This window comes from Cyanobium sp. CH-040 (assembly GCF_024346135.1).
Taxonomy (GTDB): Bacteria; Cyanobacteriota; Cyanobacteriia; order PCC-6307; family Cyanobiaceae; genus NIES-981.
Genome location: NZ_JAGQCJ010000006.1, coordinates 111,338 through 163,770, shown reverse-complemented (window position 1 = coordinate 163,770; position 52,433 = coordinate 111,338). Strand labels below are relative to the sequence as shown.

Annotated in this window: 64 protein-coding genes and 1 tRNA gene (1 of these 65 cut by a window edge); 33 read left to right on the top strand and 32 right to left on the bottom strand. The window is 67.2% G+C overall.

Going from position 1 to position 52,433, the window contains the following annotated elements; all coding sequences use genetic code 11:
* The first annotated feature begins 559 nt into the window (after window positions 1–559).
* The 3 genes from KBY90_RS07890 to KBY90_RS07880 all read left to right on the top strand — a co-directional run bounded on the left by KBY90_RS07890 (window position 560) and on the right by KBY90_RS07880 (window position 3,298).
* On the top strand, window positions 560–1,900 hold the full coding sequence (locus KBY90_RS07890; RefSeq protein WP_254967988.1) for a type I restriction enzyme endonuclease domain-containing protein: 1,341 nt from the start codon (window positions 560–562) through the stop codon (window positions 1,898–1,900).
* A 157-nt stretch (window positions 1,901–2,057) separates the two neighbouring features.
* Window positions 2,058–2,360 carry a DUF86 domain-containing protein gene (locus KBY90_RS07885; protein WP_261353173.1) on the top strand — a complete coding sequence of 101 codons (303 nt, stop codon included), beginning with the start codon at window positions 2,058–2,060 and terminating at the stop codon, window positions 2,358–2,360.
* Complete coding sequence (locus tag KBY90_RS07880) at window positions 2,360–3,298, top strand: ion channel (RefSeq protein WP_254967987.1); 939 nt, start codon at window positions 2,360–2,362, stop codon at window positions 3,296–3,298. The genes KBY90_RS07885 and KBY90_RS07880 overlap by 1 nt, the downstream gene beginning before the upstream one ends.
* Window positions 3,299–3,310: 12 nt before the next feature.
* Here the strand turns inward: KBY90_RS07880 and KBY90_RS07875 are convergent, their stop codons facing one another.
* On the bottom strand, window positions 3,311–4,294 hold the full coding sequence (locus KBY90_RS07875; protein WP_254967986.1) for a glutathione S-transferase family protein: 984 nt from the start codon (window positions 4,292–4,294) through the stop codon (window positions 3,311–3,313).
* 134 nt (window positions 4,295–4,428) lie between these two features.
* Here KBY90_RS07875 and KBY90_RS07870 point away from each other — a divergent pair, with 134 nt between their 5' ends.
* Window positions 4,429–4,869: a DUF2721 domain-containing protein gene (locus KBY90_RS07870; RefSeq protein WP_254967985.1), complete on the top strand. Its 441-nt coding sequence runs from the start codon at window positions 4,429–4,431 to the stop codon at window positions 4,867–4,869.
* A gap of 476 nt (window positions 4,870–5,345) precedes the next feature.
* Here the strand turns inward: KBY90_RS07870 and KBY90_RS07865 are convergent, their stop codons facing one another.
* Window positions 5,346–5,486 (bottom strand): hypothetical protein, encoded by a 141-nt coding sequence (locus tag KBY90_RS07865; RefSeq protein WP_254967984.1) that lies wholly within the window; start codon window positions 5,484–5,486, stop codon window positions 5,346–5,348.
* A gap of 111 nt (window positions 5,487–5,597) precedes the next feature.
* On the opposite strand from KBY90_RS07865, the gene KBY90_RS07860 reads away from it, so the two are divergent.
* Window positions 5,598–5,771, top strand: a complete 174-nt coding sequence (locus KBY90_RS07860; protein WP_254967983.1) for a hypothetical protein — start codon at window positions 5,598–5,600, stop codon at window positions 5,769–5,771.
* Between the two features lie 122 nt (window positions 5,772–5,893).
* Here the strand turns inward: KBY90_RS07860 and KBY90_RS07855 are convergent, their stop codons facing one another.
* From KBY90_RS07855 to KBY90_RS07845, 3 genes are all read right to left on the bottom strand, one after another.
* Window positions 5,894–6,058, bottom strand: coding sequence for a hypothetical protein (locus KBY90_RS07855; protein ID WP_254967982.1), 165 nt, complete (start codon window positions 6,056–6,058; stop codon window positions 5,894–5,896).
* A 210-nt stretch (window positions 6,059–6,268) separates the two neighbouring features.
* Window positions 6,269–6,988, bottom strand: coding sequence for a Crp/Fnr family transcriptional regulator (locus KBY90_RS07850; RefSeq protein ID WP_254967981.1), 720 nt, complete (start codon window positions 6,986–6,988; stop codon window positions 6,269–6,271).
* 361 nt (window positions 6,989–7,349) lie between these two features.
* A complete protein-coding gene (locus KBY90_RS07845; protein ID WP_254967980.1) occupies window positions 7,350–7,565 on the bottom strand; it encodes a hypothetical protein in 216 nt (71 codons plus the stop codon).
* Between the two features lie 156 nt (window positions 7,566–7,721).
* Between KBY90_RS07845 and KBY90_RS07840 the strand changes: the two genes are divergently transcribed.
* Entirely contained in the window at window positions 7,722–7,874 is a 153-nt protein-coding gene (locus KBY90_RS07840) for a hypothetical protein (protein WP_254967979.1), read from the top strand.
* On the opposite strand, the gene upp is transcribed toward KBY90_RS07840, so the two are convergent.
* Complete coding sequence (gene upp, locus KBY90_RS07835; RefSeq protein WP_254967978.1) at window positions 7,871–8,530, bottom strand: uracil phosphoribosyltransferase; 660 nt, start codon at window positions 8,528–8,530, stop codon at window positions 7,871–7,873. The genes KBY90_RS07840 and upp overlap by 4 nt on opposite strands.
* Window positions 8,531–8,899: 369 nt before the next feature.
* Between upp and KBY90_RS07830 the strand changes: the two genes are divergently transcribed.
* The 5 genes from KBY90_RS07830 to KBY90_RS07810 all read left to right on the top strand — a co-directional run bounded on the left by KBY90_RS07830 (window position 8,900) and on the right by KBY90_RS07810 (window position 15,189).
* Window positions 8,900–10,429 (top strand): DUF1254 domain-containing protein, encoded by a 1,530-nt coding sequence (locus KBY90_RS07830; RefSeq protein ID WP_254967977.1) that lies wholly within the window; start codon window positions 8,900–8,902, stop codon window positions 10,427–10,429.
* 24 nt (window positions 10,430–10,453) lie between these two features.
* Complete coding sequence (locus KBY90_RS07825) at window positions 10,454–10,780, top strand: hypothetical protein (RefSeq protein ID WP_254967976.1); 327 nt, start codon at window positions 10,454–10,456, stop codon at window positions 10,778–10,780.
* Between the two features lie 170 nt (window positions 10,781–10,950).
* Entirely contained in the window at window positions 10,951–13,515 is a 2,565-nt protein-coding gene (locus KBY90_RS07820) for a cyclic nucleotide-binding domain-containing protein (RefSeq protein ID WP_254967975.1), read from the top strand.
* A 123-nt stretch (window positions 13,516–13,638) separates the two neighbouring features.
* A complete protein-coding gene (locus tag KBY90_RS07815) occupies window positions 13,639–14,667 on the top strand; it encodes a chlorophyll a/b binding light-harvesting protein (RefSeq protein WP_254967974.1) in 1,029 nt (342 codons plus the stop codon).
* A gap of 39 nt (window positions 14,668–14,706) precedes the next feature.
* A complete protein-coding gene (locus tag KBY90_RS07810; protein WP_254967973.1) occupies window positions 14,707–15,189 on the top strand; it encodes a hypothetical protein in 483 nt (160 codons plus the stop codon).
* A gap of 108 nt (window positions 15,190–15,297) precedes the next feature.
* Here KBY90_RS07810 and KBY90_RS07805 read toward each other — a convergent pair whose 3' ends face one another.
* Window positions 15,298–15,825, bottom strand: a complete 528-nt coding sequence (locus KBY90_RS07805; RefSeq protein ID WP_254967972.1) for a 2OG-Fe(II) oxygenase — start codon at window positions 15,823–15,825, stop codon at window positions 15,298–15,300.
* Window positions 15,826–15,947: 122 nt separating this feature from the next.
* On the opposite strand from KBY90_RS07805, the gene KBY90_RS07800 reads away from it, so the two are divergent.
* Together KBY90_RS07800 and KBY90_RS07795 are read left to right on the top strand one after the other, a co-directional pair.
* The gene (locus KBY90_RS07800; RefSeq protein ID WP_254967971.1) at window positions 15,948–16,940 is read left to right on the top strand and encodes a hypothetical protein; all 993 of its coding nucleotides are present in this window, start codon (window positions 15,948–15,950) and stop codon (window positions 16,938–16,940) included.
* Window positions 16,906–17,733, top strand: a complete 828-nt coding sequence (locus tag KBY90_RS07795) for a lysophospholipid acyltransferase family protein (RefSeq protein WP_254967970.1) — start codon at window positions 16,906–16,908, stop codon at window positions 17,731–17,733. The genes KBY90_RS07800 and KBY90_RS07795 overlap by 35 nt, the downstream gene beginning before the upstream one ends.
* Before the next feature lie 5 nt (window positions 17,734–17,738).
* On the opposite strand, the gene KBY90_RS07790 is transcribed toward KBY90_RS07795, so the two are convergent.
* From KBY90_RS07790 to KBY90_RS07775, 4 genes are all read right to left on the bottom strand, one after another.
* Window positions 17,739–18,761 (bottom strand): Acg family FMN-binding oxidoreductase, encoded by a 1,023-nt coding sequence (locus KBY90_RS07790; protein WP_254967969.1) that lies wholly within the window; start codon window positions 18,759–18,761, stop codon window positions 17,739–17,741.
* 40 nt (window positions 18,762–18,801) lie between these two features.
* Window positions 18,802–19,488 carry a response regulator transcription factor gene (locus KBY90_RS07785; protein WP_254967968.1) on the bottom strand — a complete coding sequence of 229 codons (687 nt, stop codon included), beginning with the start codon at window positions 19,486–19,488 and terminating at the stop codon, window positions 18,802–18,804.
* Between the two features lie 333 nt (window positions 19,489–19,821).
* A complete protein-coding gene (locus KBY90_RS07780) occupies window positions 19,822–20,064 on the bottom strand; it encodes a DUF3136 domain-containing protein (RefSeq protein ID WP_254967967.1) in 243 nt (80 codons plus the stop codon).
* A 1-nt stretch (window position 20,065) separates the two neighbouring features.
* A complete protein-coding gene (locus tag KBY90_RS07775; protein ID WP_254967966.1) occupies window positions 20,066–20,284 on the bottom strand; it encodes a CP12 domain-containing protein in 219 nt (72 codons plus the stop codon).
* A gap of 226 nt (window positions 20,285–20,510) precedes the next feature.
* On the opposite strand from KBY90_RS07775, the gene KBY90_RS07770 reads away from it, so the two are divergent.
* The 3 genes from KBY90_RS07770 to KBY90_RS07760 are packed head-to-tail and all read left to right on the top strand — an operon-like array spanning window position 20,511 to window position 22,335.
* A complete protein-coding gene (locus tag KBY90_RS07770; RefSeq protein WP_254967965.1) occupies window positions 20,511–20,906 on the top strand; it encodes a hypothetical protein in 396 nt (131 codons plus the stop codon).
* On the top strand, window positions 20,903–21,568 hold the full coding sequence (locus KBY90_RS07765) for an SDR family oxidoreductase (protein WP_254967964.1): 666 nt from the start codon (window positions 20,903–20,905) through the stop codon (window positions 21,566–21,568). Before KBY90_RS07770 ends, KBY90_RS07765 begins: the two co-directional genes overlap by 4 nt.
* Entirely contained in the window at window positions 21,565–22,335 is a 771-nt protein-coding gene (locus KBY90_RS07760; protein WP_254967963.1) for a TIGR04283 family arsenosugar biosynthesis glycosyltransferase, read from the top strand. The genes KBY90_RS07765 and KBY90_RS07760 overlap by 4 nt, the downstream gene beginning before the upstream one ends.
* Here KBY90_RS07760 and KBY90_RS07755 read toward each other — a convergent pair.
* The 5 genes from KBY90_RS07755 to grrP all read right to left on the bottom strand — a co-directional run bounded on the left by KBY90_RS07755 (window position 22,317) and on the right by grrP (window position 25,916).
* Window positions 22,317–23,009, bottom strand: coding sequence for a DUF547 domain-containing protein (locus tag KBY90_RS07755; RefSeq protein ID WP_254967962.1), 693 nt, complete (start codon window positions 23,007–23,009; stop codon window positions 22,317–22,319). The two genes, KBY90_RS07760 and KBY90_RS07755, sit on opposite strands and share 19 nt — an antisense overlap.
* Window positions 23,010–23,032: 23 nt before the next feature.
* Window positions 23,033–23,341 (bottom strand): hypothetical protein, encoded by a 309-nt coding sequence (locus KBY90_RS07750; protein ID WP_254967961.1) that lies wholly within the window; start codon window positions 23,339–23,341, stop codon window positions 23,033–23,035.
* Window positions 23,342–23,419: 78 nt separating this feature from the next.
* Window positions 23,420–24,601 carry a cyclophane-forming radical SAM/SPASM peptide maturase GrrM/OscB gene (gene grrM / locus KBY90_RS07745; RefSeq protein ID WP_254967960.1) on the bottom strand — a complete coding sequence of 394 codons (1,182 nt, stop codon included), beginning with the start codon at window positions 24,599–24,601 and terminating at the stop codon, window positions 23,420–23,422.
* 6 nt (window positions 24,602–24,607) lie between these two features.
* A complete protein-coding gene (gene grrA, locus KBY90_RS07740) occupies window positions 24,608–25,045 on the bottom strand; it encodes a GrrA/OscA1 family cyclophane-containing rSAM-modified RiPP (protein WP_254967959.1) in 438 nt (145 codons plus the stop codon).
* A 16-nt stretch (window positions 25,046–25,061) separates the two neighbouring features.
* Window positions 25,062–25,916 carry an extracellular substrate binding-like orphan protein GrrP gene (grrP, locus tag KBY90_RS07735; protein ID WP_254967958.1) on the bottom strand — a complete coding sequence of 285 codons (855 nt, stop codon included), beginning with the start codon at window positions 25,914–25,916 and terminating at the stop codon, window positions 25,062–25,064.
* Window positions 25,917–26,186: 270 nt separating this feature from the next.
* Between grrP and KBY90_RS07730 the strand changes: the two genes are divergently transcribed.
* The 5 genes from KBY90_RS07730 (at window position 26,187) to KBY90_RS07710 (ending at window position 28,944) form a co-directional block, all read left to right on the top strand.
* Window positions 26,187–26,271 (top strand) — tRNA-Ser (locus KBY90_RS07730).
* 261 nt (window positions 26,272–26,532) lie between these two features.
* Window positions 26,533–26,877 (top strand): CatA-like O-acetyltransferase, encoded by a 345-nt coding sequence (locus tag KBY90_RS07725; protein WP_254967957.1) that lies wholly within the window; start codon window positions 26,533–26,535, stop codon window positions 26,875–26,877.
* A gap of 463 nt (window positions 26,878–27,340) precedes the next feature.
* Window positions 27,341–27,865 carry a hypothetical protein gene (locus tag KBY90_RS07720; RefSeq protein WP_254967956.1) on the top strand — a complete coding sequence of 175 codons (525 nt, stop codon included), beginning with the start codon at window positions 27,341–27,343 and terminating at the stop codon, window positions 27,863–27,865.
* Window positions 27,866–28,061: 196 nt separating this feature from the next.
* On the top strand, window positions 28,062–28,418 hold the full coding sequence (locus tag KBY90_RS07715) for a hypothetical protein (protein WP_254967955.1): 357 nt from the start codon (window positions 28,062–28,064) through the stop codon (window positions 28,416–28,418).
* 373 nt (window positions 28,419–28,791) lie between these two features.
* Window positions 28,792–28,944, top strand: a complete 153-nt coding sequence (locus KBY90_RS07710; protein ID WP_254967954.1) for a hypothetical protein — start codon at window positions 28,792–28,794, stop codon at window positions 28,942–28,944.
* A 73-nt stretch (window positions 28,945–29,017) separates the two neighbouring features.
* Here the strand turns inward: KBY90_RS07710 and KBY90_RS07705 are convergent, their stop codons facing one another.
* The 3 genes from KBY90_RS07705 to KBY90_RS07695 all read right to left on the bottom strand — a co-directional run bounded on the left by KBY90_RS07705 (window position 29,018) and on the right by KBY90_RS07695 (window position 31,024).
* The gene (locus KBY90_RS07705) at window positions 29,018–29,548 is read right to left on the bottom strand and encodes an ecotin family protein (protein ID WP_254967953.1); all 531 of its coding nucleotides are present in this window, start codon (window positions 29,546–29,548) and stop codon (window positions 29,018–29,020) included.
* A 149-nt stretch (window positions 29,549–29,697) separates the two neighbouring features.
* On the bottom strand, window positions 29,698–30,351 hold the full coding sequence (locus KBY90_RS07700; RefSeq protein WP_254967952.1) for an AAA family ATPase: 654 nt from the start codon (window positions 30,349–30,351) through the stop codon (window positions 29,698–29,700).
* Window positions 30,344–31,024, bottom strand: a complete 681-nt coding sequence (locus tag KBY90_RS07695) for a hypothetical protein (RefSeq protein ID WP_254967951.1) — start codon at window positions 31,022–31,024, stop codon at window positions 30,344–30,346. The genes KBY90_RS07700 and KBY90_RS07695 overlap by 8 nt, the downstream gene beginning before the upstream one ends.
* A 505-nt stretch (window positions 31,025–31,529) precedes the next feature.
* Between KBY90_RS07695 and KBY90_RS07690 the strand changes: the two genes are divergently transcribed.
* Window positions 31,530–31,805, top strand: a complete 276-nt coding sequence (locus tag KBY90_RS07690; protein ID WP_254967950.1) for a hypothetical protein — start codon at window positions 31,530–31,532, stop codon at window positions 31,803–31,805.
* 297 nt (window positions 31,806–32,102) lie between these two features.
* Here the strand turns inward: KBY90_RS07690 and KBY90_RS07685 are convergent, their stop codons facing one another.
* Window positions 32,103–32,339, bottom strand: a complete 237-nt coding sequence (locus tag KBY90_RS07685; protein ID WP_254967948.1) for a chlorophyll a/b-binding protein — start codon at window positions 32,337–32,339, stop codon at window positions 32,103–32,105.
* A gap of 121 nt (window positions 32,340–32,460) precedes the next feature.
* Window positions 32,461–32,604 carry a chlorophyll a/b-binding protein gene (locus KBY90_RS07680; protein ID WP_254967947.1) on the bottom strand — a complete coding sequence of 48 codons (144 nt, stop codon included), beginning with the start codon at window positions 32,602–32,604 and terminating at the stop codon, window positions 32,461–32,463.
* A 283-nt stretch (window positions 32,605–32,887) separates the two neighbouring features.
* Between KBY90_RS07680 and KBY90_RS07675 the strand changes: the two genes are divergently transcribed.
* On the top strand, window positions 32,888–33,454 hold the full coding sequence (locus KBY90_RS07675) for an OsmC family protein (RefSeq protein ID WP_254967946.1): 567 nt from the start codon (window positions 32,888–32,890) through the stop codon (window positions 33,452–33,454).
* Between the two features lie 44 nt (window positions 33,455–33,498).
* On the opposite strand, the gene KBY90_RS07670 is transcribed toward KBY90_RS07675, so the two are convergent.
* Complete coding sequence (locus tag KBY90_RS07670) at window positions 33,499–34,008, bottom strand: hypothetical protein (protein WP_254967945.1); 510 nt, start codon at window positions 34,006–34,008, stop codon at window positions 33,499–33,501.
* A 65-nt stretch (window positions 34,009–34,073) separates the two neighbouring features.
* Entirely contained in the window at window positions 34,074–34,433 is a 360-nt protein-coding gene (locus KBY90_RS07665) for a 4a-hydroxytetrahydrobiopterin dehydratase (protein WP_254967944.1), read from the bottom strand.
* A gap of 254 nt (window positions 34,434–34,687) precedes the next feature.
* On the opposite strand from KBY90_RS07665, the gene KBY90_RS07660 reads away from it, so the two are divergent.
* Window positions 34,688–34,933: a hypothetical protein gene (locus KBY90_RS07660; RefSeq protein WP_254967943.1), complete on the top strand. Its 246-nt coding sequence runs from the start codon at window positions 34,688–34,690 to the stop codon at window positions 34,931–34,933.
* Between the two features lie 5 nt (window positions 34,934–34,938).
* Here the strand turns inward: KBY90_RS07660 and KBY90_RS07655 are convergent, their stop codons facing one another.
* Together KBY90_RS07655 and KBY90_RS07650 are read right to left on the bottom strand one after the other, a co-directional pair.
* Window positions 34,939–35,259, bottom strand: a complete 321-nt coding sequence (locus tag KBY90_RS07655; protein WP_254967942.1) for a thioredoxin family protein — start codon at window positions 35,257–35,259, stop codon at window positions 34,939–34,941.
* Window positions 35,260–35,314: 55 nt separating this feature from the next.
* Window positions 35,315–35,905, bottom strand: coding sequence for a hypothetical protein (locus KBY90_RS07650; protein WP_254967941.1), 591 nt, complete (start codon window positions 35,903–35,905; stop codon window positions 35,315–35,317).
* Between the two features lie 682 nt (window positions 35,906–36,587).
* Here KBY90_RS07650 and KBY90_RS07645 point away from each other — a divergent pair.
* Window positions 36,588–37,367: a sterol desaturase family protein gene (locus KBY90_RS07645; RefSeq protein WP_254967940.1), complete on the top strand. Its 780-nt coding sequence runs from the start codon at window positions 36,588–36,590 to the stop codon at window positions 37,365–37,367.
* Window positions 37,368–37,387: 20 nt separating this feature from the next.
* Here KBY90_RS07645 and KBY90_RS07640 read toward each other — a convergent pair whose 3' ends face one another.
* The gene (locus tag KBY90_RS07640) at window positions 37,388–37,753 is read right to left on the bottom strand and encodes an AbrB family transcriptional regulator (RefSeq protein ID WP_254967939.1); all 366 of its coding nucleotides are present in this window, start codon (window positions 37,751–37,753) and stop codon (window positions 37,388–37,390) included.
* A gap of 423 nt (window positions 37,754–38,176) precedes the next feature.
* On the opposite strand from KBY90_RS07640, the gene KBY90_RS07635 reads away from it, so the two are divergent.
* Window positions 38,177–38,884: a DUF4079 domain-containing protein gene (locus KBY90_RS07635; protein WP_254967997.1), complete on the top strand. Its 708-nt coding sequence runs from the start codon at window positions 38,177–38,179 to the stop codon at window positions 38,882–38,884.
* A 68-nt stretch (window positions 38,885–38,952) separates the two neighbouring features.
* Window positions 38,953–41,103, top strand: coding sequence for a glycosyltransferase (locus KBY90_RS07630; protein WP_254967938.1), 2,151 nt, complete (start codon window positions 38,953–38,955; stop codon window positions 41,101–41,103).
* A gap of 53 nt (window positions 41,104–41,156) precedes the next feature.
* On the opposite strand, the gene KBY90_RS07625 is transcribed toward KBY90_RS07630, so the two are convergent.
* Both KBY90_RS07625 and KBY90_RS07620 read right to left on the bottom strand, forming a co-directional pair.
* Complete coding sequence (locus tag KBY90_RS07625) at window positions 41,157–42,338, bottom strand: methyltransferase domain-containing protein (RefSeq protein ID WP_254967937.1); 1,182 nt, start codon at window positions 42,336–42,338, stop codon at window positions 41,157–41,159.
* Between the two features lie 60 nt (window positions 42,339–42,398).
* Window positions 42,399–44,603 carry an FAD-dependent oxidoreductase gene (locus tag KBY90_RS07620; RefSeq protein ID WP_254967936.1) on the bottom strand — a complete coding sequence of 735 codons (2,205 nt, stop codon included), beginning with the start codon at window positions 44,601–44,603 and terminating at the stop codon, window positions 42,399–42,401.
* Between the two features lie 160 nt (window positions 44,604–44,763).
* Between KBY90_RS07620 and KBY90_RS07615 the strand changes: the two genes are divergently transcribed.
* The 3 genes from KBY90_RS07615 to KBY90_RS07605 are packed head-to-tail and all read left to right on the top strand — an operon-like array spanning window position 44,764 to window position 47,749.
* On the top strand, window positions 44,764–45,513 hold the full coding sequence (locus tag KBY90_RS07615; RefSeq protein ID WP_254967934.1) for a glycosyltransferase family 2 protein: 750 nt from the start codon (window positions 44,764–44,766) through the stop codon (window positions 45,511–45,513).
* Complete coding sequence (locus tag KBY90_RS07610; RefSeq protein ID WP_254967933.1) at window positions 45,513–46,853, top strand: hypothetical protein; 1,341 nt, start codon at window positions 45,513–45,515, stop codon at window positions 46,851–46,853. Before KBY90_RS07615 ends, KBY90_RS07610 begins: the two co-directional genes overlap by 1 nt.
* Before the next feature lie 29 nt (window positions 46,854–46,882).
* Window positions 46,883–47,749 (top strand): DUF547 domain-containing protein, encoded by an 867-nt coding sequence (locus tag KBY90_RS07605; RefSeq protein ID WP_254967932.1) that lies wholly within the window; start codon window positions 46,883–46,885, stop codon window positions 47,747–47,749.
* Here KBY90_RS07605 and arsS read toward each other — a convergent pair.
* The 3 genes from arsS to KBY90_RS07590 are packed head-to-tail and all read right to left on the bottom strand — an operon-like array spanning window position 47,730 to window position 50,032.
* A complete protein-coding gene (gene arsS / locus KBY90_RS07600) occupies window positions 47,730–48,737 on the bottom strand; it encodes an arsenosugar biosynthesis radical SAM (seleno)protein ArsS (protein WP_254967930.1) in 1,008 nt (335 codons plus the stop codon). The genes KBY90_RS07605 and arsS overlap by 20 nt on opposite strands.
* The gene (locus KBY90_RS07595) at window positions 48,694–49,437 is read right to left on the bottom strand and encodes an anti-sigma factor (RefSeq protein ID WP_254967929.1); all 744 of its coding nucleotides are present in this window, start codon (window positions 49,435–49,437) and stop codon (window positions 48,694–48,696) included. The genes arsS and KBY90_RS07595 overlap by 44 nt, the downstream gene beginning before the upstream one ends.
* Window positions 49,424–50,032 (bottom strand): sigma-70 family RNA polymerase sigma factor, encoded by a 609-nt coding sequence (locus KBY90_RS07590; protein WP_254967927.1) that lies wholly within the window; start codon window positions 50,030–50,032, stop codon window positions 49,424–49,426. The genes KBY90_RS07595 and KBY90_RS07590 overlap by 14 nt, the downstream gene beginning before the upstream one ends.
* 67 nt (window positions 50,033–50,099) lie before the next feature.
* Between KBY90_RS07590 and KBY90_RS07585 the strand changes: the two genes are divergently transcribed.
* Both KBY90_RS07585 and KBY90_RS07580 read left to right on the top strand, forming a co-directional pair.
* Complete coding sequence (locus tag KBY90_RS07585) at window positions 50,100–50,228, top strand: hypothetical protein (protein WP_254967926.1); 129 nt, start codon at window positions 50,100–50,102, stop codon at window positions 50,226–50,228.
* On the top strand, window positions 50,218–51,246 hold the full coding sequence (locus KBY90_RS07580; RefSeq protein ID WP_254967925.1) for a DUF389 domain-containing protein: 1,029 nt from the start codon (window positions 50,218–50,220) through the stop codon (window positions 51,244–51,246). The genes KBY90_RS07585 and KBY90_RS07580 overlap by 11 nt, the downstream gene beginning before the upstream one ends.
* Here KBY90_RS07580 and KBY90_RS07575 read toward each other — a convergent pair.
* Window positions 51,234–51,623, bottom strand: coding sequence for a hypothetical protein (locus KBY90_RS07575; RefSeq protein WP_254967924.1), 390 nt, complete (start codon window positions 51,621–51,623; stop codon window positions 51,234–51,236). The two genes, KBY90_RS07580 and KBY90_RS07575, sit on opposite strands and share 13 nt — an antisense overlap.
* A 165-nt stretch (window positions 51,624–51,788) precedes the next feature.
* On the opposite strand from KBY90_RS07575, the gene KBY90_RS07570 reads away from it, so the two are divergent.
* On the top strand, window positions 51,789–52,433 hold the 5' portion of the coding sequence (locus KBY90_RS07570; RefSeq protein ID WP_254967923.1) for a calcium/sodium antiporter. 465 nt of this gene lie beyond the right edge of the window; only the first 645 of its 1,110 coding nucleotides appear in the window; it begins with the start codon at window positions 51,789–51,791; its stop codon lies off the right edge, out of view.

Here is a 52,433-nt window from a genome sequence, read left to right as displayed (position 1 = left end):
ACCGCGAACGGCGCCATTCAACGATCGGTTACCTCAGCCCAATCGACTACGAGCAGCAGTTCGTCGCTGCCCGTACACTCACCCTTGTGAACCCCTGAGGCCTGTCCACGAAATCGGGGGAACCCCAAAGCCACTCCAGAAGGCCGCTGGCGCCCCTACAGCTACGAGGAGATCCTCGCTCGCGACAAGCTCAGCCTCGATCTCTTCTGGCTCCGCGACGAGAGCCTGGAGGACTCCGCCAACCTCCCCGAGCCGCATGTGCTGGCCCAGGAGATTGCCGACGACCTTCGCTCCGCCCTGGCCCAGATCGAGGACGTGCTGGGCGACCTGGAGCAGCGGGTGCAGGCCGGAGCGCTGGAGGAGGCGTAGCGGTGATGGCTGGTTCTCAGCTCGACCGGCTTACTGGCGATTGGCTGTCCAACATTCAGATGCAGAAGACGGGTGCAAGGGTTCTTCTCTCAGCAGAGAAGCCGTGCCGGCTTCTGATCAGGCACGGTTAAGGCACTCACCTCGATGCGCCTGTTCGACAAGGTGCGCCGCGCAGAACGAGCAGGCCGAGATGGCCGCCCTGGGGCTCGACATCACCCCCCACCGCAAGCGCCTGGTGGAGTCGAACCCCAGCCTCGAGGAGCGCTTCAAGAAGCCAGACGATCCGCTGGGGCTGGTGTTCGTGTGCGCCATGTGGCTCACCGGCTTCGATGCGCCGAGCTGCTCCACGCTCTACCTCGACAAGCCGATGCGCAACCACACCCTGATGCAGACCATCGCCCGGGCCAACCGCGTGTTCCCCGGCAAGCACAGCGGCCAGATCGTGGACTACGCCAATGTGTTCGCCTCGCTGGAGAAGGCCCTCTCCCTCTACGGCGTCGGCCGTTCCGGCCACTCCCCCGTGGAGGGCAACGACGTGCTGATCGGTGAGCTGCGCCAGGCCATCGCCGAGGCGCGCCGCTTCTGCCTCAGCCAGCAGGTGGATCTGGCGCGGATCGAGGGCCTGGCAGCCGGCGGCATGGAGCGGATCGCGGCGATCGCCGATGCCGTGAATGGCCTGATCTCACCCGATGGCGTGCGCAACGACTTCCTCGCTGCCCAGCGCCTGGTGCACACGCTCACCACCGCCCTCAAGCCCGATCGGGCGGCCGTGGAATTCACCGGCATTGAGGCCCTGCTGGCCCTGCTCGCGGCAGAGATTCACCAGCAGCTCCATCCCGAGGGGCCCGCCGATCTCAGTGAGGTGATGGCCGGGATCAGCCAGCTGCTCGATGCCTCGATCACCGGCGTGGCCATTCAGGAGCGCAACCTGCCGCCGATGGATCTCTCCCGGATCGATTTCCAGGCCCTGGCCGAGAAGTTCAAGAACTCCAAGCGCAAGAACATCGATCTCGAAACCCTCAAGGCCCAGCTCGCGGCCCGGCTGAACCGTCTGGTGCAGCTCAATCCCACCCGCACCGATTTCCTGGAGAAGTTCGAGCAGCTCATCGCCGCCTACAACGCCGGCAGTCTCAATGTGGAGCAGCTGTTCAAGGCCCTGCTGGAGCTCTCCGCCAGCCTCAGCAGCGAACAGCAGCGCCACATCCGCGAAAACCTGAGCGAAGAAGAGCTCACCCTCTTCGACATCCCGCTCAAGCCTGCCCCGGATCTCACCGATGCCGAGCGCAGCAAGGTGAAAGCCGTAGCCCGGGAGCTGCTGGAGAAGGTGAAAGCCCTGCTGGTGCTGAACTGGCGCGCCAAGGCGGCGTCCCGCGCCCAGCTGAAACTGGCGATCGAAGATGCGCTCGACCTGGGCCTCCCGCGGGCCTACACACCCGAGCTCTATCAACAGAAGTGCAACGCGATCTTCGAGCACTTCTATGTGAGCTATCCCGAGCGGGATGCGAGTGTCTACGCGGGCTTGGGCTCATGATGCGGCGATTGCGGCCAACCTGCAGGAGCCGTGCTACGGATGAACGCGATTGAAGGGAGAGGTCTATGAAGAGGTCTGTTTTGCTGATAGCGTGATAGCCAATGCAAACCGTCTTGATCAGATGCAGCACAAGGCACTGAAATGACTCGTCGATGCTCTGCAGGCGATCCGGGCCATTGACACCTTCACCTCCGGTCAGTCGCTCGCGACTTTTCGGGATAACGAGTTGGTTCAGGCTGGCGTTGAGAGAAAGTTCGAAGTCATGGCAGCGGCACTGATGGCGGCCCATGCAGCAGATCCAGCTGTCATGGAACTGGTGCCTGAACTACCAAGAATCACGAGCACCCGCAACCGCATCATTCATGACTACGACAGCGTGGATCACGTGGTTCTCTGGGATGCGATCCTCAACGAACTGCCGAGCCTGAAGGCAAGACTGGAATCACGACTGGAGCCCTGATGCGCCATCCATCAGAACGCCGCCGGCAGATCCGCTCGGTGCGGCTGCAACGGCAGGGCGGGGTGATCCAGGCAGAGCACTTCCAGCGCTGGCATCGGCACTGGCGGGAGCCCTACCGCTTCATGCTGGCGATCCCCTGGCCGGGTTTTCTGCTGGTGATCGCCGCCAGCTTCCTGCTCCTGAATCTGGGCTTCACCCTGCTCTATGGCCTGGATCTGGGCGGCATCGGCGGCACGCCGATGGGGCAGAGGGTGACGCTGCTGGATGCCTTCTTCTTCAGCGTGCAGACGCTCAGCACCATCGGCTACGGCCTGCTCCACCCCACCAGCCTCTGGGTCAACCTGGTGGTAACGGTGGAAGCCTTCGTGGGGCTGTTGTTCATCGCCGTCACCACCGGCCTGGCCTTCGCCCGCTTCTCCCGCAGCCGGGCACGGCTGCTGTTCAGCCGTCTGGCCACGATCGAACCCTGGCAGGGCTGCCCCACCCTTACCTTCCGCGTGGCCAGCGTGCGCCAGAACAGCCTGGTGGACGGCCGCATCCAGGCCTCGCTGGCCATCGACGAGGTCTCCGCCGACGGCCGCACCATGCGCCGCATCGTGCCTTTGCCGTTGGTGCGCGACCAGTCGATCACCCTGCAGCTGATGTGGACGGTGATGCACCGCATCGACGCAAACAGTCCCCTCCACGGCCTGAGCCGGGAGGATCTGGAGCGTCACCACGGTGAAATCGTGGTGGCCTTCCAGGGGATCGACGAGATCCTGCTGGCACCGGTGCACTTCCGCTGCAGCTACGGCGCCGGCGACCTGCGCTTCGGCGAGCGCTTCCGCGACATGGTGCGGATGGAGGGACCGGACAGCATCTGCCTGGATTTCAGCCGCTTCGATGAGACCGAACCGATTGATCAGTTGATCACATCCACCGGCGCAGACCGCCTCTGATCCCCACAGGAATCAACCACGCAGTTTCTCTCGGCCATGGGGAGCAAAGAAGTCGATCTCCGGACCCACCGGCACCACCCCGGTGGGGTTGATGGTGGCGTGGCTCTCGTAGTAATGCCGCTTGATATGATCGAAATTCACCGTGTGCGCCACACCGGGCACCTGAAAGAGATCACGGGTGTAGGCAAAGAGATGGGGATAATCGACCAGGCGCCGGAGGTTGCACTTGAAATGCCCCACATACACCGGATCAAAGCGCAGCAGGGTGGTGAACAGGCGCCAGTCCGCCTCGGTGAGCGCTGAACCCATGAGATAGCGCCGGCTGGCCAGCCGCTCCTCCAGGGCATCGAGGGTGGTGAACAGCGGACCCAGCGCCTCCTCGTAGGCCGGCTGGCTGGTGGCGAACCCGCAGCGGTACACGCCGTTGTTCACCGTGCGGTAGATCCGCTCATTCAGCCCCTCGATCTCCTCGCGCAGCGGCGGCGGATAGAAGTCGCCCTCCCTGGCGCCGAGGTGATCGAAGGCGCTGTTGAACATCCGGATGATCTCCGAGGATTCATTGCTCACGATCGTGCGCCGTTCCCTGTCCCACAGCACCGGCACCGTGACGCGGCCGGAGTAACGGGGATCGGCGCGGGTGTAGAGCTCGTGCAGCACCGCCACCCCCTCGTTGGGGTCCGGCACCACCCCCTCTCCCTCGCGGAAGGTCCAGCCCTGCTCCCCCATGAACCAGTGCACCACCGACACCCCGATCAGCTCCTCCAGGCCCTTGAGGGCCCGGAAGATCAGCGTGCGGTGAGCCCACGGACAGGCCAGCGACACGTAGAGGTGATAGCGACCGGGTTCCGCCGCAAAGCCGCCCACCCCGCTCGGGCCGGGCGAGCCGTCCGCCGTGATCCAGTTGCGGAAGGCAGCCCGGGAGCGCTCGAACCGCCCGCCGGTGCTGCTGGTGTCGTACCACTGATCCGTCCAGACCCCATCCACCAGCAGGCCCATCACGGTCGGCAGCGATTGGGCGGACCCTAATGGGGATCAGCAGGAACCCAGGCGGGCACCCAGCTGCGCGGCAGACGCCGCCTACCGGAGCCGGTTCGGGCGTGGGACACTACGGGGATTGCCGGTGGTGAGCGGTGGATCCGAACGCTTCCGTCGCCGGCCTGGCCCGTGCCATTCAGTTGTCGGTGGCCCCGGTGTTCCTGCTCACCGGCATCTCGGGCCTGCTCAACATCTTCACCGGCCGGCTGTCGCGCATCATCGATCGCGTCCGTGTTCTTCAGGACGCGCAGGATCGGGTGGATCCTTCCCAGTCCGACTCGCTGGAGCGTGCGTTGAAGGTGCAGCGCCGCCGCACCTTTCTGATCAACCGCGCCATTCTCTGCACCGGCATCACGGCACTCCTGGTGGCCGGTGTGGTGGCCGTGCTGTTCATCAGCGCGGTGGCGGCCCTCGATCTGGCGGTGATCGTGGTGCCGGTGTTCGTACTGGCGATGCTGTTCCTGATCCTGGGCCTGGTGTTCTTCCTGCTGGAGGTGCAACTGGCCATCCGCCAGAACCCGCAGCGCTATTACTGAGGCGCACCACGGGCAGCTCCCCTTGCCGCTCCGAGCCTCAAGCCATTGATCACCCCCGCGGGCAGGGTGACCCCGGAGACGATCGCCGAGGCCGTGGCCCGATTGGCGGAGGCGGCCTCACCCCAGCAGCTCGGCAGCGACCAGGCCCAGATCCCGGCCCTGTTCACCACCAACGCCCGCTGATCGCCTGCGACGGCCGCCTGATCCAGAAGCTATCGGGCTATCACCAGTTCCATGCCGTGAACGAGACCCGGGGCCAGACCCTGCGCGCCGCCGCTGGCGACCGGGCTGTCGCTCAGGGAGGAGCTCCAGGGTCAGGCCAGCGGCGCTGAACTGTCTGAAATCCTGATCCAGGCTGATCAATCGATAGCCCCCGGCTATGGCGAAGGCGGCCAGATCCACCTGGGGCAGAGCCATGAAACTCTCACAGCGCCATCCATGCCTCGCGGTTCTTGGCCCGCGGCACCGCATTCACGTCAAGCAGACAAGCCGGCACGTCTGCGGTCCTCCTGCAGCAGCGCCTCCTGCTCCAGCTGCAGCGCCGTGACCAGATCCGGGGAAGAGCGGGTGATCCTGGGGTCACGACGGAACACCGGCAAGCCGTCGGTGGTCTTCACCGATCCCATGAGCAGCCAAGCCTGCTTCCTGGGTCAGGGGGCATCAACCCGCGGAGCAGCTTGCCCCCCAGAATCACCCGGTTTGCCCCTCCGCCTTCAGAGGCCCTGCCGATGCCGCTCGTTCCTCGCTGGCGTTACATGACCGATGAGGCCAAGGCGCTCACCAAACGAACCGCGGTCTCCGCCCTGGTGGTGCTGGTGGTGCTGCTGCTGTTCAGAGCCCTGTTGCCCTGGGTGCTGGTGGCCGTTGCCGCCTGGTGGATCTGGAAGGCGATCAACCGGTAGGGTCGCCGGCAGGCCAAAAAAAAGCGGACCCGTCCAGGACCCGCTCGATGACCGGCGCCATTCTATGAACTTCTGTAACGGCAACGTGAGCGTGTCGGCGCGGAAGCGGCTCACACGCTCCCTCACGCTTGCTGCTGATCCCTCTGCCAGCTCCGCTCCAGCGACGCCCTGACGTACTCCAGGTCGGCTGGCTTGGGCGGCAGATGCTGCCGCACCAGGCGCGTAAAGCGCCAGACCTTCAGTGCCACCGCCACCAGGAGGATCGCCCAGGGAATCAGCGATCGCATCAAAGGGGGATCCAACCAAATCTTGGTCATTCTACTAGGGCGAACCGGTTGCACAGTTCGTTCTGATGAGGCATGCAGAGTCTCAGAGACATGAGCGAGATCGCAATTCGATCTTGAGTCTGGCAAACGTGGCTTGTGCGTGCCTGTGTGTGGGCACGCCGAAGAGGGGACCCATCCCCTTGATGCCTTGCCTGTCGGACTGATCGTCACTCAGACGGCGCTTGATGGATCCTGGAAGGCTCCGGCCACGCGAGTGGCACTGGAAGCGTTGATGTCCACCAGCTTCCTGCGCATATCGCGTCCAATTCCCGCTTCCAGCACAGCTGCAACAGCAGGGTTCTGGACCCTCAGGCGGTCCAGTCTGTCGGTGGGCAGCTGCCACACCCTGACTGGATCCTCCACCAGCACAGTGGCGGAAGCGGGTTCTTGATCAAGAACCGACATCTCACCGATGTAGCGACCTGAGCCGCAACTGGCGATGCGCTGCTGATTCACATAGACACCGACAGATCCAGAAACGATGTACGTGAGCTGCAGCGGTCGCTGATTCTCGTGGGTGAGCACGGTGTCTGGAGGTAAATCCCTCCACTGACCCTGATCGAGCAAATGCCGAGTCTGCCTGGGTGACAAGCCCCGCAATCGGCTGACAGCAAAAGCCCGCTCTTCATCACTGAACCGAGCAAACCTATCATACCACAAGATAAGCACCAGCTGAGTAACGGTCATCACGAACAGAACCACTTCCCACAAGAGCAGAACAGGATCGCGAACCCACACCACAATATAGATAATGTCGAGCAGCAAACTGCAGCCAAAGAAGATGCGTAGCGCCACCATCTTGCGCATCAGCATCGACAACAACAGAAAGACGTATGCCAGATGCCCGACAAGGCCTCCAGGCGTCAAAAACGAGTTGAGGATCGCCTCCATGACTGCGGCTGCGAGCGTTGGCTCGCGTCAATTGCCAGACCCTGCTAACGGTATCCAGCGTTCGATACAGAGCCAAGCTTTCCGTTACGTTCTTGCATTCAGCAGCAGCTCTCTGGATTCACACATCACGTCGTGCGATTTGCACTTTGAGAAGCGATGGTGCACAGCGGATCACGCCATGTGTGTGCGCTGCAGGCACTGACGTTGCCTGTGGATCGGGTCTTCCGGGTTCAACAGTCTGTGGAGAACTCCCGGCTCGCTATCTGGCCGTTGCCGCTCCAAGCCAGAGGCCCTGCCGAAGCCAGGGCCCTCACCAGGAGACTCGATGGCTTGGCCCTGGTGGTGTTGACACCGCTGATTTCTACGGCGCTTCGTGAGCAGCGTGCTGTGCAAGCGGCGACGCCCCCATCTGCTGGCTGATGGCCCAGTTGGTGGCCGCCTTCTGGGTCTGCCAGGCCTGCAGCAGTTTCTTGGCGATGTCGCGCAGCGCCTCGGGATCGGCGGTGCCATCGATGGCACGGCTGAAGCGCTCGATCTCGAAGCGCTGGCTGATGGAGAGTTCGATGGACTGGCCCATGGCTCCGGCCGACGGATGGCGGAACGGTATCGAGTGGATACCGATTGGACGTAACAAAGGCTACCCAGAGGGTCCCGTGTCAGTGTTTCGTGTTGTAACGGCCTTCGCTGCGGTCCCTTTCCCCGCCCAGAATTCAATGAATTGCGGCGTCACGACATGCGACTCAGCTGGCCTGAGCATCTGCAGACCGCCCGCACGCTCGAACTGAGCGGCGACGACCAGCGTGGCACCGCCCTGGCGCTGATGGGCGTGGCCCTGCTGCTGCTCGCCCAGGACCTGCTGGCCCAGGAGCTGGAGCAGCCGGCCTAGGCGTTCTCGCCCAGTTTCTCGCCGAAACTCAGATCGCCGGCGTCGCCCAGGCCCGGCACGATGTAGAACTGCTGGTTGAGGCGTTCATCGATCGCGAACGTCCACAGGTCATAGGGCACGCTGAGATTCTCCTGGATGTGGCGGATGCCTTCAGGCGCCGCCACCAGTGCCGCCAGATGCAGATGCTGCGGCCGCTCGTCCTGCAGCAACTGGTTGCACACCCGCACCACCGATTGGCCCGTCGCGAGCATGGGATCGATCAGCAGCACCGTGCGGCCGGTCAACGGCGGCAGAGCTGCATACTCCATCTCAATGGCCAGTTGACTGTCACTCTCCTTGCGGTAGGCGCCGATGAAGCCACAGTCGCTCTGATCGAAGAAATACTGAAAGCCCGAGAAGTAGGGCAGGCCTGCCCGCAGGATCGTGAGCAGCACAGGTGGATGCTGCATCACGGTCACCGCCATGGCCGACAGGGGCGTTTCGATCGTGCGCTGGGTATAGGGCAACTGGCGCGAGATTTCGTAGGCCATGATCGCCCCCAGGCGCTCCAGGTTGTGGCGGAAACGCGCCCGGTCGCGCTGCAGATCCCGATCCCGCAATTCGGCCAGAAAGCTGAGGGCCACCGAGTGCGTGTCGCTGAGGTTGTGAACCGTCATCGGGCAAGCACTGGCGGGGCCGGATCATCCACACAAGCAGAGCGGCCACCTGCGGGTATCCGCGCCCCAGTGCCCATCCGGCACCACAGGGCTGGCCAACGTTCTCATCCATGGCCTCCATCAGCTCCTGCCCGGCATGGATCCGCACCGGCACGTGCATGGCGCCGCTGCGCGGCAGTTCCCGGCGGCAGCTGTGCCGCCGGATTCAGTCGGCGGTGTCCATCACGTCGCTGCCGGCAACACCTCCATGCTGGTCGCAGGCGCCGGGCGTCAGGCGACCACCCCGGCCTCGTGCCGCTGGGGGTGAGGCGGCGTGTCCGTTCAACACCGGCAGTGGCGTTCCACGCCCACCCTGCCTACCTTCCCCGGATGACCTGCCCTCTCCCCCGCGCCATCGGCACCTTGCTCAGCGCTGCGGTAGCCCTGGCGCCCGGCGCAGGCCTGGCCGAAGCTCGCACCGGCTCGGGCCGCTTCCAGCCCGACGTGCCGGCCAAGCTCACCACCCCCGACAGCCAGAACACCCGCATCGGCCCTCTGCGCTTCAAGGACGGCGCCCCCGATCCGGCCACGGTGGAGCGGGCCTACGACCAGCTCGACTTCAGCCGCGGCATCGAGGCGTTCCTGCGAGGCATGTCCGCCACCTCCGTGGTGGCGGCCTGCCGAGGGCTGGAGCAGGCGGGCGTTGCCCGCAACCGCGCCATCGGCATCGCCGAGACCCTGCTCGATGCCCGCTCCCTGTTCCTCACGCCCAACACCACCACGGTGTACGTGATGGCCTGCCTCGACCTGCGCGAGGGGCCGATGGTGCTGCGGGTGCCGCCGCGGGTGCTGGGGCCGGTGGATGACGCCGACTTCCGCTGGGTCACCGATGTGGGCCTCACCGGTCCGGATCAGGGCCGGGGCGGCGACTATCTGTTCATCCCGCCCGGCTCCAGCGCCAGCGCACCGGCCACGGGCTACCACGTGCTCAGGCCCCGCACCAACACCCTGCTGATCTTCTACCGCGCCTTCGTGGAGAAGGGCGATGTGGCGGCGGCGACGGCGGGGGTGAAGGCGAAGGCGGCGGTCTTTCCCCTGGCCAGCGCAGCCAGCCCGCCGGCCACCGCCTTCGTGAACCTCTCCGGGCAGCGGTTCAACACCATCAGCGCCAACGACTTCAGCTTCTTCGAGGAACTCAACACCGCCGTGCAGACCGAGCCGGCCGACTGGGTGGACCCCGACACCGTGGGCCTGTACGGCGCCATCGGCATCCGCAAGGGCAAGCCCTTCGAGCCCGATGCCCGCATGAAGGGAATCCTCAAGGAATCGGTGGCGGTGGCCAACGCGATCGCCCGCTCCAACCTGTTCGCCTCCCGCGATCCCCGCACCCGCATCTACAGCAACCGCCAGTGGCTGACGCCGTTCGTGGGCGGCAGCTACCAGTTCCTCGACGGTGCTGAGCGCCTGCTCGATGCCCGGGCGATGTTCTTCTATTACGCCACCGGCATCACCCCCGCCATGAGCGAGGCCCGGCCGGGCTCCGGCTCGGCCTATGCCGGCGTGTTCCGCGACGCCAGAGGCCAGTACCTCGATGGCGGCCGCACCTACAGCATCACCCTGCCGGGCCCGGTGCCGGCCAAGGACTTCTGGTCGTTCACGGTGTACGACAACCAGACCCGCTCGCTGCTGCCCACCGACCAGAAGCTGGCGGGTGTGGACAGCACCCTGCCGGGCTTGCGCACCAATCCCGACGGCAGCGTCACCGTGTGGTTCGGGCCCACCGCGCCGGCGGGGCGGGAAGGGAACTGGGTGCAGACCCTGCCGGGGCGGGGCTACAATGTGCTGCTGCGGCTCTATGGGCCCCTGGAGCCCTGGTTCAACCAGAGCTGGCGGCCGGGCGATCTGGTGCCGCAGCGGTAGGCGCAGGCCAAGGTTGCACGGGCAATGGAACTGACGGAACAGCAGCAGCGGTTTCTGGCCCGGCGTGCCGGGTTCCTGTCCGCCTGGCCTGCGGTGGGAGCCGGGCTGCTGGCTCTGCTGGGGGCGCTGACGCTGTGGCTGTGGTTCAGCAAACCCCTACTGGCCAATCCCCCTGCAGTGCTCGCACGGCTGGAGCGGGGTGCGATCGACACCTCCACCCTCACGCTGATGGCGGGCCTGCTGCCGCTGATGACCCTGCTCTGCCTCACCCTGGCGGCGGCGGTGGTGATCTTCGGGTTCGCGGCCGCCGCCAACGAACGGCGCTATCAGCGGATCATCCGCGGCCGCTGATGCGAATGATCGTGCACGGCGGCGCCGGCCGGTGCCTGGAATGTGTGGGTTCGGGAGCATGCGCCGGCCGCCAATCTCCCAGCGGTGGGCATGAGATTCCGCACGGTCAATGCGGGCAGCTGGTTATTCCCTGACCTCGGCTATCCTCCGCAGGCCTGCCGTGGTTCCGGATGCCCAGCTTTCACCTCTGGCCGGAAAGCCGCCTGCGCGTGGCGCGCTGGGCCCTGCTGTCGGGCTGGATCCTGCTGATCGCCATGCTGCTGCTGCCGGGGCTGACGCCCTGGCAACCAACGCCGGCCTGTGACGGCCTGGGCTGGTGCCGGGGGAACTGGGGCAACGACCTGTTCTGGAACCTGGGCCTGCCCCTGGTGCTGCTCACGATCGTGGTGAGCCACGAGCTCTGGCGGCGCATCTGTCCGCTGTCGTTCGTGTCGCAGGTGTTCAGCGCGCTGAAGCTGCAGCGCATGGTGAGCGGGCCCAAGGGCAAGCCCAGGCTGGTGCTGGTCGAGCCGGCGTCCTGGCTGGGCCGCCACCACATCCAGCTGCAGTGGAGCCTGCTGCTCACCGGCCTCAGCCTGCGCATCCTGGTGGCCAACAGCAGCGCCCTGGTGCTGGCCCTGCTCTGCCTCTCGGCCCTGATCGGCGCCCTGGTGGTGGGCTGGGCCTACGGCGGCAAGAGCTGGTGCCAGTACTTCTGTCCCCTGGGGCCGGTGCAGACCGTGATCACCGGCCCCCGCGGCTCCCTCGGCACCCCGGCGCACCTGAGCGGCTCGACGCGCACCACCCAGTCGATGTGCCGCACGGTGTCGGCCGAAGGCAAGGACGTGAGCGTCTGCGTGGCCTGCGCCACGCCCTGCATCGACATCGACTCGGAGCGCAGCTACTGGGCCCACCTCACAGGCAAGCGCGGCCTGAACTGGGCCTGGTACTCCTACCCCGGCATCGTGCTGGCGTTCTACCTGCTGATCCTGGCCACCAGCGCCGGCACCGGCGTGAGCGCCTGGACCTACCTCCACGACAGCTTCTTCACCTACGACTCCCGCCTCCAGGAGCTGGTGCTGCAGCCGATGCCGGCAGTCGGCTCCCTGTCCATCCCCCGCCTGGTCGCCATCCCGGCAGGACTCTCCCTCGGTGCCTGGGGCTCGGTCCAGCTGTTCGGCCGGCTGGAGCGTCTGCTGGAGAGGCGGCTGGGCAGCGCTGATCCCGAGCGCAGCCGTGGCATCGCCATCCACCGCACGCGGTTGATCGCCACCCTGGTGGCCCTGAATCTGTTCTTCTTCTTCAAGAGCAACGTCTTCCCCGTCGCCGGCATCGCCGGCGAACGCACGCTGCAGTTCTTCGTGGCCGCGCTCACGGCGGTGTGGCTGTTCCGCTCCTGGTCTCGCGACGAGGGCCTCTACCGGCGCGAGAGCACCAGCGAGAGCCTGCGGCGGCAGCTCACCAAGGTGCCGGGGCTGGATCAGGCCCTGGAAGGGCGCCAGCTTGCCGACCTCTCGCCGCTGGAGGTGTTCACCCTGGCCAAGGCCCTGCCGGTGATGTCGCTGCAGCGGGCCCGGGACGTGTACCAGGGGGTGCTCAAGGATCTGTTGCGCACCGGCCGCATCTCCACGGCCAGCTCCATGCTGCAGCTCGACGAACTGCGCCGGAATCTCAACCTCGAAGAGCAGGATCACCACGCCGTGGTGCGCCAGCTGGCCGAGGAGGATCAGGGCCTGCTGACGATGGACGGCCTCGACCAGCAGCGGCACACCCTCCGCCAGGACGCCGCCCGGGAGGCGCTGCATCAGCTCATGAGCATGGCGGGCCTGGAGGTGCTGCAGCCCGAGGAGCTTTCGGCACGGCAGCGGGAGCAGCTCGAGCAGGTGCGCAAGAGCAGTGGTCTCGACGACGGCGAGTGGAGCACCGTGCTGGGCGAATTCGGCCCGCACGGTGCTCAGGAGCAGGACCGGCTCCTGGAGCGCTGGCAGCAGCTGCGGCGCGAGCGCGGTCTGGCCCTGCTGCTGCACCGCGAGGCCGAATCCCTGCCTCTGCTGGCGCCGCTGGCGCGGGCGATGGCCGATCGCACCAGCTGCCTGAAGGATCAACTGGCGGAGCGCTTCGCGTCAGCGGACCTCTCCATGCCCACGGAGACTGACCACGCCGAAGGCAGCCTCGACGAAGCACTGGATCTGCTCTGGCAGGATCCAGACCCCGACACCGCCGGCTGGGTGCTGCTGGTGGACCGGCAGCGGGGCGACGGCAACGGCTCACGGCCCCTGCGCCAACCGCGCCAGGGTCTTCCCAGCTCACCCTTCCTCGAATCGGCGCTGCGCGGAGAGCGGACCGAGGACATGGACGAACTGCCGATCCTCGCCGACAGCGAACTGTTCACCGACCTCCCGCCCTCGGGCCTGATCCAGGTGGCGGCCCGGGGCGAAGTACGCCGCTGGGCGCCGGGCGACACCGTGTTCCGGCGCGGCGATCCCTGCGACGGGCTGGGCGTTGTGCTCCATGGCCAGGCCGTGGTGCACACGGCGGATGGACAGACGGTGCAACTGGGCGGCAGCAAGATCTTCGGGGAGATGGCCGTGATCAGGAACTCCCCCCGTTCGGCCGATCTGCAGGCCGGCGAGCAGGGCCTGCAGGCCTTCTGGCTCACCACCGACGCCTTCGACATGCTGCTGCACGAATCCCGCGACTTCAACCACGGGGTGATGAAGCAGCTGGTGGAGAAGATCCCCACGGCAGGCGTCTGAATCTCAGCGCCTGCTGTTTCCTGCATCACCCGCAACCGTCAACATCCGCTCAGGCAGCGGTCACATCGGTCAGATCCCCTGCAATCGCACTCCATAGGGTTTAGTGGCCTTCACAAGGTCCTCATGCAGTCCTATGGCAATCCAGCCCCCACCTATGACTGGTGGGCTGGCAATTCCCGTTTCGTCAATCAGTCCGGCAACTTCATCGCCGCCCACGCCGCCCATGCCGGCCTGATCATGTTCTGGGCCGGCTCGTTCACCATGTTCGAGCTGAGCCGCTACACCGCCACCCTGCCTCTCGGCGAGCAGAGCCTGATCCTGCTGCCCAATCTGGCCCGCCTGGGCATCGGTGTGGGCGAGGGTGGCGCCATCACCCAGCCCGAGGGAATCGTGGCCATCGCCGCCTTCCATCTGGTGAGCGCCGCGGTGCTCGCCGCCGGCGGCATGTGGCACCTCTTCCGTGCCCCCATCGATCTCGGTGAGGCCGAAGGTGCGGCCCGGCGCTTCGATTTCTCCTGGGACGATCCCCGGCAGCTGGGACTGATCCTCGGCCACCACCTGATCTTTCTGGGGCTCGGCGCCACGGCCCTGGTGGAGTGGGGCAAGCACCATGGCCTCTACGACCCGGCGCTGCAGACGGTGCGCACCGTGGTGCCGAACGTGGATCTGCTCACGATCTGGTCGTACCAGACCCACTTCCTCTCGATCAGCAGCCTCGAGGATGTGCTCGGCGGTCACGTGGTGGTGGCGCTGATGCTCACCGCCGGCGGTCTCTGGCACATCCTGGTGCCGCCCCTGCCCTTCGCCCGCCGGCTGCTGGTGTTCTCGGCCGAGGGCATCCTCTCCTACTCGCTGGGCGGTGTGGCCCTGGCCGGCTTCGTCGCCAGCCTGTGGTGCGCCAGCAACACCACCGTCTATCCGGTGGAGTTCTATGGCCCCGGCCTGTCGCTGCAGTTCGGCCTGGCCCCCTACTTCGCCGACACCACCGACAGCCTGCCCTACCTCGCCCACACGGCCCGCGCCTGGCTCGCCAACGCCCACTTCTTCCTGGCCTTCATGTTCCTGCAGGGGCATCTCTGGCACGCTCTGCGCTCGATCGGCTTTGATTTCAGGAGGGTGAACCGGGCCCTGGCCGCGATCGAAACGGCCTGAGGATCAACGCCTGCTCAGCCGCGATGGAGGCGGTGTTCGATGGCGCGATCCTGCCTCCCCGGCTCCACCCTCGCCGCAGCCGTGCCCACAGCCCTGATCGCAGCCCTGGCGGCAACGCTGGCCTGCCTGGCTGGCGCCCCCGCCGCCCGGGCCGGCGGCACCCTGGCCTTCACCGAGCTGCTGCCGCTGCTGCGCGGCAAGCCCCAGCTCAGCGGCGTTCTGTTTCAGGCCTACCGCCTGCCCGCCAGCGCCTTCGCCGCGGTGCGGCTGGGGCCGCACTTCACCCACCTGGGGGGGCGGCGGCTGGGGCCCTATCTGTTCGAAGCCCAGCCGCTCAACCCCGCCACGGGCGGTGCGGTGCTGATCAGCCTCTGCACCCAGCCCCAGTTCCTCGACCGCGCCGGCCGGCCCCTGCCCGCCGGCGAGGATCCGCCGATCGAGGCCAGGGACGTGCGCGAAGACCTCACGGCGATCGTGATCCGCGAACCGTCGGCGATCAGCGCGGGGCCTGGCTGTCCGTAGCGGCAGCAACCCGCCTGAGCAGCAGCTCCCCAGGCGGATCACCGCCATCGAGCCGCAGCTCGAATTCCGCCTCCGGCGACAGGGCGATCCGCAAAAGAAGCCATCCAATCAGAATCTGTGGAAGTTCAGGTTAATGACGAGGCGCACTTTTTGATCGGTACAGCTAGTGCCAGTATGCCTGACAGACGAATCGAAAATCACAATTCTATTCTCGACGCTCTCAACCGTTCGACCATCCTCAAAAACCGTCAAGCCATTGTTGGTATTAAGGTAGTAAACCGCAGTCCAGCAGTGCTGACTGGTATCCGTATGGAAGTGGTATTGAGTGCGGCGCTCTGTACGGGGATTGAGATTCGCCTTGATGCGGACGGCCCTCTTGATGCCAAGCCTGCGCGTCAGAGGCAACAACAGCGGCATTTCAAGACTGAGACGCCCACGAGGCGAGCCATCTTCACCACGAGCAAGATAAAAGAGGTGCGTGAACTGGTAATCATCAAGGTTTGCAGCATCATGACCTGGATGCCCCGGCAGATAATCAACACTGTCGTTGAAGAACCAGGGAAAATCCGATCCCATGATCCGCGCACGGATGCAGCGCAGATCGTCCTCCGGCAAGAACTGATCAACAACCTCCATCGAACAGCTGCCTCCTATCGTTGCCATGGACAACCGCACACATCATCGAACGCTGGCGTTGGCCTTGCCCATGGCAGTCAGGGAACACCCAGCCCTGTCGCCACTCCCCTGAGGCCGGACCCGTGAGCAGAACCAGGCCCCTGCTGCTGGCGGTGCTCTGCGCAGCCGCCTGCCTGCTGGGCGGGGTGGCGGGACGGGCGGAACCGGGCCCCCTGCCGCCCTTCACCCTGCGGGGCGTGGCCCTGGAGGGAAAGTCGCTCAGCTTCGCGCCCCGCGGGCAGCTGGAGCGCCCGGCCGTGATCCGCGTGGACGGCCTGGTGGCCAACCCCCTGGGCCGCTACTACCTCTACTACTCGGCGCACAACCACGCCGGCATCGGCCTGGCCTATGCCGACAGCCTCGATGGCCCCTGGCGGGAACACCCGGACAACCCCCTGATCCGGGATGTGGCCATCCCCGATGTGCTCTGGATCGAGGAGAGCGGGCGCCTGCATCTCTGGGCCCATGGCGACAACTCCCGCACCGATCTGTGGACCAGCAGCGACGGCGTGCGGTTCAGACGCCAGGGCACCAGCATCCGTGCCGACGCGGTGAACACCCGCAACGCCACCTACACCCGCGCCTACGACCATCCGCTGCAGCGGTTCGGGTCGCGCTACGTGATGCTGTATTCGGGATGGAGCGAGCGCCGGGGTCTGCGCGCCATCTGGCTGGCCACCTCCACGGATGGCAGCACCTGGACCCAGCTGCCCACCCCCCTGGTGGAGTCCGCGGAGGGTGAGACCCGCAACATCTACGACCCCGCCCTGCTGCGGGTGGGCGGCAGAGCCTTCGTCGTCTATCAGGACCAGAGCGCGCACCGGGGCGGCGCCATCCGCTACGTGGAGGTCGATCCGGAGCTGCATCCCATCGGCGGCGGCGGCCGGCGCTTCGTGCTGCTGGAGCCCGATCCCGGTCAGCCGCTGCAGGGCCGTTTCCGGGGCACCACCTTCCACCAGGACGGCGACAGGATCGTTCTGCTCTCCGGCGCCGCGTCCAGGCCCGGCATCATCGTGTATGCCACAGCCGACCTCACCACCGTTGCCCCACCTCCCCGAGCCGGCGATCCGCCGTGATCCGCGCGTGATCCGCCGGCTGATGCCGGTGTGGGAGTGGTTCTACCGCCACTACTTCCGGGTGCGCACCAGCGGCTGGGAGCACATGCCCAGCCGGGGCCAGGTGCTGCTGGTGGGCTCCCACAACGGTGGTCTGGCCACCCCCGATCTGCCCATGTTCCTGGTGGACTGGGTGCGGCGCTTCGGCACCGACCGGCAGGTGTTCGGCCTGGCCCACGCCAAGGTGTGGCAGGCCTTTCCCGTCGCCGCCGACCTGGCCGCCCGGGTGGGCGCGGTGCCCTTCCATGCCCGCCAGGCCCTGGCGCTGCTGGAGCAGGGCCACAGCGTGCTGGTGTATCCCGGCGGCGGTGAGGACGCCTTCCGGCCCCACCGCCTGCGCGACCGCATCCACTTCGGCGGCCGCACCGGTTTCATCCGCCTCGCCCTCTGGCACGAGCTGCCGGTGATCCCGCTGATCTCCTGGGGCGGCCACGACACGCTGGTGGTGCTCGAGGACTGCACCGCCCAGGCGCGCCGGCTGCACGAGAAGGGCATGCCCTGGCTGCTGGGCATCGACCCGGAGGTGTTTCCGCTCTACCTCGGCCTGCCCTGGGGGCTGGCCTTCGGGCCGCTGCCCAACCTGCCGCTGCCCGCCCGCATCCACACGCGGGTGTGCGCACCGGTGGTGTTCGAACGCACGGGCTACGCCGCCAGCCGCGACCGTGCCTACGTGCAGGCCTGCTACGCACAGGTGGTGAACCACATGCAGGCCGAGCTCGACCGGCTGGTGGCGGACTGCGGCGGCCGCGGCTGACGGGCCTACACCAGCACCGCATCGACGGGCCGGCGCAGGGATCGCGGCATCACTGGCCCGCGGCCGAAGCGGATCACCAGATCGGGTCGGCCGCCGGCCACACCCAGAAACCGGGCGAACCCGGCCCGGATCGGAGCCACCTCCACCGGCTGGTTGAGGTGCGATGTGCGCACGCCCAGCGCGGTGGCCTGGAGCGCGAAGCGCTGGAAGGCGCGGCCGGCCTCGATCCAGTGGCGCTGATCGTCCCGCTGGGAGACGAACACGGCGATGCCGGCGGAGCTGCGGATCTGCCGGGTGTAGCGCTCATTCTCCTTGCGCTCCGACAGCACCAACGGGAAGAGCGCCCGGCCCAGCCACGTGGGCAGGCCGGGATTGCCGGTGCAGGCGGAGAACAAGCCATCCCCTGTGCGCACCGCCTCCCGGCCGTTGAAGCGGATCCAGTGCCTCAGCTCAGCCACAAAGGCCTGGTTGCGCAGCTGGGCGGTGTTCGCCTCCACCACGAACTCGCCCACCGCCTCGATGGCCTGCCGGCCGGTGAGCAGATGCACCTGCACGCCGGGGCCTGAACCGGCAGCCTCCAGCAGCTTCAGCTCCTCCGTGGAGAGGGGCTGGGCGTCGAAGTCCGCCCGCGTGGTCTGCCGGTGGGGAATCGCCTCGAACAACGGCGTGCGCAGCGCGACCGTGGGCAGCAGCGCCAAGCGCAGCGATGGATCAGCTCCCCCGTGGAAGACCGGCTCACAAAGCCACCCGTGGGCGAGCGCGCTGTGGACCAGGCTCTCGGCGGCACAGCCCAGGCTCACGAACAGATGGTGATCGTCCGGATCGACCACCGGACAGCGGCGTTGAGCATCGGGCAGCAGCGTGATCGCGCTGTCCTCCAGCCGGAAGCGCCAGCACTGGGTGTTGTGGCTGGAGGGGGCCAGCGTGGCGTCGTGAACGAGCGCGCGCAGCACCGCCGAGGCGTCGGGCGAGCCAGGTTCGGCGTGACGCCAGATGCGCCGCACGGCGGCCTCGTAGCCGCCACCCACGCGACTCCGGCCGGCGTTCTGCGGGGTGGTGTCGTGGACGTCAGAGATGGACCATCCCACAGCGCATCCCCTTGAGAACCGCCTGCAAGCGATTGTGCACTCCAAGGGTGCGCAACAGCCGCTTGGTGTAGGTGCGCGCAGACTCCTCCGAGATCACCAGGGCCTCTGCCATCTCGCGGTCGGTCATGCCACTGGCGAGCAGATCGAGAACCTCGTATTCGCGGGGTGTGAGACGCGGGCAGCTCAGGTAAGGCAGCCTGCCGCTGCGCAGGGAGGGGCTCCTGTAGGCATGGTGGCCCATCACCGCCAGCACGGCCGCCTGGAGGGGATGCTGATCTTCGACGAAATCCGCCTCGGCCACAACGGCATCCAGCCAGGGAACATCAGCATATTCCGTTGGGATGACGTCACCAAGAGCAAGCACAATGACGCGAAGATTCGGCCTGATCTGCTTGGCCTTGCAGGCCAGCTGAAAGCCATTTCCCTCTTCAAGGAAATCGGTGCAGATCAGCAGATCGAACGCTGACTCCGTGATGTATTCAAGGCAAGATTCCTCATCAGTCACTGCACAGCCGATCTGAGCAGGATTGCTGAAGTTGGAACATATCGACCTCAGGAACAATCTGCCCTTCATCGCCAGGGCAACCCGTCCATCCAGCTTCAGTGAGAGCAGCCTCTCGTCTGAGTCGCTCGCTTCCAGACCAGTGAGATAGGGGGTGAAATCCATGGCGACGCCTCTGCTCCAGGCAACCCGGAGCAACACCCTGCCGTCTCAGGGGGAAAGCCTCAGCCTACTCCGATCTGTGCGTCCACCTGGCCAAGGCGCTGCAGAATGAGCTGAACATCCTGAGCCGAAAGTTCCCCGTCGGGAGTCCATTTCAAACAGGTGCGTCCCAGGCAGGTGGTGGGCTGCAGGCTCCCGGCGACTTCAGGCTGTGCGCAGGGCTGCGCACCAGTCACGGAATGGGTGTCCAACGTCTTGCTTCGGTTCTGAATGCAGCCTAGGAACTTCGAGGTTGTCACCGATGTCCCCATCTGCGGGCAATGCGAGCGGCCAGGGTCACACGCTCTGAGCCTCCCACTCCCGTTTGAGCAGAACGTAGAGATGCTCCGGATCCCGATAGCTGCGTGGCAAGCAGGCATGAAGCGTCTGAAGCCGGGTCCAGCAGACGGTTCGCTGAACCATCTTCAGAGATTTTCCCTCCCGAATCAGGATGCGCAAAGCCTTGCAGTACAGCGGATAACCGGCCTCAAGCTCACCGACAGTCAGGGATGTCGTGAACGATGTCGTGAAGGTGGACATGTCAGTCGTCGTAGACGCGGCAGTTGATGTCAGAGGGATTGAGATCGCAGAACACTTCGAAGGGCGAGGGAGCCACGACCTCCTCGGGGTGACGCTGCTGAAACGCCTCCAGTTCCCTGATCTGCTGCTCAAGCTTGCGCACCAGTGCCGGCTCACCGTTGCTGCGGGCATGTGCCAGCAAGGTCCTGTAGCCATCAAGCCTGGAAGCGATGGTTTCCACCTTGTCAGTCGACACAACTGTCCTTGGAGATCGATGGTGACGATGCCGCATGAACAGACCACCAAGAGCTCCAGATCTGACTGGAGTCCTTGGGCTGGAATTGGGCTTGAACTGCTGGCTCCGAAAAGGCTATGAACCTCCACTTGCCTGCGTCTACCCGCAAATGGGGACAACGGCCTGAGGGGATGTCATGCGTCAGGGTGGGGCATTGCCGGATCTGCTCCCCATGGCTGACGCCCCCTATCTGATCGCCATGGCCTTCCTGGAGCAGAACGGCGGCCGGGCCCTGCCGCTGGCGGGCAAATCCCTCGGTGCCGCCGCCGGCGGCAGCGAGGATCCCGGCGAGGACGGTCGCGCCCTGGCGCTGGAGCTGCTGCTGCGCGTGTGGCAGCGCAGCGACGAGGGCCCCCTGCGGCGGGCCGCCGCAGGCGCCAGCCTGCTGCTGGTGGTGATGCCGATGGAGGTGATGAACGACCAGTTGCCCGCGCTCAAGGCGGCATGGATCGCCGGGGGGGACACCGAGACGACCGTGCAGCGGCTGCAGAGCCTGGCCGTGCGGGCCTGGACGGTAGCGGTGAGCAAGTACGAACCTGTCAGCTTCACCCCCCTGACAACCCCATGAGCAGCGTTCTGATCACCGGCGCCAACCGCGGCATCGGCCTGGAGTTCTGCCGTCAGCTCAGCGGCCGCGGCGCCTCGGTGGTGGCCGTGTGCCGCCACACCTCGCCGGAGCTGGAGCAGCTGGACGTGCGCGTGGAAACCGGGATCGACATCACCGACGCGGCAGCGGGCGAGGAGCTGCGCGGGCGGCTGGGGGATCTCAGCCTCGATCTGCTCATCCACAACGCCGGGCTGCTGGAGGCCGACAGCCTCGAGAGCGTTGAGGCCGACAGCCTGCGCCGCCAGTTCGAGGTGAACGCGGTGGCGCCGCTGCTGCTCACCCGCTCCCTGCTGCCGTTGCTGCACGAGGGCTCGAAGCTGGTGCTGATCACCAGTCGCATGGGCTCGATCGCCGACAACGGCTCCGGTGGCTACTACGGCTACCGGATGTCGAAGACGGCCCTGTGCATGGCCGGTAAGTCGCTGGCGATCGACCTGGCGCCCCGCGGCATCGCCGTGGCGATCCTGCATCCGGGCATGGTGAGCACCCGCATGACCGGATTCACGTCCTCGGGCATCTCACCGCGCACCTCCGTGGAGGGCCTGCTGCAGCGCATCGACGCGCTCACACCCGCCAGCAGCGGCCGCTTCCTGCATGCCAACGGCGAGGAACTGCCCTGGTGAAACCCGCACCGCCCGCGGGTGTGTCCACCGTGCCGGCGCCGTCGCTCTCGATCGTGATCCCGGTGCTGAACGAAGAGGCCTGGCTCGGCCGCACCTTGCGTCAGCTGAGCGTGCTCGATCCTCCGGCACTGGAGGTGCTGGTGGTGGATGGCGGCAGCAGCGACCGCACCACCACCATCGCCGCCGCCGCTGGAGCCACCGTGCTGCAGGCGCCGATGGCGGGACGGGCGGCGCAGATGAATGCCGGAGCCGCCCGGGCCCGGGGCGAACTGCTCTGCTTCCTGCACGCCGACACCCTGGTGCCCGACGACCTGGTGGCGGTGACGGCGCGGGTGCTGGCCGATCCGGCGGTGGCCGGCGCCGGCTTCGTGTCGCTGATGGCCGGCGACACCGGCACCCGCTGGTTGATCTCGAGCCTCAATGCCGCCAAGACCTCCCTGGCACCGCTGCTGTTCCGGCCCCATCTGTTTGTGCGCGGCCTGCGGCTGCTGTTCGGCGACCAGGTGATGGTGATGCGGCGCAGCAGCTTCGAGGCCTGCGGCGGCTTCAATACCGAGCTGCCGCTGCTGGAGGACGGCGACCTCTGCCTGCGCCTGGTGAAGCTCGGCCGCATCCGGCTGATCCAGCGGGTGGTGATCAGCTCCGACCGGCGGGTGCGCCGCTGGGGGCCGTGGAAGGCCACGGCGCTCTACCTCTGGATCGGTGTGCTCTGGGGCCTGGGCGTGTCCCCCCGGCGCCTGCGCCGCCTCTATCCCGATGTGCGCTGAGAAAGCTGCTGATTGAGGCTCCAGTCGTAGGGCAGGAAGCGCAGGGCCGGGTCCGGCTGGCTGGATTCGCCGGGCGCGCCGGCGGGGATGGTGGCCAGGCGCGGCAGGATGTAGGCCGCCAGCGACGGCGCCACGGCCTCGAAATCCGCCCGGTACCAGCGGAAGATCGGGCTGCAGTGCAGCACGTTGGCCGCCGCGTCGTAGCGCACCTTGGTGGGGTTGCGGATGAAGCGCCGGGCGTCGTCCTCCAGCTGGTCCTCCAGCCGCTCGGGCCTGTAGGCCTCATTGCGCAGCAGCGGGCAGCCGATCGACGCGCACACGATCGCGAAGTGGATGCGGGGGTCGCCCAGGGGACGCAGGATGCGGTGCTCGATCTCGCCGAGGCTGATCGGCCGCTCCCCGAGCCGGTGCTCCCTGCGGGAGAAGAAGCGCAGCAGTCCCAGCAGGTTGGGAACGCCCAGCAGCCGCGGGCGGATCGAGTCGATCGGGTAGCGGCGCAGCACCGCCTGCACCGTGAAGGCGTTGTAGAGGTTGATCCAGTGGGCCAGGGCGTCCTGGCGGCCGTCGGTGCGGTCGCTCTGACGGCTCAACCAGTCGGCGAGCAGGGAAGCGTCGCGGCCGGCCCAGGCCGCGTAGTCCACCCGGCCATGCCCATCGACATGGCGGCGCAGCAACTGATCCCAGGTGTCCGGATCGTTCAGGCCCGGCTCGCAGTGAGAGCCTGCAGGGCCATGTGGGCGTGGGCCCGCAGGGCACCCATGGCCATCAGCTGGCGGGGGGTGCGGCCCCGGGCGAGTTCATCTCCGGCCCCTTCGAAGGCCTTGAGCAGCCGCACGCTCAGCTCGCCATAGGCCTGGAGCAGGGCGTCCAGCTCAGGGCTCGAGCCACCCTCGACCCCATCCCCGCCGCTTGCCTCGGCGGCGGCCGGATCAGCCACGGCGCTCTGCAGCAGATGGGCGAGCTGGCGGTGACTGATGGCCTCGGGAACGGGCTGGATGGGGTCCATGGATCGTGACGGTTGCAGCGGCAGTGCAGCAAGCCTATGGAGCCCGTTCGTGCTGGCACAGGGCGGCACAGGTAGGGATCACCAGACTTCGAGCGGTGCGGCTCCTGCCGGTTCAGGGGTGATCCCCAGCGAGGCCTCCAGACCCGCCAGCACCACATCGGCCACGATCATGATGCGGTAGCGGCAGGCCTGGGTTTCGGCACAGTCGAAGGTGCCGTGCTCCCAGTACTTGTTGCTGCCGGCGCCACCGCCGCACAGCCCGAAATACTCACAGGTGGCGCGGCAGCGGTCGATGCCGGCCTGCATGTCGTGGTGGATGCGCTGGAACTTCTCGGTGGCGCACACCGATTCGAGGGAGTCGGTGAGGATGTTGCCGAGCACGAAATCGCCGTACTCCTGGGTTCGTACCGCCAGAAGTTCCGGATCGAAGGTGGAGAAATTGCCCTGATGGTCCACGTTCAGGATCACGAACGGGCGATTCATGTCGGTGCGTTCAAGCCGTGAATCGCTGCAGGCGAGGGCGCCGGTGGTTTCGAATTCCCGCAGCCGGAAAAGGCCCTGGCTCCGTTCACTGAGCTCCCACACCCGCTCCAGAAAGGCGCGGTAGGCCAGCTCGGCGCCGGCTGCCTCCAGGCTCGAGCGGCTGTTCACCCCTTCGGTTTCCTCCATGTTGAAGCCCACGTCGGTGATGCCGTTCTCGAGGAAGAACTCGACGATGGCGTCGGCATGATCGAGCGACTCGCGGGTCAGCACCGCGATCACATGGAAGGGAATGCCGTTGCGCTGCAGGTGGGCGATGCCGCGCATGGTGGCGGTATGGGTTCCCAGGCCGGTGCGGGTGCGCCGGTGGGCGTCATGCAGGAAGGCAGGCCCGTCGAGGCTCACACCCACCTGGATGCCGTTGCGCAGGAAGCAGTCGCACCAGGCCTGATCGATCAGGGTGCCGTTGGTCTGGATGCTCTGGCCGATGGCGAGCGAATGGCGCTTGTAGCGCGCTTCCGCCTCCCGCAGCAGCCGCGTCGCCTCGTCGTAGAAGCGCACCGGCACGGCCAGCGGCTCCCCCGCGTGCCAGAGCACGGTGAAGTCGCCGCCCACGAAGGGGCTGGTGAGCACGGCCCTGAGGATCGGATCCACCAGCTCGAGCGGCAGGCGGGCGCGGTTGCCGCGATCGGGCAGGTAGCAGTAGTCGCAATCGAGGTTGCAGAACGGGGTGGGCTGGATCACCACCAGACCGATCGGCCCGAAGCCAGGTGCCAGCACCGCCGCTCACCAGTTCCGGAAGGCGGCGCCGCCGGGGCGCGCATTGACGAACCCACCGCCGCCGTTCACGAAGCCGCCGCCGCGGTAGGCGGCATTGACGAACCCGCCCCCTCCGTTCACGAAGCCCCTCGCAGGTCCGCCGTAGTAGGGGTGGCCGTTGACGAACCCGCCGACCGGTCGAGCCACGGCAGCGCCCCGGGGATCGTTCACGAAGGCGGCCACGGGTGTGCCGGCATCAGCCAACGGGCCTGCCGCCTCCCCCAGCCGGGCCTGCCGCTCGCGTACGGCTGCGGCGATCCGGCTCAGGCGGGCTTCGATCGAGGTCGGCGCAGCGGGGATCGCGGCCTCGGCGGCGGGCCGACTGGCGGCGGCACCAGCTGGCTGGGTGAAGGCCGCCAGCGAGACCAGAAAGCCCAGCATGCCGGCGCGGGAGGTGATCGTCATCGGTGACCTGGGTTGTCTAGCGGGTGGTGGGAACGTTGATCTGCTCGTGATTCAGCAGCACGGTCTGAAAGTAGGCCTTGATCAGATCCGGCGGCAGTTCCAGCACGCCACCGGGCCCGAGCCAGCGGTTCACCGTGGCGGTGGCGGCCGGATCGTCGATCACATACCCCTGGATCATCTGGGCAATGGCCAGGTTCACCAGGTTGCGGAAGGTGGAATTGTTCTCCGGCATCATGCAACCCACGGCGTAGCGCACCAGAGGGTCCTGGGGCACCAGCGCCAGCCCGTGGGTGCCGGCCGCTCGAGCGGCGCCCGCCAGCAGGATGCTGTCGCCCGCCACCCCATCCACCCTGGCGGAGCCCAGGGCCGCCAGGCCCTCCTGCAGGCCCGGCACCGCAACCCGGATGGCCTGGGGCGTGAGGTCACGGATCGCCCTCTCCCCGAGCGACCCAGGCACCACGGCGATGCGCTTGCCGGCCAGCGATTCGGCGGTGCCGTTCAGCCCCTGCGCCCGGGTGAGGATGCGGATGCCCGAGAGGCTGAAGGGGATGGAGGTATCCACGAACATCTCCCGCTCCCAGGTGAACTGCGATCCGCAGGCCAGGGCGATCTCACCGCGGCTCACCTGCCGGAAGAGGGTGTCGGCATCCGCCACGGACTCGAACTCCACCCGCACCGGCCGGCCGAGGTAGCGCGACACCTCGGCCGCCACCAACTGGGCCACGTCGATCCCGTAACCCACCAGCTCCCCCCGGTCGTTCCGAAAGGAGTAGGGACTGAGGTCGGCGCGGGTGCCCACGCTGATCACACCGGTGCGGGCGGCGCGCTCGATCACGGTTTCCGCCCGGGCCGCCTGCCCGGACGCACCCATCAGAACACCGGCCAGGGCCAGGAGGAGGATCCGCAGACGCGGGCGCGGGCGTTGGCGCGGGCTGCTTCCGGAACCGGGCCGGGGAGAGGGGTGCGGCAGCGCAGGAGCCAAGGGGGATTCGCCGGGATCGGATGCGCCCCCACTGTGAGCCCCGTGGTGCAGCAGTGGAGCGCCGCTGGGGCCCAGGCGGTGAAAGTGTCACGACCGCCCCGGCTGCCATGGGAAAATTCAGCTGCCGCGTCGCCGTTCCCGGTGCCACGGCCCCACCCTGGAGGGGTGGTCGAGTGGTTGATGGCTCCGGTCTTGAAAACCGGCGACCCGCAAGGGTCCGTGGGTTCGAATCCCACCCCCTCCGTTCCCTTGCACCCCAGCTCTGGGTTTTGGGCTTGCAGAGCAGGTCCGCCGAGAAGCCCCCGCAGGGCCCGTCACCAGGCAAAGGGATCAGGCAGATAGGGAGCCTGGCTCCGCCCACCCCTGGCTGCGCGGCCGGGAGGGGATGGACAGGGCAGAACAGACCAGCGCGCACGAGGGAGCGATGGCCTCACAGACCGGCACACCGGTGGATCTCGAGCGCTACCCCCGCTGCCGGCCGTTCGAGTGATTCAGCAACCACCAGGTGCCGGTATTCTCCATCAGCAGCCAGATCGACATCAGTGGCTTCGGGGAGTTCATTGCGGCCCGCGATCTGTGCTTCTACACCACCCTCTGCTGCCTGATCTGCCGGTCCATCAACGCCAGCTCCTGCTTCCGCCATCGCATCGGCGATGCCCTCCACTGCGGGAGCTTCGCGGAGGCCTGGATAACCGTGATCAGCACCGGCCGCAGCTTCCGGAGTAAGGGGGCGGAGCTGCTGCCGATCGCCGTGCAGGCCCATCACGCCCTTGTCGATGGCGCACACGTAGCCCGGATGCTGGAGCACCTGTGCCAGTTCTGCCGGCACCCTCAGGAGGTGGTGGGCTGAGGCTGGTCGGTAATGGGCACCGCGCAAGCAGGGGTGGTCGCGGTAACAGATGGTGCGGATCCAGGAAGGGCTCCCAGAACCCATTGATCCCGCTCCACGGCATGAGCATGCCGCGCAGCACCAGTAGGTCAAACAGACGCTGGGCTTGGGCGTAGGACGTGGGAGGGCCCAAGCGCCATGCCAGGTAGTCCACCATGGATTCCAGCGGAAGGAACGATGCCATTGGGAAGCTGGGAGACTTCGTCTAAGTCTGCCAATCCAGTTTCAGCTCGTTATCAACGAGTACGCAAAGCTGAAAGCTCACTTAAAGAGGCAACTAAATTACATGCCTTCTGGAAATGGAGTCAAACGAATCTCTTATCCCCAAACTTGCGCCCGATTATCCTCTGCAATGTTAAGACGTGTTTCCTCTTCTGCGCTTGTCGTCTGCTTCGCTAAGGTAGGCAATCATGGTCCCAACAAAGTGTCTGATCCTATTCGATATCTCAAGTGTGGCAAACGACTTTTTGACGAACAAGATGAGAACCCCATTAGAAAGCCACTTCAAAAACTTTTCGACAAGCTGATCGAGTACCAAGTCGCTTCAACTGGGGGCCAGCCTTCTGAGATTAAGGTTAGGCAGACTGACCTAGAGATCAAGAGGCGAAAGCTGGGCATGAAGGTTGGCGCCGATCTGATCACAGAGGGGGGTGAAACGTATGGCCTAGTCTTCTTTGCAGTCTTTGAGGGCAAGGCCCTAAGAAAGGCCAACAAAGCCACCGACTTCCTCGTGGATGAGGCAGAAGCGCGCACGAGGATCTTGCCTACAGACGGCGGCTCAAGTATTGATGCAGATTTTCAGGTTGCAATGACTACGCCACTCAGCACATGCCAAGAGATCTTCAAAGGCAGAATACAATCAATGATCTCGAAGGTTGATCTTCAGAACAGCGCTATCACTGACGCCTTTCAGTCCAATTTCTTGGACTACCTTAATAATCAGATCTAAGCGCTAGCATCCTTTGGTCTTGAGCATGCACAGGCTAGTGCTTATGCAGTTCACATCAGTAGCAGAAGTCTAATCATTTTGCGCCAGTACTCTTCTGCTCATGTGTTCTAAAGCTGGAGGGTGAAGCTCCCGATAGTTGCTTGACGAGCGCTCCATCGCTGCCTAGCATTGTTTTATTGTGTTTAGCTCTAAGATCATGAGCAAAGACATCATCACCGGCAGATGGAGTGCGGACGGGAACAAAGGTCGATGGAAAGTTCGAGCCGATGGTGAAACATTCAGAGGATTCTATGCATACACACAGATCAATCGATTTAAGGGTATTGCCAAGGCTCCCTTGATTTATGATGCCAATAGGAACCGCCGGCTTGACGCCAGAGACTTTGTAATAGGTAGGTTTAGGGCTGACTTGGATGACCTCATTAACAAGATACCGCCAAGTGCATCGGGGTCATTCAGCATTAATCTTGAGACAGATAGGTTAAAGCTCTTCTACAATGGGAATCGTTTTGGCTCCGGGATCGTCTTCGATGCCGATAGCTTCTTCTCGTAAATAGGCATTATGGAGTCTTGCACTTAACTCATAAGTGCAAGCTTTGCCATTGCAAGGTATCGCTGGCGTTCTACCTGTAATGGCCGCTGGGTTCATTACAAGATCCAATGTCGCCTGTCTCCCTGAAGTGGTCTGGTATTTCAGGACAGGCTCTATCGCTAACCTCTGAGGCGGGGCACCACCCCGAGAGAGGGGCCACTATTGGGGCAAAACCGAACCCTAGAGCCCGGGTTCAAAGCCAGCGTCGCTATTGAGGAGATCTCTGCCCGGTGTCGTAAACAATTCGACCACGCTGGCCAAGGGCTTCTCCCGCGTGGCCTGCCTCTTGGGGGTGGTCTGCATATTATCGCTAAATCCCATCTGCTTATCGCCCATGCACTGGCAGCCCCTTGTCGTGTTGGCAGGCATCTTCTTCGCGGTCTGTCTCCCCAACATGCGCCGTAAGGATGAGTCGTTATCTCGTTACGACAATTTTGAAGCCTATCGCGAGCGCTCTGGGTTGTTGCTTCCGAAGATCGGCAGCTGATGCCATACAGCCAGCACTGATGGCCATGGCGTGATCCCTCCTGAGCTGTCCACGACCTCAGGGGAACCCCGGATCAGCGCCTGACGGCCTCCTGCTGGCCGGTCTCGGCCTTCCACAGCCGCCAGCGCACCTGCAGATGCTTGGGCGCGTAGATGACGATCGGCAGGCTGGCGTTGTAGCGCACCAGCGTGGGCTCTCCGGCCAGGGGCACGAAGGAGCGGCGCGGGGGCTGATCCGGCGGGCAGGCCATCAGCGTGGACAGTCCCCGCTCGCCGCCGCTCACCCGGTAGACGGTGTAGCCCCAGCCGGGCACGCTCTCCGGGGTGATGCGGCCCTGCAGCAGCTGGCGGTTGCAGTCCACATCCAGCTCCTTGCCCACGATCAGCTCCACCCGCCAGTCGGCGGGATCGGACGACATCGCCGGATCCGCACTGGACCGCAACACCCCCGGCAGCTGGATCACCCAGCGCGTTTCACCAGCTCTTGGAGCCGGGTAGGGCTTGAGGTCGAGCCGGGGAATGGCCAGGGCTGGGGCAGCGGCAGCAGCGATCAGCAGGGGCAGGATCGCAAACCGGAGAGTCCTGCCTGTCGCGCAACTACCCATGGATCTCCCACCTGCATTGAGGCCATCCTCGCTGGATCGCCCCCACCGATCCGGAACAGGTGGACATCTCGCAAGGGTGCCTGAGGGAGCACCCACCAGCCCCGTGAGCGCGGCGGGCCTGTCCTCGAAGAGGCAGCGCAGCCAAGCCCTCAGGTCTGACAAGGGTTCAGCGATGCAGCACCCAAAGCCTTGAGGATGAGGGGAATCCAGATCTCGTGGCGGGTGTCACCAGCCGGCAGAAACAACGTCCGCTCAGGACCGAGGGTGACACAGAGCCCTGAGTAGAGGCTGTGGATGCGGGTTTTCGGCAGCACCGCCACGATCCGCTCCCGGCCCATGTCGTTCTTTGAGGGCTGAAAGGACCAGTCACTGAGGGGGGTCACAACAATCAGATCGAGGCTCTCGAGCTGTTGCTTGGTGAGGTCCAGCAGGGTCTTAAACCACTCCTCGCCTACTCGATCGAAAGGGGGGCGCAACACCCGAGCCAGCACATCAACAGCGAAGCGATCACAGATGAAGCCTGGCTGCTGGGCGAATCGTGTGTTCTGGCGTTCGATGTGCTCCTGGCAGAGCGCGGCATGGTTGGAGAAGTGGGAGCGCCTGAGCTTGCCGCGCCCCGCAAGGCGGCTGAGCTCAGCCTGGGCATCCAGGAGTTCGCCGATGTCCTCCTTGATGAATGGCAGGGCAAGCCGCTCGGACAAGGCGCGACCGAGAGTGGTCTTGCCCGTGCCGCTGGCGCCGGTGATGGCAAGTCGCCAGGGTCGGGCCTGGGACGGCCCGACCTCTGCTGATGGCTTAGCCACCAAAGAACTGGAACACCGAGGAATCCGAGAGATTGAAGGCTCCGGAGCGTTGTCCCTGGATGACGCCGATCAGATCGTCGCGCTTCCCGCCCTTGAGGGCAATGCCGACACCTCGGATGCCATCGACCCTGACATTGGAGAGCACATAATCTCTCCGCTTGCCATGCAGGAAGATGGTGTCGTTCTGACGGAAGGAAAAATCCCTGATGACGCCATAGCTTGATCGGCCGCCACCCCGATAGTCGTCGTCGTAAAAGTCGCGCCTGCGGTTGCCAAGCAGGAAATTGTCATCCCGCCTGCGGCCGACGAAGACCTCCACGCCCCTGCCCGAGCCAATCAGATTATCGCGACGGCGACCACCCTGATAGAGACGGTCAGTTGACGAGGGCAGGAAGCTGTAATCATCATCCTTGAGATCACGCTTTCGAATGCGCTGCCCCGTGATGTAGTCGTCATCCCTGAACAGACGACGCGCGTAATCGTCATCGACAAGTCCTAGCGAGCTTGTGCCTCCCCGGTAGTCATCATCGTTGCCGCCGGACCCGCGATAGTCGTCGTCATCGTCGTCGTTGCTGCTGCTGGAGCCCGACGGCGCAGGCGATGAGCCAATGTAATCATCGTCCTTGTAGTCGTCGTCACCTTGGTAGTCATCATCGCGATAGTCGTCGTCCATGCAGCCCCCATTGACAAGCTTTGCTAGACCCTAGCAATAAGCCCCGTGAACGAGCATGCATAACCTGTTCGGAGGTGTGACAGGATCTTTCCGGGTGCCATCCCCGGCGGGCCCCGACCGGACGGTCACACCCATGCAATCCACTGGCTCACCTCGAGAACCCTTCCTGGCGGCGCGGTGACCATGAAAAAGGCGCCCCGTTGCGGGCGCCTTTGGGCCGGTTGCCGGGTTATGGACCTGCACCGCCCGGGTCGTGGCCTCTGATTCATGAATACATCCGCCGGAGCTGGGTGTCAGTGCGGCAAACCGACCGGCATTTCTGCCTGTCGCGGATCGGGAGGCAGCCTGCAGCCTGCAGGACCATGGAGGTTCCCCCAAGCTGCCACCGATGCTGGTCCCGAAAACCGGTTCCGCGCTCGTCCTCGCCGCCATGCTCGCTGCGGCCCCCGCTGCCCCGGCGGCTGAACGCCTGAACCAGATCCCTGCACCATTTCAGGGGCTGTGGATGGCAGAGCTGCGCCAGTGCCAGAGGGGGCCGAGCGACGAGTCGTGGCTGCGGATCGAGGCCGGCCGGCTGAGCTTCTACGAGAGCAGCGGGCCCGTACTCGCGGTGGTGGCCCGGGGCCGCGATGAGATCGCCGTGATCACGGAACTCTCCGGGGAGGGCAGCACCTGGCTGCAGCCGCTGCGCCTGCGGCTGGAGGGTACGGGTCAGCGGCTGGCCGTCGAGACGGTGGGGGTGGAGGGGGTCATGGGCCGGGTGCGCTGCCCGGGCCCTTAGGCATGGCGGGGGAGAACGGATGGAGCAGGCATCGCCAACAGAAAACCCCCGCCTGGCGCGGGGGTTCTCCGGAGCTGCCGTGGCGAAGGGACGGCGCTCATGCCGGCGTCGGTGGAACGCTGACGCCTGGTTTCCAGTGTGCAGAAGGAGCCCGTCGGGCGACCCCAGCCTTCACGAACGATCATGGCCTCGGCGGCCGGCCGGGCCCGGACGTGGTGGTGCTGCACGACTAGAACATGGAGCCCTGGAGGGGCGGCGCCTTCACCAGCCTTCCCACTCCCGCTGCCTGCGGGAGCGTCAGAAGCAGAAGGGCAGGAACTGGGTTCGGCAGGCGGCATAGCCGTCCACCAGCGGGCCGAGGCCGATCTGGTGGGCAATACCGAAGCCCGTGAGGCCCTCGACGATCACGCCGATCACGATGCCGAGCATGGCGGCGCGGCCGTTGAAGCGCTCAGCGCGCCTGAGCTGATCCATGTGGATCTGCTGGGTGGCGCGGTCCTGGAACCACTTGTCGTTGGCAGGGGTGTTGGTCATCGGGGTTCGTAGGGGGCGAGGTCGCTTGGGCGGGAGAGAACGAAGGCCACCATCCCGGTGAGCAGGATCACCAGGGCGGTGACGCCGGCGATGGCCGCGGTGTAGTCGGTGCTCATGGCGATCAACCCAGTCCGATCTGGGAGAGGATGCCCTGGCCGGTGAGCAGCTCGGTGGCCAGGCCGATCACGAAGCCGAGCATGGCCAGGCGGCCGTTCCAGGTTTCGGCGAAGGCGCTGAAGCCGAAGCGGGCGGAGGAGTCGGACACGTTTGTTAAGCGGTGTTAAGAGAACTGTAACAGTCTGTTGCGGCCGGGTGCGGCAGGGCCTGGAACAGCCGCTGAAGGGCGGCATGTCGCTGGTGCCGGGATGGCCGCGCTCTGCGCGTCGATGGGGCCGTGCGGCTGAGTGGTTCTGCTCATCTTTCACCGATCTGGCCCGAATGGCCCGCTCATGGCCGGTTTGCATCGTCCGCCGAGGCAGCCGGCGTCCTTGAGTGAAGACATCCCACAGGAGTGCTGCGGCATTCCGCGATCGCATGGAGTCAGGACCATGACCACCACAACCACCCCAACCAGCCGTCAGGTGAACGGCGTCGATCTCGACACCCTCATGGCGACGGTGCAGCAGATCAAGGACGATCCAGGGCTCGGTGCCTGCCGCTTCCGGGCCCGCAACGCCTGGCTCGGCGGTGCCCACAACCGCACCACCGTGACCGACTTCCACGGCGCCCGCCAGGACATCCCCCACCGCCAGACGTTCCTGCTGGACGCGGACGAGCCGGCGATCCTGGCCGGCAACGATGAGGGCGCCAACCCGGTGGAGCACCTGCTCCACGCCCTGGCCTCCTGCCTCACCACCAGCATGGTGGCCCATGCGGCGGTGCGGGGCATCGTCATCGAAGCCCTCGAATCGGAACTGGAGGGCGACATCGACCTGCGCGGCTTCCTCGGCCTGGCCCCCGAGGTGCCCAAGGGCTACACCGAGATCCGGGCCCGGTTCCGGGTGAAGGCCAGGCCCGAGGACCTGCCGCGCATCCGCGAGCTGGCGGCGTTCTCGCCGGTGTTCAACACGATCAGCAACGGCGCCCGCGTCGTGGTGGACGTGCAGGCCGGCTGAATCCCCAGGCCGGGGGCTCCAGCCCGGGGCTCCCGGCTGCCGCCTCAGGACCAGGGCATCTCGGCGAGGTCGCCGAGATGCGGCATCGCCACCCAGTGCATGCGCGGTCCGTCGTAGCTGAGGAAGCACTGGCGGTGCTCGGCCCGGCCCAGCTCGCCATCGCGTTCGTCATAGCCCGCCACCCACTCCAGCAGAAAGGGCAGCCGCGCGTTCTGCTCGGCGGCCGAGGCGTACTTGTGCGGTTCCCAGGGCCGCGAGCGGCAGTTCGCCAGGCAGACCTCGACCCCGGGATCCAGCCAGATCAGCCGCGGGTGGAACACCAGGGCGGCGCGCACCAGGCTGGCGTAGCAGCCCTCCACCACCCAGTGCTCGTGGCTGCGGCAGAAGCCCTCCACCTCGGCCCGGGCCCGTGCCGGTTCACGGGGCACCGCCACCTGGCCCGGCTCCCAGGCAACGGTGTCCAGATCGAGGCGCTCCGCCCTGGATCTCTCCGCCAGCCAGCGGGCCAGGGTGGTCTTGCCGGAGCCGGCATTGCCGAGAATCACCACCCGCATCGGCTGCGAGCACCAGGGCCGTGGCAGTGATTCTCAGGGATCGGGGGCTGTCCTGATCAGGACCCTCAGGTGCCCCGGACCTCACTGGACCCGATCGCATCGAACTTCGCCGCCAGCACCGCATCCGCCCGCGTCAGCCCATTCGCCTTGTGGGTGAAGACATCGACATCCACATAGCCCCACCCGACCCGGAAATCACCATGGTGCCCCTGCTCCTCGCAGATGGCACCAGCGCGGCTGAGCCAGTCCAGGGCGGTGCGGAAATCGGCGAACTCCAGGTGCTTGTGCAGGTGATGACCATCGATCACCTGCCATCCAGGCAGTTCGGCCTTCAACTCCGCCAGCTCCTCGGCATCCAGTGTGGGACCGCCATCACGGCAGGGGATGCAGGTTTCATCGCGCAAGGCCACCGCGTCGCTCTCCAATCCGATTGGCTTCATCCTGCAACTCAAGGAGGCTGACAGAAACCCCGGCACGGATTCTTTACAGTTGGTGTGCCTGCGCAAGCGTGACCAGGCGATGGGGCGAAGCCGGATCTCCCCGGGGTCAACTGGCCTCCATGATGGCTGTCCTGAGGTGAGGGCTGCTCAGGGGTCTTGGCAGCCACTCTCAGGCGGACTGGGGCTGAGCACTTGTGTTCACGACGCCCAGGCAACGATTCTCGTCACAACAGTCAATCATGAACTCCGAAAAAGGCTATCTTGTTCTCTGCACGTTGAGCTATGGTGATATTTATGGGCAGATTCTCATCTGGCTCCTCGGCGTCTTTCTGAGTCTCGGCGCCGGGCTTGCGCTGCTGGCGGCTTCCCATCCTGTGGCAGGCATTGGCGTGATCGTCCTGATCTTTGTGCTGTCTCTGCCCTTCCTCCTGTTTGCCTTCGTCACCACGCTGTTCAGCCACATCAGCCTCGTGGAACAGACTTAGGCGGATCAGTCTGCCTGGGAAGCCGTCGCCACGAGCGCCTCCAGGCGCGAGCGAAACAGGTCTTCCGGCAGACCGCCGGAGATGTCGCCGTGGATCGTGAAGTCGCCCTCCGGATCATCGACAAGAAGATAGGTGGGCAGCTTCAGCTCGCGCTTCAACGGATACTTCTGGAGCAGAATTCCTCGGTAGCGCCGGTAGATTTCAGGGGACGTGAGGTCAACGACCACATAGGCCACAGCCAGCTCTTCCGCGACCCTGGCATCGAAGGTGGCCATCGTCCGGCAGACCGGGCACTCCGGCGTGCTGTATTTCAGCAGGGTGAGCATGGGCCTGATCCGTCCCTCTGGTTCCGTTCTAGCGGTGAACCGCGAGTGGGCCCCCTCAGACCGGGGCAGCGGCCTCACCGCCAGGCCCCTCCACCCGGATCTCATGGTGGGTCTCGGCCAGTTCGAGCGCTCCGTCCCGCCAGGAGTAGATGGAGCGCGCCCGATAGCGGTCCTGATCGATCAGTCTGATGTGCTCAAGGATGTCCCATTCCTGGTAGTGGGACGCGAAGCCCATCTCGTGCTCATCCACCTGGCGGATGTGGCTGCGGGTCGGTGAGCCGCAGAGGTAGCCGCGGCTGCGCCGCAGTTGGTGCCCGAACAGATAGGCCTCCATCGTGCCCTCGGGGACGTAGCGGGGCTTGCGCTGGAAGAAGCCATGCTCCTCTTCGGGCCACCAGCTGAACCGGTAGGCCGACTCGCCCTCGGTGGGTTCATCGAAACTCTCCACGCGCAGCATCATGTCCACCCGCAGCACCTCCTCATCGGCGAAGAAGTAGAGCCGGCGCGAGCGCCAGAGGCCCAGATTGCGCGAGAACCAGCGCCGCAGGCTGTTGTCATGGCGGAGTGGTGTCGCCGGACCCGTGAGGGGCAGCGGCGTGGACCTGACCAGCAGCGGCACACGACCGGTGGGGACAGCCTCATTCATGGCGTGCAGGTCCTGGCGTGGAGGTAGATGGCATCGGGCTGGGACGGCATCCGATTCGCCGCATCCCCCATTCACCATCGATAGCCACCGGCGCGATGGATGGCAGCCCCGGCCGCCCGCTGGCGTCGGCCAGCGGGCTGGAAGCAGGCATAAACACCGATTGCGTTTCGATCCCGGCGGATGGAGCCTGTGGTCATCGGGATCAGGAGGCTCCAGTTGATGGACGACACCCCACCCCAGCAGGCCTCAGGAGCGAACTGACGTTCGGACCCTGCTCCAACAATCTCAAAGGATCCCTGGTTTCCCCGGCGTGTCACACAGTCGCCGTCCATTGCACCGCCCACGGCTCAGCCACCATTCACGGCCCAGCCACAGGTGCCCCGGACCGAACGGGAAACCCCGCTAGAGCCATGGCCCCAGGGCCATCGCCAGGCAGCTCCGCCCACAACTGAAGACCCTGCAGATCTGGCCATCAAGATCTGACGATCCCACCGATCGCAAAGGCAGCCATCCCAGGGGCCGACCCCGCTGATGACCTGTTGAGCGAAGCCAAGCCCGGGGCCCGCGCCCCGGGCTTTGTTCTGTCCACCGGCCCAACTACCCTGGGCCGAGACGGAACACGGACCGCGCCATCGCCATCGGATTCCTGGAGCCCCTGCCTGATGCCCTGCCGGCACTGGAGGTGATCGGGCGGTGGGGGGCCTGGCAATCCTTCGGTGCCGACAGCCTGGCGCTGTTCCTGATCATCCTTGCCCGCTATTTCCTGGCCGCCGGAGGCATCTGGTGGCTGCTGCGGGTGTGGCGTCCGGGCGCGGCAGCAACGGCCTCGGAGCAGCGCCGGCGCCGGATGCGCGCCGGCATCCTTCATGACATCCGCCTGTCGGTGCTCTCCGCCGGGGTGTTCGCCCTGGCCGCCGCTGCCGTGCTGTGGTTGCAGGCCCAGGGCCTCACCCGCCTCTACGCCAGGCCCGACAGCCACGGCTGGTGGTATCTCGGCGTGAGTTACCTCCTGGTGCTGATCCTGCAGGACGGCGTGTTCTACGCCACCCACCGCCTGTTTCATCACCCGGCGCTCTACCCCTGGTTTCATCAGGGTCATCACCGCTCGCACCGGCCCACACCCTGGACCTCCTTCGCCTTCGACCCACCGGAGGCCGTGGTGCAGGCAGGGTTTCTGGTGGTGGTGGTGATGCTCATCCCCCTGCACCTGATCACCCTGCTGGCCGTGCTGAGCACGATGACCGTGTGGGCGATCGTGAACCACCTCGACCTCGACTGCCTGCCCCGGCGCTTTCCCCACCACCTGCTGGGCCGGTGGGTGATCGGACCGGCTCACCACTCCCTGCACCACCGGCGGCCGGCGCTGCACCTCGGCCTCTACTTCACCTTCTGGGATCGGCTGTGCGGCACGGAAGACGGCAGCTACGCAGCGGGGCTGGCCAGGCCAGCCGCCACCACCTGAGGCCGCACCGCCGGTGCGGATCACTCCTCCTCGTCGGACGCGCCGATGGGAATCAGCTTGATCTGCTTGCGGCCGAGCTTGATCTCGAACTCATCACCGGGCTCCAGGCCCAGCTGGGCGGTGTAAGCCTTGCCGACGAGCAGGTTGCCGTTGAACTGCACCTTGGTGACGTAGCTGAGCTTGCGGCCGGCCTTGCCGCGACCCTGGCCCGTCTCGCCGAGGCTCACACCCTTGGCCTCCAGCAGGGCCTCATAGAAAGCGGTGAAGTTCAGCCGCTCGGTGCCGTCCTTCTTGGTGCTCACGTAGCCGCACTCGCGCACGAGTTCGGACTTGCTGGCATCGCCGAGTTCCTTGACCTTGGCGAGCAGTTCGGAGCCAGTGAGCATGTGGAGTTGTGCATCAGCCCTCAACCTACCGCATAGCCAGCACCGGGCAATCAACATCTGGTGAGGAATCTCTTGCGGCCCAGCTCATGGAGGGTTTGGTCTCAGGTTCGCGGCCAAGGATGCCGCCGTGTTGTTTCGTCGTGGGGTTCCCATCTCGACGTCCGCCCGCATGGCTATCGCGCCCGGGGGAGGAACGGGGCGGCGACGCGGTGCGGCGACGCGGTGTGGCAACGCGGTGCGGCAACGCGCTGCCTACGGTGAAATCCGATCTCGCCCGCCGCCGGTATCCGCACTGACCGGCCCTGCCCGGACACCCTTCACCGACCGGACATCCTCCGCCGTCCTTCCGCCATGGCGTATTCATCAGCGCTCAGCATCGCGATGCTGCCGGCCTTCGGCATTCCCCCGGCCGGCGTGGTGGCTCTGCAGACCGTCGACTGGTTCTGGCTGATCCATCCGGCGGCGGCCGTGGTGATCGTCTACCCCCTGCTCGGCATGGTGCTGCGGCTGGGCCTGCAGGCCCGTGCCCGGCGGCTGGGGCAGACGAAGCTGCCGGTGACCTCGGGCCGGGATCACGCCGACCTGGGCCGTTGGCTCACTGCGGCGGTGGTGGCCGCCGTGCTGGTGGCCCTGGTGGTGGTGATCCTCAGCAAGGTGCTGCTGGGCGACGGCCCGATCGACCTGGCGCGGATGGCGCTGCTGGCGCTGGTCACCGCCGGCACGGCCGTGAGCTTCAGCTGCCTCTGGCTGGTGAAGCGCGCCGTCTACCGCGGCAGCTTCGCGCTGCTCTGCTGGATCGGTCTGATCGGTCTGGGCCTGCAGCCGGAGGTGTGGCGGCTGGGCGACAACCCCTTCCAGCCTGCCTTCTGGCAGTCGCATTTCTGGGGCGGCATCGGCCTCTGCGGCCTGATGCTGTTCTCGATGGCGGCCAAGCCGGAAACCCAGCGCAGCCTGCGCTGGCGCCGGCTGCATCTCTCCGCCAACGTCCTCGCCGCGCTGGTGTTCCTGGCCCAGGGCATCAGTGGCCCGCGCGATCTGCTGGAAATCCCCCTGCACTGGCAGAAACCGGCGATCTACGCCTGTGATTTCGGGGCCCGGCAGTGCCCGGCGGCCGCCCCGGCCCAACCCTGAACGCTCAGGAGATCGTGATGCTGAGCACCGTTCCCCAGGCCATGCCTGGGCGTCATCCGAGCGCGGGCATGGCCTCGCCGCTCCGGTGCGGAGCCTGGGCCCTGGCCGTGCTGCCTTTGGCGGCCGTCGGCATGGCCGCTGGCCTCTCGCCTGACGACGGGATTCTGGAGGTGGTGCCCGCCCTGCTGGTGGGCGTGTGGGCCTGGCTGCTGCGCCGCCGGCCGCAGGCCGCCCGGACGGTCGGGACACGCCGGAGCGCGATCGCCATGGTCACCCTGCTCAGCGGGCACTATCTGGCGTGGCGGGTCGGCGCCACGCTCAACCTCACCAGTTCCAGCGCCGCCGCCCTGAGCCTGCTGCTGCTGGCCGCGGAGTTCAGCCTGCTGGGCCATGGACTGCTGCAGCTCTGGCTGGCCTGGTTTCGGGAGCCCCCCGTCGCCGCGGAGGCCGACCAGGCCGCGCGTCAGCTCGAGCAGCGGATCGTCTGGGATCCCCGGCGCCTGCTGGCAGTGGATGCGTTGGTGCCCACCCGTGGCGAACCGCTGGAGCTGGTGGAGCGGTCCCTGCGGGCCTGCCTGGCTCTGGATTACCCGCGCGTGAAGGTGTGGCTGCTCGACGATGCCGCACGGCCCGAGCTGGCTGAACTGTGCCGGCGGCTGGGTTGCCGTTATCTCGCCCGGTCGGAGTGTCGCCATGCGAAGGCGGGCAATCTCAACCACGCCCTGCCCCATCTGCAGGGGGATCTGCTGCTGGTGCTCGATGCCGATGTGATGCCCCAGCGCCATCTCCTGCGGCGAACGGTGGGCCTGTTCGACGATCCGCGGGTGGGCCTGGTGCAGACACCCCAGAGCTACATGAACGCCGATCCGGTGATCCGCAATCTGGGCCTGGAGCGCTGGCTGATGCCGGATGAGGAACTCTTCTACCGCTGGATCGAACCCACCCGGCAGGGGGTGGGCGCGGTGGTGTGCGCCGGCACCTCCTTTCTGATGCGCCGCGCGGCGCTGGAGCAGGTGGGCGGCTTCGAGACCGCCACGTCGTCGGAGGACCTGGCCACCGGCATCCGGGTGACGGCCGCCGGCTACCGCGCGCTGTACCTCAACGAGAAGCTCAGCGCCGGCCTGGCCCCCCCCAGCCTGGAGGCGATGGCCCGCCAGCGCTGCCGCTGGGCGAGCGGCACCCTGCAGACCCTGCGCACCACGGCCAGCCCGCTGCGCATCGCCGGACTCAACCCCCTGCAGAGGCTGGCCTTCCTCGAGGGCATCCTGCACTGGCTGAACGTGATTCCGCAGCTGGTGCTGCTGCTGATGCCGCTGAGCTACGGCCTGCTGGGGGTGTCTCCCCTGCTGCTGCGTGATCAGGGGGCTCTCACCGTGGCCCTGCCGCTGCTGCTGGCCCAGCTGCTGCTGGTGCGGTGGTTCAGCCAGGGCTCCCGCTCGGCGCTGATGCCCGAGCTGTACCGCTGGGTGTTCCTGGTGCCGCTGCTGCTGGCCGTTCTCAGCACCGTGCGGGGACGCCCGAGGGCGTTTCAGGTGACGCCCAAAGCGGCGACGGCGGGCCGCCCGCGACCTGCCCTCTCGCTGCTGCTGCCCCTGGTGATGCTGCTGGGCCTGCAACTGCTCAATCTGGCCCTGCTGTTGCGCGGCCCGAACCCGCTGCTGCCGCTGTTGTGGAGCGCAATAGCCGTGCTCAGCCTGATGGCCGCCCTGCGGGCCTGCTGGGATCGTTCCCCCGCCGATGCCGCGGTGTGGTTCCGCCCGGAGGCTGTGGGGGTGGAGCTGCAGCAGGGCGCCAGGCGCTGGCCCGCCAGGCTCACGGCCATCAGCGAGGGTGGTGTGGAGGTGAGCTGGCCTGAGGCAGCCCAGGCCGGCGATGGACTGGAGCACGACCGGCCGCTGCGGATCCACTCGGCCTGCCTGGGCCCTCGGCCGCTGACGCTGCGGCCCGAGCAGGTGAGCCGCTGGCGCGGACGGGTGCAGCTCGGTGGGGTGTGGCTCTGGCGAAACCAGGGTGAATGCCTCCAGCTCCAGGCCCGGCTCTACCGGCAGCCGGGTGCCTGGCCGCTGCGTCAGGCGCCGCCGGACCTGCTCGCCATCCCGGCCCTGCTCAAGCGCCTGGTGCGGTCGCCGCGGCCCGAGCGATGGTTCGACCGCAGCACCCTGCCCATCCGGCTGGAGTGCCGGCCCTGCAGGGCCGTACTGCCGGTGCTGGTGGACTGAGGACGCAGTCCTCGAGGCCATCCGGTTGGCCGGGTCCAGGCGTTCGCTGAGCTTCAGCAGCAGGAGCCAGTCGTGGCGGAGGTGGTTGCGGAGGTGGTTACGGAGGTGGCTGCTGGGCTCGGTGTGGCGGCCCCGTCGAAGGGGATGGTGGTGCCGCAGCCCTCGAACAGGCCGTAGTGGCGGCTGAAATCGCCGATGAACTCAAAATGCGGTGCCAGCCGGCTCTCGGCCAGCATCCGAAACGTGTTGCCGCACACCGGAAACACCTTGCCGGCCTCGATCCAGTGGTGCTTGTCGAAGGGCAGGGCGTGGGGGTGCCCGGCGATCGTGCCGCGGTAGATCACCGCCTGGCCGTGGTCCTCGCAGGCGTCCTCCAGCTCGGGGATGGAGAACAGCCGGTAGGTGGCGGAGAAGAAGCGGATCGCGCCGGTGCGGGCGGCGAGTTCCGGGTCGGTGATCTCCAGGGGCCGGTCGCTCACCAGGCGGGGATCGGCGAAGCCGGCCCGGCGGGACAGGCGCAGGAAGTCGTTCCAATAGAGGGCACCGCTGAGGCATTCGCCGTAGAGCACCGGATCGTGGCGCAGGGCCTCGGGCACCCGCCGGTCGGCATAGACGTCGGCGAAATAGAACTCGCCGCCGCTCCTGAGCAGGCGCCGCACCCCCTTGAGCACGGCCAGCTTGTCGGCCGAGAGGTTCACCACGCAGTTGGAGATCACCAGATCGAAGCTGCCGGGCTCCAGCGGCAGATCCTCGAGCTGCTCGATGCGGCCCTCCAGGAACGTCACGTTGGCGAAGCCGAACTGGTCGGCGTGGTGGCGCTGGTGCCGCCGGGCCACCGCCAGCTGCTCGGGCGTCATGTCGACGCCCACCACCGCGCCGCTAGGTCCCACCAGCTGGGCCAGCAGGACCACATCACGGCCGCTGCCGCAGCCCAGATCCAGCACCCGCAGGCCCTCCAGCAGCGGCGGCACCACCAGCCCGCAGCCGTAGTAGCGCGACAGCACCTCGGGATGGATGCGGGCCAGCAGCGGACGCAGGGCCGCCGGCACGCTGCTGGCGTCACAGCAGGCGTCGGTGCGCAGGTCGGCGCTGCTGCTGAGGGTGGCGCCGTAGTACTCCTGCACGCCGCGGCTGACGTCGGTGCGGTTGGTGTCAGGGGTATCAGGGGTGCTTGTGGCCGTCGGGCTGCAGCAACTGGTGTCGGTGGAGGTGGTGATCTTGGTGCTGCTGGTCATGGGTGTTGGAGGAACGTGGTAGGCGAACGGCCTGCTGGCGACGATGCTGGCGCGGGGGGCTCAGCCGCGTCGCCGCCAGGCGTGGTAGCGGCGCAGCCAGGGCATCAGGTGGTGGGGCACGCGCTGCTTCTTCCAGACGCCGGCGGCGTATTTGTTGGCCTCCGCTAAGGTGGGGTAGGCGTGAATCGTGGCGAAGATCCTGCCCAACCCAAGGCCCCACTTCATCGCCAGCACGATCTCGGCCAGCAGCTCGCCGGCGTGCTCGCCCACGATCGTGGCGCCCAGGATGCGGTCGCCGCCGGGCTGGGTGAGCACCTTCACGAAACCCTGCTCGGCGCTTTCCACGATGGCGCGATCCAGGTCGTGCAGGGGGAACCGTGTCACGTCCACCGCCACCCCCTGCGCCCTGGCCTCGGCTTCGGTGAGCCCCACGGTGGCCACCTGCGGTTCGGTGAAGGTGGTGCGGGGAATCACGCGGTCGTCGACCTTGAAGGCGCGCAGGTTGCCGAACAGGGCATTCACTGCCGCATACCAGGCCTGGTGGGCGGCGGTGTGGATGAACTGGAACGGTCCGGCCACATCGCCGGCGGCGTAGATGTTCGGGTAGTTGGTCTGCAGGAAGGCGTTGGTGGTGACCGTGGCGCCGGTGGGGATGCCCAGCTCCTCGAGGCCGTAGCCCGTGAGCCGGGCGCGGCGGCCGAGGGCGCAGAGCACGGCATCGCAAGCAATGGCCCGCTCCTGCTCCCCCTGCCGCACCCGCACCGTCACCGCCCCCTGGGGGCCGGACTCCCGCTCGAAGCCGAGCACCGTTGCCCCCATCAGCAGGGTCACGCCGTCGGCCTCCAGGGCCCGCTGCACCTCGGCGGCCGCGTCGGCGTCCTCCTTCTTGAGCAGGCGTTCGCTGCGCTGGATCTGGGTGATCGGCAGGCCCAGCTGGGCGAGGGCCTGGGCCAGTTCGCAGCCGATCGGCCCGCCCCCCAGCACCGCCAGCCGGGGCCGCTCCAGGGCGCAGCTGCCCAGCCAGCTCCATACGGTTTCGCTGGTGAGCAGGGGCACGGCATCGATCCCCGGCCAGTCGGGCACCACCGGCTCGGCGCCGGTGGCGAGCACGATCGAGGGCGCCGTGAGCTTCCGCTCCTGCCCCTCGGGGTCTTGGATCGCCACGGTCCAGGGATCGAGCAGGCGGGCCTGGCCGCGCAGCACCTCCACCCCCAGGCCCTCGTAGCGCTCGACGCTGTCGTGGGGCGCGATCGCCTCCACCTTGGCGGCCACCCGCGCGAACACCTGGCGCACGCTGAGGCGCGGCTCCACCGGCTCGAGGCCGTAGCGGTCGGCCCGGCGCATGCGGGCCGCCAGCCGCGCCGAGCTGATTAGGGCCTTGCTGGGCACGCAGCCGGTGTTGAGGCAGTCGCCGCCCATCGCGGCGCGCTCCACCAGCGTCACCCGCGCCTTCACCGTGGCAGCGATGTACGAGGTCACCAGCCCCGCCGCGCCGGCGCCGATCACGATCAGGTTGCGGTCGAACCGTCGGGGCCGCCGCCAGGGTCGGTAGAGCCGCCAGGTCTGCCAGCGGCGCGTGGCCGCCTTCGCCAGCCAGGGGAACAGGGCCAGCAGCAGCAGCGAGCCCAGCAGCGGCGGGCTGAGGATGCCACCCAGGCCGCGCAGCTGGGCCAGCTGGGTGCCGGCGTTCACATACACCAGCGTGCCGGGCAGCATGCCGAGCTGGCTGGTGAGGTAGAAGCTGGCGGCGCGCATCGGCGTGAGCGCCATCAGCAGGTTCACCAGAAAGAAGGGGAACACCGGTGCCAGCCGCAGGCTGAGCAGATAGAGCACCCCGTCGCGCGCCACGCCCGCCTCGATCGGCGCCAACTGGCGGCCGAAGCGGCGCCGCACCAGATCGCGCAGCAGGGTGCGGGCCACCAGGAAGGCCAGCAGGGCGCCCAGGCTGGAGGCGAACGACACCAGCAGCGTGCCCAGCCCCAGTCCGAAGATCGCCCCGCCGGCCAGGGTGAGCACCGCGGCCCCCGGCAGCGACAGGGCCGTGACCAGCACGTAGATCGCCATGTAGGCGGCAGCCACCGGCAGGGGCGATTGCGCCCGCCGCTCCAGCAGGGCGCTGTGGGCGCGCTGAAGCCCCTCCAGGGTGAGCTGGCGGTGCAGGCCCAACCCGAAGAACAGGGCCACCACCAGGGTGATGGCGGCGATGAGCAGCAGCTGACGCCAGCGGGCGGGCCGGCCGGTAGGTTCAGACAGGGGTGAGGCCATGCAACAGGGTCGTTCCCGCTGGTACCCGTGAAGCCTCGCCACGGATTCCCTGCCGGCGAGCTGAAAACCAGCAGCCTTGCTGGCGGGTATTGCCATCACTCGCGATCGTCATCTGGCGCCCTTCCGGCACTGGCAATCCGCGCGCAACTCGCGATCGGCCATGACCACGGATCACTCGCAACCGGATCACCCTCCGGGAGGCGCCACCCTGGCCCTGCTGGACAGCATTCAGGTGGTGATCCCGGTGCGGGATGAGGAACACACCCTCGCCCATGTGATCGATCAGCTGCAGGGCCAGGGCCTGCGCCGCATCCGGGTGGTGGACAACGGCAGCAGCGACCGCAGTGCCGCCATCGCCCGGCGGCTGGGGGCGGAGGTGCTCAGCGAACCGCGCCCCGGCTACGGGCGGGCCTGCTGGCGGGGCTGCAGCAACCTCGATCCGGCGGTGCGCTGGCTGCTGTTCTGCGATGGCGACGGCGGCGATCCGCTCGAGCAGCTGCCCCGCTTCCTGGAAGTGCTCGGCGACCACGACCTGCTGCTGGGCGACCGCACCGCCACCGCTGCCGGACGGGCGGCGCTGACACCTCTGCAGCGCTGGGGAAACCGGCTGGCCACAGGGCTGATCGCCCTGGGCTGGGGATTCCGCTACCGCGATCTGGGGCCCCTGCGGCTGGTGCGCCGGGCGGCCTTCGAGGCCATGGGGATGCGCGACCGCGGCTACGGCTGGACCCTGGAGATGCAGGTGCGCGCGATCGAGCTGGGGCTGCGCATCCGCGAGATTCCCGTCGCCCACCGCCCGCGCCTGGGCGGTGATTCGAAGATCTCCGGTCGCTGGGGCGCCAGCGTGCGGGCCGGGAGCGTGATCCTCACCACCCTCGGCCGGTTGTGGCTGCGGCAATGGCGCGGATGATGCACGAGCCCGTTCAACGGCAACCTCCTGCCCGGTCGTGCTGGCGCCGGGCGGCGGCTGGCCTGCGGCCGGCGGTCAGCGCCCTGCTGCTGATCGGCGGGGCGGTGCTGATGGCTCCCCACGGCGATCTGTTCGACCCTGCCCAGCTGCTGCCGTTCTGGGGGGCGGCGGCGGTGATGGGGCTGGGCTTCGCCCTCTCCTGGACCCTGCCCGCCATCCCCCGGGGCCTGTTCTGGGCCGTGGCGGTGCCGGCGCGGCTGGCGCTGCTGCCCATGGATCCCGGCGATGACATCTGGCGCTACCTCTGGGAGGGAGGCATCCAGCTGCAGGGGTTCAGCCCCTATCACCTGCCCCCCGATGCCCCGGCCCTGGAGGCGCTGCGCACGCCCTGGTGGATGCAGATCAACCATCCGGGCACCACGGCGATCTACCCGCCCCTGGCCCAGCTGCTCTTCCGGCTGCATGCCGCCGTCGCCCAGCAGGTGCTGCTGTTCAAGGCGTCCTTCCTGGTTGCCGACCTGGGCATCTGCGCTCTGCTCGCCGCCCGCTTCGGCGCGACCCGCGCGGCCCTCCATGGCTGGAATCCGCTGGTGATCTACGGCATCAGCGGCGGCGGCCACTACGACAGCTGGTTCCTGCTGCCGCTGGTGGCGGGCTGGCTGCTGGCCGAGCGCGACCCCCCGCCCCGGGGCGCCCGGATCCAGGCCTGCATCGACCTGCTGCTGGGCCTGAGCGTGGCCCTGAAGTGGATCACCCTGCCGCTGCTGGCGCATCGCGCCTGGAACCGCTGGCGGCAGTTGCAGCGGGCCGGGCCCGTGCTCAGCACCATGCTGCTGGGGCTGGCGCCGCTGCTGCTGGGGGCCCTGGCCTTCTGCCGTGGGCCGGCCTGCCCGCTGCTGCCCACCGGCTCCTCATTCATGCGCTACGGCCGCAGCGCCGAGTGGCTGCCCCACTGGATCGGCCAGCTCTGGCCCTGGACCCTGCGGATCAACGCCGTGCACGGGTTGCTGCTGCTGCTGGTGCTGGTGGTGCTGCTGGCCACCACCGTGCGGCTGGGGGTGTTCGCCTGGCGCTATCTGCTGGCGATGCTGCTGCTCTCGCCGGTGGTGCACGGCTGGTACTTCATCTGGCTGATGCCCTTCGCCGTGCCCAGCCAGAACTGGGGGGCGCGGCTGGTGAGCCTCTCGGCCTTCGTGTACTTCGTGCTCCCTTCACGGCTGCCGGACTGGCAGCTCACCACCGCCGAGCGCCTGCTGCTGTGGCTGCCGCTGCTGCTGGGGTTGCTGCTGAGCGGCGTGCTGCAGCGCCGGGCGCGAACCGATCCGGCGGTTCAGCGGTAAACCCCGCATCCGCCACCGGCCCTCACCCCATGCTCCCTGCCCGCCACCGTTCCCTGCTGGTCCTGATCTGCGGCGTGCTGCTGCTCGGCGCCGCGGGCTGCAACCGCGGTCCGGAGGCCTTACTGGCCCGCATCACCAGCGCCACCCCGGCGGCGACCCAGGCCCCACAGCCACCCCTGGATCCAGCCGATTTCAACGCCGTGCTGGAGCGGGTGGTGGATGACGGTGGCATGGTCGACTACGAAGCCCTGCAGCGCGACCCGGCCCGGCTCGATCGCTACCTCCAGACTCTCGCCGACCTCCCCCCCGAACGCTTCGCCTCCTGGTCCGAGGCCGAGCAGATCGCCCTGCTGATCAACGCCTACAACGCCCTCACCCTGCGCTCGATCATCGATCACGATCCGATCCGGCCGAGCATCAAGGCCATTCCCGGGGTATGGAAACTGCGCCGCCACCCGCTGATGGGCCAGCGCCTCACCCTCGATGGGATCGAGCACCAGATCCTGCGCAAGGAGTACAACGAGCCCCGCATCCACGCGGCCCTGGTGTGTGCCGCCATCAGCTGCCCGCCGCTGCGCCGCGAGGCCTACACGGGCGCGGAGCTGGAGCGGCAGCTGGAGGACCAGACCAAGCGCTGGCTGGCCAGCCCCGTGGGTCTGCGGATCGACCCGGCCGCCGGAGAGGTGGCCATCTCCCAGATCTTCCAGTGGTTCGGCGAGGACTGGCCGCGGGCCAACCCCGATGCCACCCCCGTGCCGGGCCACGAAAAGGACAGCGCCGTGCTGCAGTTCATCGCTCGCCACCGCCCCGCCGGGGAGAGGCAGCTGCTGCTGGGGGGCGGGTACCGCCTCAGTTACCTCCCCTACAACTGGGATCTCAACCGCCAGAGCCGCTGAGCGCGCCGCCGCAGCTGGAGCCGGCACCGGCGGTGCAGCCGAAACAGTGTTCGGCCACGGCGATCGGCTCCTCCGTGGGGTCGTGCTCCAGCAGCTCCCGCAGGTGGCGCCAGGGACCGGGCATCGGCAGCGCGAGCATCTGGTTGAAGTCGCAGTCGTAGAGCAAGCCCCGCCAGTCCACGCTGATGGTGGAGCGGCACATCACCTGATCCAGGTTGGCGGGGTTGTGGCTGGCGCGCAGCAGCTCCATGTAGCTCTCCAGCCGGCCCTGCTGGCGCAGCACGGCCGCGAACCGCTGGATGGGCATGTTGGTGATCGTGTACAGCCGGTTGAAGCGGATGCCGAAGTGGGCGGCCAGCTCGCGGCGGTAGTCGGCCTCCAGCGCCGCCTGGGGCGGCGGCAGGCTCGGGCCCTGGGGGTTGTACACCAGATCCAGCTCCAGGCCTGAGCCCTCGGCCCCGTAGCCGAGGGCGTTGAGGCGGCGCAGACCGGCGATGCTGCGGGCGAACACGCCGTCGCCGCGCTGCTGGTCGACGTTGGCGGCGCTGTAGCAGGGCAGCGAGGCCACCACGGTCACGCCCTGATCTGCGAGGAAGTCGGCCAGGTCCTCCTGGCCCGGTTCGCTGAGGATGGTGAGGTTGCAGCGGTCGATCACGGTCACCCCCAGCTGTCGCGCCGCGACCACGAGCTCACGGAAGCCGGGATGCAGCTCCGGGGCCCCGCCGGTGACATCGAGCGTGCCCATCCCACGCGCCCGCAGCACGGCAGGCACCAGGGCGAGGGTGGCCGCGTCCATCATCTCGGTGCGGCTGGGGCCAGCGTTCACGTGGCAGTGGCTGCAGCTCTGGTTGCAGCGGTAGCCCAGGTTCACCTGCAGGGTGGCGGGCCGGCCACGGCGCAGGGCCGGGAACGCCGCCGGGGCGGGCTCCGAACCGCCGCTGGGTTCACACGCTGGTGAGCAGCTGGGCGCCGGAAGGTTCGCTGTCATCGGGGCGGAGGGGCTCGAGGGTGATGGTGAGGCTCTCGGCCTCGCTGGAGGGCTGGGTGGGGATCGGCATCGCCACGCTGCCGTCGGCATCGGGCACGAAGCGCACACAGCCCTTCGTTCTGCCGTTCACGTTCGCCCACAGGCGGTAGACATGGGTGGGCGGCGCCGGCGGCAGCCCGCGCACCAGCAGCAGGTTGTGATCCTGGCCCGGGTTCACCACCACTTCGCCGGAGATTCCGGCATGTCCTGCGGTGCCGCGCAGCGCCAGGGTGCGGCTGGTTGTCGCCGGCGGGGGAGCCTGCCGCAGGCTGGCCATCTCCCCGCGCAGCAGCACCACCTGGATGCCCAGCGCCACCAGGGCGCAGGCCATCGCGGCCATGCCGAGCTGGGCGGGCCGCAGCGGCCGGCGCCGCGTCTGCTCCTCGGCCTGCGGCTGGCGGCGGCTCTGTTCGGTGCGCAGCAACCGCCGGCGCAGCCGGGCGGGCGGGGGCGCGGCATCGGGCAGGGCCATCGGCAGCAGCTCCAGGGTGAGCCGCAGTTCATCGAGCTGGCGCTGCAGCCGAGGGTCGCCGGCGAGGGCCTCCCGCAGTTGCCGCCGCTCGTCTTCATCGAGGTCGCCGAGCACGTGGCCGGCCAGCAGTTCATCGATGCGGGGATCCGGTCGGTTGGGTTCGGGGCGGTGGGGATCAGGGGCGGCCATGGCGATCGGCGGGAGAGGGGGAGATGGCGAGGGCTTCGAGGGAGCTGGAGGCGAAATCCAGCAGCTGGCCGCGCAGGGCCAGCAGGCCCTGGCGGGAGCGGGTCTTCACGGTGCCCAGGGGGATCTGCAGGTGTTCGGCGATCGCCGACTGGCTCATGCCCTCGTAGTAGGCCAGTTCCAGCACCTGGCGCTGGTTGGGGTGGATGCCGGCCAGGGCGCTGCGCATGCGCTCGGCCAGATCGCCCAGCTCGGCCCAGTCGTGGGCGCTGCGGGCAGGGCCGCCCAGCAGCTGGGTCGACCAGCGCTGCAGCAGCTGCCAGCGGTTGCGCTGCTGGCTGAGGCGGTTGATCGCCATCGAGCGGGTGAGCAGCAGCAGGTAGGCGAGCACCGGCCCGCGGCTGGCGTCGTAGCGCCCCTGGCGCCAGTAGCGCAGGAACACGTCCTGCACCAGATCCTCCGCTGCGGCGCTGTCGCGGCAGAGCCGCAGCGCCAGGCGGTAGACGGCGGGGCTGTAGGCGTCATAGAGGCCGGCCAGATCGTCGGGCTGTGGCGGCGGGTCCGGATCGGCGGCGGCCATGGCTGAGTGGGGAACCATGCCGGGGATACCGGCAACGGAGCGGATCGGATTGCGGCAGTCCCGCCGATTCCTAGGCTTGGCCCCCATGATCCGCCTGGAGGCGGCTCTCATCAGCCATGGCCAGATCATCCGCGGCCAGATCATCCACAGCCAGAGCATTGACTTCCGGATCGTTCGCGGAGTTCCTGCACGGCGGACCCGTGATGAGCGATGACGTTGAACGGGTGCGCGACACGCTGGTCTTTGACGGGCCGGGCCTATGGCCGAAATTCTTCCGATTCATTGTTCTGTTGGTGCTGGCGTCCTGCATCGCCACCTACGGACTGCTGGGCGATTCGGTGGCCGTGGTGATCGGGGCGATGATCGTGGCGCCGCTGATGCTGCCGATCATGGGGCTGGCGTTCAGCGTGAGCGTCGGAGACCGCAGTGGGATCGGCAGAACGTTGATCGTCAGCCTCGTGGGCATCGCAACGGCCGTGACGGTGGGATTCCTGCTCACCCTGCCGATCGCCCAGATCATCAAGCCGGATGCGATCCAGCAGATCACGATCCGCACCGCTCCCCATCTGCTCGACCTGATGGCGGCGCTGATGACGGGCCTGGCCGGTGCCTTCGCCCTGGCCCGCAAGGATGTGTCCGACACGTTGCCCGGCGTGGCGATCGCCGTGTCCCTGGTGCCGCCGCTGGCGAATGCCGGGATCCTGTTGGCCTGCGGCGAGTCCCGACTGGCCTCCGGCAGCCTGCTGCTCTTCGGCACGAACTACGTCGCCATCCTGCTCACCGGCGCCCTGGTGTTCGCGGTGATGGGGTTCCGCAAAGCCGTCCTGTCGCCCTGCGATCCACGGGCGAGACGCCGGGCCGTGACCGTTGCTCTGCTGGCCCTGGTGATCATCGCCATTCCCCTCTCGCTCACCAGCTATCGCCTGATCATCACCAACAAGATCGCCGTTCGAACGGATGCCATCGCTGAGGACTGGGTGAGGGGATCCGGATACCGGTTGCTCTCGGTGGATGCGGAAACGGCCGATGGATCGGTGAATCTGATGCTGGTGGGCGAGGGCGAACTCCCGTCCCTGAAGGTGCTGGACCAGCGCACCCGAGGGGTTCTGTTCGGCCGCACCCTGCGGTTGAAGGTAGTGGAGTCACGCAGCCTCTATCCGGGGCGGAAGGAGCCGGGAAGGGCACTGGATCCGTTGCCGCGCGTTGCCTTGCCGCCGGCCTATCTGCCGTAGTTCTCCAGCTGTTCGAGCCCCTGACGCAGCAGCCGCTGGCCCCCCTCGATCATCCGCTGCTGATCGTTCTTGAACACACAGCTCGCCGTGCGGAACTGCACCGTCCTGCTGAAGGGGACGTACCAGATGGCGTCCAGCCTGCAGAACTCACGCCCCTTCCTGGCCGGCACGTCCTGCAGCAGCTCGCCGCTGAGGCAGCGGTAGCCGGCGCGGTCTTTCCCCTCCCGGCGGCAGGTGCCCAGGTTCTTCACGAACACCCCCTTGCCCTGCCGCTTGAAGGTCTCGTTGGCGAACCCGGCGAACGACACCGGGTCGAAGCTGAACGGCGCGGCCTGAACAGCCTCGCCCCACACGGTCACCCCGTTCAAGACGGCCACAAGGAGCAGGGGGCGGAACAGGTGTGGCACGGGGAGTGCGCTGGTGCGCGCGGGCAGCTCCCCATCATCACCCTCTTCATGTGCTGCAACCCGGGCCCTGGAGCGGGCGTGGGGAGAGGCACCGGGTCGAGGCTGCAGAATTTCCTGACTGTGCGAGCCCTGTTCGTGTCCGGCTTCCTGGTCAGTGCTGTGCAGATCGTGGCGGGCATCGCCCTGCTCTTCGGGGGCGGTGAGCTGTTCGTGTCGGGCTCGGTGGCGCTGTCCCTGCTGCTCGGCATCCCCCAGATCGTGATCGGTCTCACGGTGGTGTCCCTGGGCACCAGCGCGCCGGAGCTGTTCGTGAGCCTGATCTCCACGATCCAGGGAAACCTCGGTGTCGCCGGGGCCGACAACCTGGCGGTGAGCAACGTCGTGGGCAGCAACATCTTCAACGTGCTGGTGGTGCTCGGTCTCAGCGCCCTGATCGTGCCGCTGCGCGTGCAGAGCCGGCTGGTGCGGCGCGATGTGCCGCTGCTGCTGGGGGTGTCGATGGCGGTGTGGGGCATGGCTTCGGGCGGCCGCGTCACCTGGCAGGCGGGCGCTGCCCTGCTGGTGGCCACGGTGATGAACCTCGTGTGGGAGGTGCGCACCGCCCGGGAAAATCCGGAGGACGCTGACGCGCTCGATGCCTCCGACGAGATCGAGGCCTCGGAGCGCAGCACCCCCCTGGTGGCCTCGATCAAGCTGGCGGCGGGGCTGCTGTTGCTGGTGGGCGGTTCCCAGCTGCTGGTGCGGGGCGCCACGGCGGCGGCCCTGGCCCTGGGCGTGAGC

Bases quoted from the DNA above. Each gene is read 5' to 3' on its own strand.
- KBY90_RS07810 (WP_254967973.1), top strand. From the start codon at position 14,707: ATGGCGCGATCCTGCCTCCCCGGCTCCACCCTCGCCGCAGCCGTGCCC.
- KBY90_RS07890 (WP_254967988.1), top strand. From the start codon at position 560: ATGGCCGCCCTGGGGCTCGACATCACCCCCCACCGCAAGCGCCTGGTG.
- KBY90_RS07685 (WP_254967948.1), bottom strand. From the start codon at position 32,339: ATGACCAACACCCCTGCCAACGACAAGTGGTTCCAGGACCGCGCCACC.
- KBY90_RS07855 (WP_254967982.1), bottom strand. From the start codon at position 6,058: ATGCGATCGCTGATTCCCTGGGCGATCCTCCTGGTGGCGGTGGCACTG.
- KBY90_RS07610 (WP_254967933.1), top strand. From the start codon at position 45,513: ATGCACGAGCCCGTTCAACGGCAACCTCCTGCCCGGTCGTGCTGGCGC.
- KBY90_RS07660 (WP_254967943.1), top strand. From the start codon at position 34,688: ATGAACTCCGAAAAAGGCTATCTTGTTCTCTGCACGTTGAGCTATGGT.
- KBY90_RS07620 (WP_254967936.1), bottom strand. From the start codon at position 44,603: ATGGCCTCACCCCTGTCTGAACCTACCGGCCGGCCCGCCCGCTGGCGT.
- grrA (WP_254967959.1), bottom strand. From the start codon at position 25,045: ATGACGATCACCTCCCGCGCCGGCATGCTGGGCTTTCTGGTCTCGCTG.
- KBY90_RS07805 (WP_254967972.1), bottom strand. From the start codon at position 15,825: ATGGAGGTTGTTGATCAGTTCTTGCCGGAGGACGATCTGCGCTGCATC.
- KBY90_RS07670 (WP_254967945.1), bottom strand. From the start codon at position 34,008: ATGCGGGTGGTGATTCTCGGCAATGCCGGCTCCGGCAAGACCACCCTG.
- KBY90_RS07640 (WP_254967939.1), bottom strand. From the start codon at position 37,753: ATGCTCACTGGCTCCGAACTGCTCGCCAAGGTCAAGGAACTCGGCGAT.
- KBY90_RS07710 (WP_254967954.1), top strand. From the start codon at position 28,792: ATGCACTGGCAGCCCCTTGTCGTGTTGGCAGGCATCTTCTTCGCGGTC.
- KBY90_RS07875 (WP_254967986.1), bottom strand. From the start codon at position 4,294: ATGGGCCTGCTGGTGGATGGGGTCTGGACGGATCAGTGGTACGACACC.
- KBY90_RS07595 (WP_254967929.1), bottom strand. From the start codon at position 49,437: ATGGCCGCCCCTGATCCCCACCGCCCCGAACCCAACCGACCGGATCCC.
- grrP (WP_254967958.1), bottom strand. From the start codon at position 25,916: ATGGGTGCGTCCGGGCAGGCGGCCCGGGCGGAAACCGTGATCGAGCGC.
- upp (WP_254967978.1), bottom strand. From the start codon at position 8,530: ATGACGGTTCACAACCTCAGCGACACGCACTCGGTGGCCCTCAGCTTT.
- KBY90_RS07695 (WP_254967951.1), bottom strand. From the start codon at position 31,024: ATGGACGACGACTATCGCGATGATGACTACCAAGGTGACGACGACTAC.
- KBY90_RS07590 (WP_254967927.1), bottom strand. From the start codon at position 50,032: ATGGTTCCCCACTCAGCCATGGCCGCCGCCGATCCGGACCCGCCGCCA.
- KBY90_RS07750 (WP_254967961.1), bottom strand. From the start codon at position 23,341: ATGGACCCCATCCAGCCCGTTCCCGAGGCCATCAGTCACCGCCAGCTC.
- KBY90_RS07780 (WP_254967967.1), bottom strand. From the start codon at position 20,064: ATGTCCACCTTCACGACATCGTTCACGACATCCCTGACTGTCGGTGAG.
- KBY90_RS07625 (WP_254967937.1), bottom strand. From the start codon at position 42,338: ATGACCAGCAGCACCAAGATCACCACCTCCACCGACACCAGTTGCTGC.
- KBY90_RS07715 (WP_254967955.1), top strand. From the start codon at position 28,062: ATGAGCAAAGACATCATCACCGGCAGATGGAGTGCGGACGGGAACAAA.
- KBY90_RS07705 (WP_254967953.1), bottom strand. From the start codon at position 29,548: ATGGGTAGTTGCGCGACAGGCAGGACTCTCCGGTTTGCGATCCTGCCC.
- KBY90_RS07825 (WP_254967976.1), top strand. From the start codon at position 10,454: ATGGAACTGACGGAACAGCAGCAGCGGTTTCTGGCCCGGCGTGCCGGG.
- KBY90_RS07830 (WP_254967977.1), top strand. From the start codon at position 8,900: ATGACCTGCCCTCTCCCCCGCGCCATCGGCACCTTGCTCAGCGCTGCG.
- KBY90_RS07675 (WP_254967946.1), top strand. From the start codon at position 32,888: ATGACCACCACAACCACCCCAACCAGCCGTCAGGTGAACGGCGTCGAT.
- KBY90_RS07840 (WP_254967979.1), top strand. From the start codon at position 7,722: ATGCGACTCAGCTGGCCTGAGCATCTGCAGACCGCCCGCACGCTCGAA.
- KBY90_RS07585 (WP_254967926.1), top strand. From the start codon at position 50,100: ATGATCCGCCTGGAGGCGGCTCTCATCAGCCATGGCCAGATCATCCGC.
- KBY90_RS07770 (WP_254967965.1), top strand. From the start codon at position 20,511: ATGGCTGACGCCCCCTATCTGATCGCCATGGCCTTCCTGGAGCAGAAC.
- KBY90_RS07845 (WP_254967980.1), bottom strand. From the start codon at position 7,565: ATGGGCCAGTCCATCGAACTCTCCATCAGCCAGCGCTTCGAGATCGAG.
- KBY90_RS07765 (WP_254967964.1), top strand. From the start codon at position 20,903: ATGAGCAGCGTTCTGATCACCGGCGCCAACCGCGGCATCGGCCTGGAG.
- KBY90_RS07650 (WP_254967941.1), bottom strand. From the start codon at position 35,905: ATGAATGAGGCTGTCCCCACCGGTCGTGTGCCGCTGCTGGTCAGGTCC.
- KBY90_RS07850 (WP_254967981.1), bottom strand. From the start codon at position 6,988: ATGGAGGCGATCCTCAACTCGTTTTTGACGCCTGGAGGCCTTGTCGGG.
- KBY90_RS07690 (WP_254967950.1), top strand. From the start codon at position 31,530: ATGGCAGAGCTGCGCCAGTGCCAGAGGGGGCCGAGCGACGAGTCGTGG.
- KBY90_RS07605 (WP_254967932.1), top strand. From the start codon at position 46,883: ATGCTCCCTGCCCGCCACCGTTCCCTGCTGGTCCTGATCTGCGGCGTG.
- KBY90_RS07630 (WP_254967938.1), top strand. From the start codon at position 38,953: ATGGCCTCGCCGCTCCGGTGCGGAGCCTGGGCCCTGGCCGTGCTGCCT.
- KBY90_RS07860 (WP_254967983.1), top strand. From the start codon at position 5,598: ATGCCGCTCGTTCCTCGCTGGCGTTACATGACCGATGAGGCCAAGGCG.
- KBY90_RS07880 (WP_254967987.1), top strand. From the start codon at position 2,360: ATGCGCCATCCATCAGAACGCCGCCGGCAGATCCGCTCGGTGCGGCTG.
- KBY90_RS07820 (WP_254967975.1), top strand. From the start codon at position 10,951: ATGCCCAGCTTTCACCTCTGGCCGGAAAGCCGCCTGCGCGTGGCGCGC.
- arsS (WP_254967930.1), bottom strand. From the start codon at position 48,737: ATGACAGCGAACCTTCCGGCGCCCAGCTGCTCACCAGCGTGTGAACCC.
- KBY90_RS07815 (WP_254967974.1), top strand. From the start codon at position 13,639: ATGCAGTCCTATGGCAATCCAGCCCCCACCTATGACTGGTGGGCTGGC.
- KBY90_RS07785 (WP_254967968.1), bottom strand. From the start codon at position 19,488: ATGGATTTCACCCCCTATCTCACTGGTCTGGAAGCGAGCGACTCAGAC.
- KBY90_RS07615 (WP_254967934.1), top strand. From the start codon at position 44,764: ATGACCACGGATCACTCGCAACCGGATCACCCTCCGGGAGGCGCCACC.
- KBY90_RS07655 (WP_254967942.1), bottom strand. From the start codon at position 35,259: ATGCTCACCCTGCTGAAATACAGCACGCCGGAGTGCCCGGTCTGCCGG.
- KBY90_RS07580 (WP_254967925.1), top strand. From the start codon at position 50,218: ATGAGCGATGACGTTGAACGGGTGCGCGACACGCTGGTCTTTGACGGG.